Source organism: Thermoanaerobacter sp. RKWS2 (assembly GCF_026240795.1).
Lineage (GTDB): Bacteria > Bacillota > Thermoanaerobacteria > Thermoanaerobacterales > Thermoanaerobacteraceae > Thermoanaerobacter > Thermoanaerobacter ethanolicus.
The window spans coordinates 2,015,344-2,073,014 of record NZ_CP110888.1; the positions used below are offsets into that span (position 1 = coordinate 2,015,344).

Consider the following 57,671-nt stretch of genomic DNA (forward strand, 5'->3'; position numbering starts at 1 on the left):
ACATTTTAGGTATCAACTGCTTTGCAATTGGTTTTGCCACTTCTAAAACGCTAATTTTGGGATCTAACTTTTCTACTATTCCCTCTAACGTTATAAGGCTTTTAGCCAGCATATTAAATTCATTGGGAATTACAATATTATACGAAAATACAAGGTCAAATATCCCATTGAGGACTTCCCCAACTTTGAGCTTTTCTAACTGTATTTCAACATATCTATCTCGCAAATTATTTATGTCTTTTTCTAGCTTTTTCATATTGACATTTAGAGTCACAGCATTTAAATCTATAATGCTTTCAATAATCATCCTGCTATTTTTGTAAACAATCCCCAACAACATTTTAGAAAACTGTCTTTTCCTTTCTGGGCTTAAGCTACCTACCATTCCAAAATCTAAAAATGCTATTGTCCCATCCTCTAGCACCATAATATTTCCCGGATGAGGGTCTCCATGAAAAAAACCATCCCTTAAAATCTGATTCAATACAGATTTTGCAAGGTTTCTTGCAATTGCACCGCGGTCTAATCCAGCCTCATCAATTGCATTAAAATCATTTAACGGAATGCCACCAATGTATTCCATCGTCAATACACGTCTTGTCGTATGGGTCCAGATTATAGAAGGAATTTTGACTTTTTTGTCTTTTAAAAAATTCTTTTTGAACTTTTCTGCGTTTTCCCCCTCTATTCTAAAATCTAATTCCTCTTCCAATCTCTTTTTGAAGTCTTCTACCATTTTTGTAAAATTGTATATTTTTCCATATTTTGTATGATTATCAACAAATTTGGCAATATCTTCTAATATCCTCATATCTTGGGCTATGATTTTTTCTATCCCTGGCCTTTGAACCTTGACAACAACAGTTTTGCCTGACCACAACAAAGCCTTGTGAACTTGTGCTATAGAAGCCGCCGCTAGAGGAGTAGGTTCAAATTCAGCATAGGCTTCCTCCAAACTTTCGCCAAATTCATTTTGTATAACTGATTTCACCTCATCAAAAGAAAAAGCAGGAGCTTTGTCCTGTAATTTTTCCAATTCTTTTATTATATCTTTTGGCAAAATGTCAGACCTTGTGCTTAAAATCTGCCCCATTTTTATAAAAGTAGGTCCTAATTCTTCAAGAGCAAGTCTTAATCTTTCTCCACGGGAAAGTTTCGCAATATTTTCATCATTTGTTTGCTTCAAGATTTTTCTTCTTACATTTATATGTTTTAAAATTCCAATATTGTCAATTATAGCACCAAACCCGTATTTGATGAATACAAAAATTATTTCTCTATATCTTCTTAAATGTTGCATTATTTCACACCTGTCATCAAAATTTTATAGTTACTTATTTTTCTGTGTTTTGTATTTCCTCCAGCACTTTTCTGACTTCCTCACGAACAATACTCTTTATCTCTTCCCTAGTAACAATATCTTCCTTTTTGGCAATATTCATGTAGCCTAACGTTTCAGCAACTGCGTCTTTAATCATTTTTCTCAATTCTTCCTTCTGTTCTTCACCTTTTTTTACCAAGTCTTTTACCATTTTTTGTGCATCTTCTCTTGCAACTTCTCCTCTATCTACAAGTTCTTCTACTATTTTTTCTATTTTCTCTCGCGATAATGCAAATAATCCCAAACCAAAATTGATAGATTTTTCAAGCAAACTTGTCATATATATAACCCCTTTCAAAATTAATTCGGACATCCGTCCTAATATCTCTATTAATATTATATACTAAAATTTCCTAAAGTCAATATGGAATTTTATTACTCCTCCAACAGCTCTTTTACAACTTCTATACCGTTTAATTTCATGTGACACAAAAACATGGTATGTATCAAATTGCCATCATGAGGCAGTATCTTGAGGGATTGAGCAGTTTTTACAGATGTATCATACGTTTCAACGCAATTTTCCGGTACAATTACATTTGCTTTAAGATTATTGGCATTTGCAATCATTTTTATAGACATAGCCGTCTGGTAAACGCATAAGTCAGTGCAATCTCCTACAACAATAAAAGTAGATTTTCCTTCCTTTATCATTTCAACAACTTTCTTCAAAAACTCATTCCCGCCTTCTAATTCCCCACCAAAAAACACATTTAATGAATTTTTCTCTACAATCACAGGTTCTCCTTCAACTACTTCTTTTAATTCGTCCACAATTTCACTTTCAAAAGCACCTTTTACACAATGAGGTGGAAATTCTCCAAATTCAACTGCATCTGAAGGATGGGCGTCATTTAAAAAGAACACATTTTTTATCCCCATTCTGTAGCAGGCTTTCAATAAATTTTTTATGGGTTCTATTATGCCTGCAACTCTTGGACTTGCTAAAGGACCGCTTTTACAAAAACCGTTTAGCATATCTACAACCAAAACTGAAACCTTATCCTCTCCACCAGCATTGTATATCACACTGCTTAAACTTTTTCTTCTAGGTTGCTATAAAAATCAAAAAGGTAATTTAAAAATGGCCTTGTGTTATACAAAAAACTGTCAAAATTCATAAAAAACACCCCTTTATATGTTTATTCTTACCAAAATTATACCATAAAAACAATTCTTAAACATAATGTATTACATATTGAAAAAAGTTTCTCTAGCTACAGCCAAAAGTCTCCCCTCTTCTGTGTAAGCCTCACAAACTGCAACAGTAGTTTTATTGCCAGCATGTACTATTTTTCCAATCGTCTTTACTTTGTCGACCAAATTTGCAGGTGAAACATAATTTATATTCATTTCAAGAGTCACCACTTGCTTTCCAACTGTGCGAGCTGCCATACCCATTGTAATATCCATCAAAGAAAAAAGCACGCCTCCGTGAGCAATGCCAAAAGGATTTAAGTGTTTTTCTTCAATTTCCATTTTTGTAACAGCATAACCCTTCCCTAATTCTGCTACATGCACCCCTATTAATTGATGAAAATTAGTACTCCTATTTATTTTTAAAAGCTCTTCAAAAAGTTTTTTATCTATTCCACCATTTATTGCTTTCACCTTCCCGCCCTCCTCATAAGTTGTTGTTATTATTATAGCATAAAAAACACAGGACTTCTCCTGTGTTTATGCAAATATTTTATGCCATATTTTTATAATATACCCTTCAACAGGACTAAGTATTCCTTCAAGACCTCTTAAAATTTTACTGCTTATAAATCCTATTATAAAGCCGGCTATGACATCCAGTGGATAATGTACTCCCACATATATTCTTGCAAATAAAAGTAATAGAGTTAAAACCATCATTATACTGCCAATAATTTTGTCATACATAAGCTCTGTAAAAGATAAAGCCGAGCCTCCTGACGCATGGTCACTTGGGAAAGAAGCATCTGCCGGATATTTTACCAAAAGATTGTCCTTATGATGTACAAAAGGCCTTGGCTCAAAATAAAAAGTGGAGATCAACAAATTTAATCCCAATGCAATAATAGCAGCAAAATAGGCGTTCATAGAAGTCTTTTTACCCTTATCACCGCCTATAAACCACTGAACCAACATAAGCATCCCATACAAAATTGGAGAATACACGGCAATAAAAGTCATAATCTTGTCCAAAAAAATATTATGGCCTGCTAAGCCATTTATCATGTGAAAAAGTGTCAAATTCATGTTTCTTCACCTCACGAAATATTATAGAGGTGAAGTCTTAAATGAAAATTAGATTTTCATTAAAAACAAATTAGAAAATCTTAAAAATCAATGCCCAAATTTTCTATAACAGATATAAATCCATCAACAACTTTGGGGTCAAACTGTTTTCCCGCATTTTTTTCAATTCTTCAATAGCTTGAGCCATTGTAAATGAATCTCTGTAAGGCCTTTTAGAAGTCATGGCATCAAAACTGTCAGCCACAGCTATTATTCGTGAACCTAAAGGTATCTCTTCTCCTTTTAATCCATCGGAATAACCTTTGCCATCATATCTTTCGTGATGATGACGAATTATCTTTGCGATATTTTCCATAACCTTCATCTTATTTATAATCTCATAACTCATAACCGGATGATCCATTAAACTATTATGATTCCAATTTTAATTGCAATTGCAATTTTAGGAGGAATAATCATCTCAAACAAAGCATTAAACCCAATCAGTCATATGACTGAAGTAGCAACAGAAATAAGCGAAAGAATGAGTTTGGACAATTCCAAACTCATTCCCTAAATCTTCTCAATCTTAAAGCATTTGTTACAACTGACACTGAGCTAAATGCCATTGCCCCTCCTGCTATAGCTGGAGTTAAAAGGCCCATCGCAGCAAATGGTATGCCGATTGTATTGTATACAAAAGCCCAGAATAAATTTTGATATATATTTCTCATGGTAGCTTTGCTTAATTTTATAGCGGTCACAATACCCATAAGATTTCCACTTATCAACGTTATATCTGAGGTTTCTATCGCCACATCTGTACCTGTACCTATCGCTATGCCAACATCCGCAGTAGCTAAAGCAGGAGCATCATTAATACCATCTCCCACCATTGCAACTACTTTTCCCATTTTTTGAAGCTTCATAATCTCCAAAGCCTTATGTTCTGGCAATACTTCTGCCAACACATTTTTTATACCAACTTGTTTTGCTATTGCCTCAGCAGTCCTTTTATTATCTCCCGTAATCATGTATACTTCAATACCCATAGCTTGTAACTCTTTAATAGCTTTTGCCGAGTCACTCTTTACAGTATCTGCAACAGCTATAATGCCATAAACTCTGTCGTGAGATGCCAATATCATTGCTGTTTTACCTTGTAATTCTAGTTCTTCAACCTTATCTTCAATTGACGTTATATCAATATTTTGTCTGTCCATGAGCCTTCTATTGCCAATATAAAACTCTTTTTCATTTATCGTAATGCATATACCATAGCCTGGTACAGCCTCAAATTTCTCATGGTCTTCCAATATTTTGAATTTTTCTTTTGCTTTATTGACAATTGCTTGTCCCAATGGATGCTCAGAATTTTTTTCCGCAATTCCCGCAATTTTCAAAATCTCATCTTCGGTGAAATCTCCAAGAGCTACTATGTCTGTAACTTCCGGTTCTCCTTTTGTTATCGTCCCAGTCTTATCAAATACTATTGCCGTTATTTTCCCTGCCCTCTGCAGATGTTCTCCTCCCTTTATGAGTATACCATTTTCTGCTCCTTTTCCTGTCCCTACCATCACAGAAGTGGGAACTGCAAGTCCAAGGGCACACGGGCAGGCAATTACAAGTACTGATACTGCATTTATTATGCCCGCATTAAAATCTCCATACCCAAAATACCAAATTAAAAAGGTGGTAGCAGCTATGGCTATAACTGTGGGTACAAAAATACCAGAGATTTTATCAGCAATTTGTTGAATTGGCGCTTTTGATCCTTGGGCATCTTCTACCATTTTAATAATTTGCGATAGTACCGTATCTTTACCCACTTTTGTCGCTTCAAATTTAAACGTTCCTGTTTTATTTATCGTAGCGCCAATTACTTCATCACCAACGCCTTTTTCTACAGGAATAGATTCACCAGTTATCATAGATTCATCTATTGTGGAACTACCCTCAACTATTTTACCGTCAACTGGTATTTTTTCGCCCGGCCTTACAACAACGATATCCCCGACTTTGACTTCTTCAATAGGTATATCTAATTCTTGCCCATCCCTTATCACTCTTGCGGTCTTTGCTTGTAGTCCCATAAGGTTTTTTATTGCTTCAGATGTTTTTCCCTTGGCTATAGCTTCAAGCAGCTTACCTAATGTTACAAGCGTTATAATAACTGCTGATGCCTCAAAATACAAGTAATTGTGTATCTCATGAGAGGGTTTAGTAAATACATTGTACAAACTATAAAAATATGCTGCAGATGTTCCCATAGCTACCAAAGTATCCATATTTGCCGTCATATTTTTTAAATTGTTCCAAGCACCTTTATAATATCTAAAACCTACAATAAACTGAACAGGTGAAGATAAAAATACCTGTAACCATGGATTATCAAGTATTCCACCTGAAATTTTAAACATTCTCAAAACCATTGATATTACTAACGGCACAGTTAAAATCGCTGAATATATTACAAGTTTCCTTAATGTATTTATTTCTCTCTCCTTTATCTCTTTTTCTGTGTCAATACCTACTCCAGTCTTTTCTTTTGCATCATATCCTATATCTTTTATCGCTTTAATCATTTTTTCTGTATCAACTTCATTTGAATCATATTCGACAATTGCTGTCTCAGTCGCAAAATTAACTGATGCATTGCTTACACCAGGCAGGTTTTTTAAGGTTTTTTCGATTTTGGCAGCGCATGATGCGCAGGACATACCCACAAGTGCAAGCTCTGCTTTATCTTTTATTACACCATATCCTATATCTTCTATTTTTTTCTCAATATCGCATATGTTAATTTTATCTGGATCATATATAACCGTTGCTTTTTCAATCGCAAGATTTACATTTGCATCTAAAACTCCATCTAAGCTTTTAAGCCCTTTTTCTATTTTTGTTGCACAAGCTGCACAAGACATCCCTGTTATTTTTAAATTAGCTTTTTCGGCCATATTTTCATCTCCTCTTCATCTCTCAGTATTTTTATAGGAAATTCTTCCACATAAAAGGAGATTCCGAAATTTTATCTAACTTTTCTTTCTATTATTCCGCCTCCCACAACAATATCTCCATCATAAAAAACTACTGACTGCCCCGGTGTAATAGCCCTTTGTGGATTGTCAAATTTCACAAAAACCCTCCCATCTTCAAGTGGTCGTATTACTGCATCCTGCTCTTTTGCAGTGTACCGTATCTTTGCTTTTACTCTCATCTCTCCTTCAAGTTTGTCAATTGAAATAAAGTTGTTATTATAGGAAATGAGTTCATCCCCAAATACTTCGTCACCGTATCCTAATACTACCACATTATTTTCTGCATCAATATCGACAACATAGAGGGGTTTGCCAACAGAAATTCCTAAACCTTTCCGTTGTCCTATTGTATAATGTATAATCCCTTTATGATAACCTAAAAATCTACCTCTCGTATCGCGGAATTCTCCTGGTTTTATCTCTTCTTTGGCATTTTCTCTAATAAATTTTCCATAATCATTATCAGTTACAAAACAAATTTCTTGACTGTCTGGCTTTGATGCAACAGGCAGGCCTAAATTTTTAGCTAACTCTCTGACCTCATCTTTTTTATATTTACCCAGTGGAAACAAAATATGCTCAAGCTGAGTTTGAGTAAGATTATATAGTACATAAGTCTGGTCTTTGGAAGTATCTACAGATTTCTTTAGTAAATACCTTCTTCTTTCTTCATCGTACTCTTTAATCGCATAATGGCCTGTTGCTACATAATATGCATCTATCATCCAGGCTCTTTTTAAAAGTTCTTCAAATTTTATATATTTATTGCAAGCAATACAAGGATTGGGAGTCCTACCTCTTAAATATTCATCTACAAAATAATCTATTACTTTTTCTTTAAAAACATCTTTAAAATTCATTACATAATATTTAATGCCAATCTTATTCGCTACTCTTCTAGCGTCATTAACAGCAGCCAATGAACAACAGCCGCCTTCAACTCTTACTGCTTCCTCATCTTTGTCCTGCCATATTTGCATCGTAACACCTATAACCTCATATCCCTGTTCTTTTAAAAGATATGCCGCAACAGAGCTATCGACACCTCCGCTCATTCCCACAACTACTCTGTTATTCTTTTTCATAAAAAAATTTTTTAACCTCCTTGTAGATTCTCTCATACAATCTGTGATATTGACCTTAATCTTTTAACAATTTGTGGAAGTACTTCTAAAACCTTATCTATATCTTCTTCTGTGTTATCTTTACCTATTGTAAGTCTCAAAGAACCTCGAGCTAATTCTTTTGAGAGCCCAATTGCCAGAAGCACATGAGATGGCTCAAGTGAACCAGAAGTGCATGCTGAACCACTTGAAGCACATATTCCTGCCATATCTAAGTTTAAAATAAGGGATTCACCATCTATAAATTCAAATGATACATTAACATTGCCTGGAAGCCTTTTTGTTGGATGCCCATTTAACCTCGTATAAGGTATTTTTTCTAATATTCCATTTATAAGTTTATCTCTTAAAAATGTAAGTTTATTTATATGAGAATCCAAATTTTTCGTGATAAGCTCTATCGCTTCCCCCAGTCCTACTATTCCTGGGACATTTTCAGTACCTGCTCTTCTATTTTTTTCCTGTGTTCCACCTTGTATAAGCGAATGAATCTTTACACCATTCTTTATATATAATGCTCCCACGCCTTTAGGTCCATATATTTTATGGGCAGATAGAGATAACAAATCTACATCTAATTTTTTTACATCTATCGGTATATTTCCAACTGCTTGCACAGCATCAGTATGAAAATATACATTTTTCTCATGAGCTATTTTGACAAGCTCATCAACTGGCTCTATTGTACCTATCTCATTATTGGCAAACATTATAGAAACAAGGATTGTTTTATCTGTAATTGCCTTTTTTAAATCTTCAGGTTTTACAAGCCCATATTCGTCAACTGGAAGATATGTTACTTTGAATCCTTCTTTTTCAAGATATCGGCAAGTATGGAGCACTGCATGATGTTCAATTTCTGTTGTAATAATATGATTTCCCTTATTTTTTAACGCATATGCTACACCTTTTAATGCCCAATTATCTGATTCAGAGCCTCCACTGGTAAAATATATTTCGTCTGCATCTGCACCCAGCGCTTTTGCCACTTTTTCCCTCGCTTCTTCAATAGCTTTTTTCGCTTCTTGACCATATGAATACGGGGAAGATGGATTACCAAAAACATCACTATAATATGGTAACATCGCCTCTAATACCCTTTTATCAACTGGAGTAGTCGCTGCATTGTCTAAATAAATTCTATCCACAAAAATCGCCTCTCTCTATTATTTTCTATTTCTTAGTATCTGTTCATATTCTGCTTTTTTTATTCAAAAACTTTGTGCATACTTAAATATCTTTCCCCAGTATCAGGCAACACAGTTACAACCCGTTTTCCTTTCCCGAGGCGATTTGCAACTTCAATTGCCGCAAAAACATTTGCGCCTGAAGAAATACCACAAAGAATCCCTTCTTGTTTTGCAAGTATCATTGACATCTCAAAAGCATCTCTCTCTTTTACCTTTATAATTCCATCGATAATGTCAAGATTTAATGTGTCAGGAATAAATCCAGCTCCTATTCCTTGTATCTTATGAGGTCCAGGTTTGCCGCCTGACAATACAGGAGATTCTTCCGGTTCAACTGCAAAAATCTTTATATTTTTGTTATATTGCTTTAAAACTTTTCCTACCCCGGATATTGTTCCACCTGTACCTACACCTGCTACAAATGCATCTATTTCTCCATTTGTATCTTTTAATATTTCTTTTGCCGTTGTAAGTTCATGTATTTCTGGATTCGCAGGATTTTTAAACTGATCTAACATTATATAATCAGGATTTAATTCCAAAATTTCTTGTGCCTTTTTTATGGCTCCTTTCATGCCCTCTGCACCGGGTGTTAAAACAAGCTCTGCTCCATATGACAAAAGTAAATTTCGTCGTTCTATACTCATCGTATCAGGCATTACAAGAATCAACTTATACCCTTTTACAGCACTAACCATCGCAAGACCAATGCCTGTATTTCCACTGGTAGGTTCAACAATTGTCCCACCAGGTTTTAATCTTCCTTCTTCCTCAGCTCTTTTTATCATATTTAATGCAATTCTGTCCTTAACACTTCCACCTGGGTTAAAAGACTCTAATTTTACTATGACCTCCGCTGCATCTTTTGGAACAATTTTATTTAATCTAACAATAGGTGTATTCCCTATAAGCTGGGTTATATCCTCATAAATTTTGTCTTCTCTTTCAGGCATAGCTTTTTGCCTCCTTTTAATTCCGAGTATTTCGATATGAATTTATAATTTTTCTCTTTTCTACAGTATCACAATCTTAAATTAATGTCAATGGATATATTCACGTTATGCTGTTATTCTGTAGCATTTTGCTGCGAGTCGATCTTCCCTTCTAAAAATTTAATGTATTCACTACCCCATTCATGCATTTTATCCATGACTTCTAGAAATTTAATACCTATTTCAGTCAGTGAATATTCCACTTTGGGTGGTACCACATTATACACTTCTCTGTGTACAAGGCCATCCCTCTCTAATTCCCTTAGCTGCTGCGTCAAGTATCCCTGCCTTATATCAGGCAAAAGCCTTTTCAGCTCATTAAAACGCTTAGGCCCTTCTCGTAGCTGCCATATTATGACCAGCTTCCATTTGCCAGCTACCACGTATTGAGTAACAGCTATAGGACATTTTACATTTAACAATCCTTTTCTTAATTCCATCTTTACACCCCTTTAGTACGTTTTTTTATACTACGTATGAAAAATTGTTGTACTTGCGAAAAGTAATTTTATTTGATATTATTTTACCCGAACGTCAAAAAAACATCAATGCCTGGAGGTGGAATATAAGAAACATATTTAATTTCTTAATAGAAAGCACTGGATAAAGCCACAGTAGCTTCCATCTGAACAAGGAGACATATTTTGTTTGTGAACATTCAATACTAAAAATGTATAAAACTCCATGCAGAATTTCAAAGACGCCCAGCGACATAATTATAAATCAGTAGACAATTCATTTTCTGAGGTATTTTATATAGAGCATAGCAAAAGATTTTTATTCAGCATACATATTCAAGTGCTCAAAAGTCAATTTTTTAACCAAAAATTTTTCGCACGAAAGGAGACTAAATATGAGCAAATTATTGTATATTAAAGCAAATCCCAAAAATGATGATGCATCAAGGACTTTCAGGATATCTGAACAATTTATAAAGACCTATAAAGAATATAATCCTCAAGATGAGATAATCACTTTGGATCTATACAAAGAAAAAATACATTTTTTGACACTGGATGACATCAACAGCATTTTTGGACCCAAAACTGATAGCTCAAAGGATCATCCAATATTAAAATATGCTTATCAATTTGCAGAAGCTGACAAGTACGTCATAGCTGCTCCTATGTGGAACTTAGGTATTCCCTCCATTTTAAAAGCCTACATCGACTATATAACAGTATCAGGTATAACATTCAAATATACAGAGCAAGGGGCCGTGGGGCTGATGAAGGGCAAAAAAGCTGTCCACATCATGGCCACTGGCGGGGAATACACTCATGGACCTTTTTCAGGATTTGAAATGGCAAACAGATATATAAAGGCAATACTTACCTTTATGGGAATTGAAGTAGTAGAAACTATAGTAGCAGAAAGACTGGATATAATAGGAGAAGATGTAGAAAAAATAGTGTCAGAGGCAACCAAACGAGCTCAGGAAGTTGCTAAAACATTTTAATACAAAAGTCTTCCATGAGTAATTTAGAAAGGCCAGATAGATATTTTATCGTAACCCAATGCGAAGATGAACCTCATGTTGTTAATGCATGGAATAGCTATGTCAATGTTACACTTGGGCGTTAATTCCTGTCGGTAAATGAACAAGGCGGAAAAAAAGATAGAAATGAGCAATCGGGTTAAATCGACAATTTGGAATCGAATAGTTCAGCGAAAAATATACAAAGGAATAGGTTTTTTGAACACTAGAACTACAAAATTCATAAAAGAACGTTCCCATTTGACATGAGGAAAGAGAAATTTCCATGGTTTAGAACTATTCTAGAAATAACCATTGATACTGCTAAACAAACCTTTTAAAATTAGTTTAGCATTATCATTATTTCTAATATTTATAAAGACCCCATTTGATGCGGGGTCTTTTTATGCACTTTCATGTATTTTTTAAAAGCTTATAAACTTTTTGCTATTTTTGTTTTAATACTCTTATAAATATTACCATTAATTTTTAATGTTTTTCTTTCTTAAGAATTGCCATTAAGCTGCGCAAAGCACCCTGTTATTTTGTTTTCAGAAAGGTATAATAAAATAATATATGCAAATACTATTTTTGATAATAAAAAGCGAGGTGTGTCACATGTCAGCAGAAAATGTAGTTAAATGTTCAGTAAATACTTGTAGTTACTGGAAAGATATGAAATGTCATGCTCCATCGATTGAAATAAATTCAAAAGTAATGTCTGCAAAAACTAGTGCAGAAACAGAATGCACAACATTTAAACCAAGATAACGCAAAGAAAAGCATTGATATTTCATTCAATGCTTTTCTTTCACTTTAAATTTTTTAATAGGTATTACACTTCATATCCTGTATCAATAATTGCTTTTTTCATATCATCTACAGAAACTTTAGCAGGATCATATGTTACCGTAACATTACCTTTGTCAAGGTCAACAATAGCTTTCGATACCCCATTTAATTTCTTTAGTGCAGTTTCGACAGACATTTTGCAATGATTGCATGACATTCCTTTAACATTTATAACGATAGTCTCACCTTTAGTTCCAAACAGGCCCATAATCCATATTCCCCTTTCATAAAATTTAAAATATATTAAATAATATATTATATCGAAACAGCACACATTTTATCAAAAACTTCCTGCATCAACGTTTTTTCCTTTTTAAAACGCTTATAATTGCGGGTATTAACGATATGACAATTATCGCAATTGTCACCAATCCAAAATGGTCTCTCACTATTTGCAAATTCCCAAAATAGTACCCACCTAAAGTAAAAAGTAAAACCCACAGCGTTCCTCCTAATGCATTGTAAAATAAAAACTTAAAATATCTCATTTGTCCAATACCCGCTACAAAAGGGACAAAAGTTCTAATAATTGGTATAAATCTTCCTACAACAATAGTAATAGAACCATACTTTTCATAAAAGTCACGAGCTTCCAGCAAATGCTCTCTTTTTATTAGTCGTAGATTTTCTCTTTCATAAATCTTTTCTCCCACAAATTTCCCTATATGATAGTTTATTGTATCTCCTAATATGGCAGCAGATGCCAAAAGTATAACCACATAAAATACATTTAAACTGCCAATTGCTGCAAAAGTCCCTGCTGCAAAGAGAAGAGAATCTCCAGGCAAAAAAGGCGTCACCACAAAGCCAGTCTCAAGGAAAATAATAAAAAACAAAATGCTGTAAGTATATGTGCCATAAGTTTGAATAACACTGCCTAAATACTTATCAAGATGCAATACAATATCAATGAAGTTTTTTATAAGGTCCATTTACTTCATCCTTTCATATATATAGTAACTCTTATTCACAGCATTAATTATACTATATATATGAAAGGTTTTGTAAAAAAATATGAAAATTTAATAGAATTTTAATCTTCTCCACCCCAGTGGCCATGTCTATGTCGCATACCTCTATGACCTCTTTGTTCTTCTTCATAAACTCTGTAATTTCCACCTTCCACTCTTATCGCTTTACCATTAACCAAAGCATCTGCCACTTTTTGTCTAGCAGAATTGATTATTCTAAAAAAGGTAGGTCTCGACACCTTCATCATATCAGCACATTCTTCTTGCTCTAAACCTTCTAAATCCTTAAGCCTTATAGCTTCTAATTCCTCTACTGTTAGTATAACTTCATCTAACATAGACATAGGCACACCTACTGGTTTAAAATGAGTTACATTTGGTTCACTTCTAACCCATCTGCATTTTGGAGGTCTTGGCATTTTATCACACCCTATTGTTTAATAAATGACGATTACTTTAATATTTTATACTTTTTAAAGAAAAATATCAATCCTTCATAAAGGCTAAAAATTTTTCAACAAGAATAGGGTCAAATTGTATCCCCGCCATCTTTCTAATCTCTTTTAGCGCTTGCTCTTTAGAAAGCCCCTTCCCTTCTTCATCTATCATCTGCACATAAGCATCTACTATAGCCAAAATTCTACATTCGTAAGGAATATCCTCTCCTTTTACAGCAAGTGGATAACCTTGTCCATTCCACCATTCATGATGCATTAAAATCATATCCGCAAGGTGAGCTAAATCAGGCGATGACATAGCAATTCTATAACCTATTTCACAATGTTTTTGAAATTCCAATTTTTCTTCTTCATTTAAGTTATCTACCTTATCTAGTATTTTATCTGAAATTCCTACCATTCCAATATCATGAAACTCAGCCAGAAGCTCTAAATTTTTTATCCGCACTTGAGAAAGTTTTAAATATTCGGCAAAGTTTGCTAAAATTTCTTTGACTGCATTTAGATGCTTTTGTAGCTTAGGCTGTCGTATTTCAAACATCTTTAAGATAGAATCTAATACTTTTCTATAACTGCTTCTTTTATGAAATAGCTTCTCTCTATACATGTTATTATCTGCTTCTTTAAAAACTTCCTCAATTTTTTTAAAACTATTATTCTTCACTGCATAGCCTATTGACATACTTAAAGGTATGTTTTCTTTTTCAAAAGTAAATTTACTATTTTCAACCATTTTTCTTATTCTATCAACCGCTTCTTCTACAATCTCAATGCTAGCGTTAGGCAGTATTACAGCAAATTCATCTCCTCCTATTCGGGCGATAATGTCCTGTCCTCTAAAACATTTTCTCAGCACATCCGCCGCTGTTTTTAAAAGCATGTCTCCTGCCTTATGCCCTATTGTATCATTGATAAGTTTTAATCCGTCTGCATCACAAATTATCAAACCAGTCGGCACTATATTCTGTTTACCAACAAAAGCTAATTTTTCTTCAAAGAAGTTTCTATTGTAAAGGCCAGTAAGTATATCATGGGTGCCCAAGTGCTCAAGCTTCTCTTGCGCTAACTTCCTTTCTGTTATATCTCTTATTATCGTCATAATAAGCTTTTCATTTTCAAAATCAACACTTACTACATTGGCCTCCACATAAAACTCGCTACCGTCTTTTCTCTTATGTTGTAAGTTCAGCAAAACACCCCTTTCAGCTTCAACATCTAACAATTGAGTCAACTCCTCTTTCTCACAATTACAAAGCTCAAAAATATCCATCTTTAAAAGTTCTTCCATTTCATAGCCATAAGCCTTTATTGCAGCTTTATTCACCTCTATAATCTTGCCATCTTCATATCTTGCAAATAAAATTATGTCATTTATATTGTCAAAAAGCAGTTTATATCTTTTTAAAATTTGTTCGGTTTTTTTGTTTTTTGTAATATCACGGGAAATAAAAGATATACCAATATATCTACCTAACTCATCTTTTAAACCAGCAAGTGAAACAAGCACATGTATAGTTTTTCCCTCTTTTGTAATCCGTATTCCTTCATAACTTTTTATTTCTTCTCCTTTTAACAATCTTTGTAAAATATTTTTGACTTTTTCTTTTTCAAAATCTGGCATCAAAGTGTATATGCTCTTGCCTATCATTTCATCAGCTTTATAGCCGTATATTTTTTCACATCCTTTATTCCAAGTTTGAATAATGCCTTCAAGGTCAAAACTCCCAATTCCTTCATTAGAAGATTCTACAATAAATTCATACTGTTTCAATAGCTTTTCATACTCTCTTTTATCGCTTATGTCTCTAAAAACCATAACTGTCCCAATTACATTTCCCTCTGAGTCTTTTATGGGAGCAGCAGAATCGGCAATGGATATCACATGCCCATCTTTTGATATCAAAGCAGTATGATTTGCAAGCCCTGTAATTTCACCAGTTTTTAAAACTTTTTCTATTGGAATTTCTACCTTCTCTTTCGTATCTTCATTGATTATATTAAAAACCTCATCAATTCTCTTTCCTAATACCTCTCCTTCTTTATACCCTGTAAGCTTTTCTGCAGTAGGATTCATAAACTCTATATTGCCGTTTGCATCCGTAGCAATAACTCCGTCTCCAATGCTCTTTAATGTAACACGAAGCCATTCTTTTTCTTTATTCAAAGATTTCATAAGTTCTTCTTGTTTGTGAAAAATAATAGCTAATATATTGCTTGCAATTTCATAGAAATGCATCAGTAAAGCAATCGCTAATATAACTTTTAAGGAATACAAAAGGTCAAAATCAACTAAATAATTTATCAAATTAAAGTGTTTTATAATGGGAAATGTAATCTCACGAATGCCCATTAAAATAAGTAATATTCCTATGACTAAACTAGAAATCACTTTTGAGGATTTGAAATTTTTAAATATCAATGTACCAGAAAATATACTCATAACCCCTAAAAAAATATACATTGGAATTACAGCTATATAATTACTACTTCCTAAAATTTTATTTACTGCATACCACCTAAACTTAGTGAAATAATCCATAAACCCTTTTGCAAAAAATTTACTTCAAAAAAAGATTGAAAACCATAAGTAAACAATATAGAACTTATTACAAGCAAACCATATACTATCACCTGTATCAAAAATGTATTAGGCATATCCCCATATTCTATTGCATATTCCATGGCGTATCTTATTAAATCAAGTCCCCATGCACTTCCCCAAAATAGAATATATTTTTCCTTTCCTGCATTATGCACTAATAAATAAAATATTGCTAAAATCAACAAAATTAATATCTGGTAATTTATTGAAATATGTATATTGCTAGCCATCCTATTCCCTCTCTCCCTAGAAAAACAAATGTTTCTAAATACATTATAAATCCATTTTTAATTTATGTCCATTATCAAGTTCATTTTTCCGAAAAATAAAAAGAGAGAGGTGCCTCTCTCATTCTCTTATTAATATTTCGCCAAAATTTCCATTCAGTTTTTCTTTTATTTTTTTCAAAAAGCTAATATTACAATCTTGAATTCCACTTTTCTCCTTATCCAATACACCTTCAGCATACTTGTACCTTTGTAAAACATACCTTTTTGCAGGAGAAATCCAATCAGCTAAAGCTTCAAAATCTTCTAAAGTAAGTAGTTTGTCATTTACAGTAGTTCTAAATTCGTAATCTATATTAGAATTTTTAACTATCTCTACACTTTTTTGAATATTATCTATATCTTTTTTGTTTTTTAAAAATATGCCATATTTTTCTATTGGCGCTTTTATATCCATAGCTATATAATCGAGCAATCCTTCCTCTAATAAATTTTCTAACACTTGTGGCCTTGATCCATTAGTGTCAAGCTTAACACTAAAATTTAAATCCTTTATATTTTTTATAAAATCTTTTAATCCTTTCCAAAGAGTAGGTTCTCCGCCTGTAATACACACTCCTTCTATTAAATTTGCTCTCTTTTTAAGGTAATCAAAAAACTCCTTTTCACTCCGTATACCTTCCCTTATTTGAATTAAATAAGAGTTATGGCAGTAAGGACACTTAAAATTGCAGCCACTTACAAAAACAGTGGCTGCAATTTTTCCTGGGAAATCAGCAAAAGAAACAGGCATAAAATCGTACATCATACAACAAATTCCTTTCTGTCCTTAAACTCTTTTTTCTTCCCTTCATTCCAATTCTTTACTGGCCTATAATATCCCACTACGCGGCTGTAAACCTCACATTCTTTCCCACAGTAAGGACATTCAAAATGTTCCCCAGAAATATACCCATGGTCTTCACAGATTGAAAAAGTTGGAGTTATAGTGTAATAAGGAATTCTATAATTATAAGCTATTTTTTTGACTAGAGCTTTGCAGGTGTTCACATCGTTTATACTCTCTCCAATAAATCCGTGAAATACTGTACCTCCTGTGTATTTTGTTTGTAACTCTTCTTGTAAGTCTAAAGCAGTAAATATATCTTCCGTAAAGTCTACAGGAAGCTGTGTTGAATTAGTATAGTAAGGCACATCGCTACCTGCAGTTATTATGTCGGGGAATAATTCTTTATCTTTTTTAGCCAATCTATAGGAAGCTCCTTCTGCAGGGGAGGCTTCTAAATTGTACATGAAATTAGATTCTAATTGATATTGTTCTAATTTATGCCTCATAAAATCTAATACTTCAAGTGCAAATTTCCTTCCCTCTTCACTGGCTATGCTTACTCCCATGAAATTTAATAGTGCTTCATTCATTCCAATGAGTCCTATCGTGTTAAAATGATTTTTCCAGTAAAATCCAAATCTCTTTTTTATATCTCTTAAGTAAAATTTTGAATAAGGATACAATCCCATTTCAGTCATTTTCTCTAAAACTTCTCTCTTTATTTCAAGGCTTGTTTTTGCAATATCCATAAGCCTTTCTAACCTTTGGAAAAACTCTTCTTTTGATTTAGATAAATATCCAATTTTTGGAATATTTATTGTTACAACTCCTATTGAACCTGTAAGAGGATTCGCTCCAAAAAGCCCTCCTCCACGCTTTCTTAATTCTCTGTTGTCCAACCTTAGCCGACAGCACATACTACGCACATCATTGGGATCTAAATCACTATTTACAAAATTGCTAAAATAGGGTAAACCATACTTCGCAGTCATTTCCATTATTTTATTTATGACAGGACTATTCCAGTCAAAATTTTTAGTTATATTATAAGTAGGTATTGGAAAAGTAAATATCCTCCCGCTGGCATCTCCTTCCATCATAACTTCTGCAAATGCTATATTTAACATGTCCATTTCTTTTTGAAATTCTTTATATGTTTTATCCATCAATTGACCACCAATTATAACAGGTTCATCTGCCATAATCTCCGGTACCACAAGATCCATAGTTATGTTTGTAAAAGGAGTTTGAAATCCCACTCTAGTTGGAACATTTATGTTAAATATAAACTCCTGTAAAGCTTGCTTAACCTCTTTGTAAGAAAGATTATCGTAATATATAAAAGGTGCCAAATAGGTATCAAAATTAGAAAAAGCTTGTGCACCGGCTGCTTCCCCTTGAAGTGTATAGAAAAAATTGACAATCTGTCCAAGAGCGGACCTAAAGTGCTTTGGAGGTTTGCTTTGAACTTTCCCCTCTACCCCTGTAAATCCAGAAAGCAGTAAATCCCTTAAATCCCATCCACAGCAATACACAGATAAAAGGCCTAAGTCATGAATGTGCAAATCTCCATTTACATGGGCATCTCTAACTTCTGGAGGATATATTTTGTTTAACCAGTAATGAGCTGTTATCGTACTGGAGATATGATTATTTAAACCTTGAAGTGAATAACTCATATTGCTATTTTCATTTACTCTCCAATCTTGTTTCCCTATGTATTCATCCACCATTTTTTCAATGTCCATAAACATTTTTTTAAATTCTCTTATCTCTTGATGCTGTTTTCTGTACAAAATATAGGCCTTTGCCGCTTTAGCATGACCATGCTTTATTAAGTATTGCTCTACAATATCTTGAATCTGCTCTACACTGGCTATTCCTTCTAAATTATTTTCTACGTACTCTGTCACTTCATCTGCTATTTCAAGGGCATCTTTGTATTCCCCTTCTTCCACTGCCTTAAAAGCTTTGTATATAGCATTTGCAATCTTTATCTTATCAAACTCAACTTCCCTTCCATCTCTTTTTATAACCTTCATAGCAATTCTCATGATTTTAAACCTCCATTCTTTTGTAAAAATAATTAAACCCCTTAACTTCTACGGCAAGTTAAGAGGTGTGCAAAGTACCTCACCTCCTCTATCGACCGTAGAGCAAGTGTAATCCAAATACAGGCAGGTCTCCTGACTTAGGTTCATCGCTCTTTACGCCTTCCCACCTTTCAAACATCGGGGACGGTTCCTTTTGTTTGAACAGACAGTGGCATATTGTAAAGAGCTCACCATCACAGTGGCGGGACCGTGCAGGATTCTCACCTGCTTCCCTTTTAACCCAATTTCCCTTTGAAATTGGGCACCTGTATCTGTGTATATTCTATTTTGCACAAAATCTAGTATATTATTTATTAATATCATCAACATGTAGTATACCACTGCTTTCTTGCATTGTCAATATAAAAAATAAAATAGGCCATTATTTTTGCCTATTTTAAATCATTTTTTATAGCCCTTTTACAATTACTGCATATTCCATAAAAATTCAATTCTCCATAATACACATCAAAGTCATATTTTTTATCTATCATTTTTATATACTTTACCAAATTTGGGCTATAATATTCGTCTATACTACCACAATATTTGCAAATTAAATGAGCGTGAATCTTTTTTTTGTTAAACATTTTAAGTTCATAGTATTTTTTGTTTCCTATTATATTTTCTGATAATATTCCCTTATCTACAAAAATTCTTAAATTCCTATAAAGAGTTGCTACACCATAATGGGGCCATTCTTTCCTAACTTCCTCAAGGAGTGTATCAAAATCAAAGTGAATATTAGGGCTCTTCAAAAATACCTCTATTAAAATTTGGCGTTTCTCAGTTATCTTTAAGCCATTTGCTTTCAATGTTTTTATTATTAATGACATCAAATCGTTTTTGTTTTTATCCATCATAGACCACCATATTTTTAACATATGTTCAATTTAAATATACACATTTTATTGACATATGTCAATAATTATTAGTACATTTTTTCCCATTTATTCCACAAGGCATTGTTTATCTCATCCACCAATACCGAGTTAAATTGCATTCCTTTATTGAAAATTACCTATTTTTTATTTTTTCTAATTCATATGTCAATAAAAAAAGAGGCTTCATACAAAAAGTATAATGCCTCTTTATACCAAATTACACATTAACAAGTTCTAATCCTTTTACAGGACAGTGAGCGTATTTTCTGTCCTTTGCCACCAGTGTTGTGACTAACCCTTTAGAATATTTATTAAAAAGTATGTCATGGCCTACGCAAAGACCTATTACTACATTGAGTTCTGTATTTTCTTGGTTCATTATCTCTGCCTGTGTTATAGGATTGCAAGTAGCAACAAATCCCTCTTTATCTTTTTGAATGTCTATATCTTCTATATCAATAGAACCGACTTTACAGCAAACAGGAACAATTTTTAAATCATATTGTTCTAATAATTTTACAAATTGTTTCGCTTCTTTACTCGTAGAATAACAAAATGCAACGCCAATAGTTTTAAATCCCATCTGCTTAATAAACTCTATTATTTCTTCTGCCCTACTTCTCAATTCTCCATTTTCCTTCTTAGGAAGAGTATTGGCGAAGTTCATTATCTTATGAACCATTTCATCTTGTTTGTATATCGCAACTGACTGTTCTACAATATCTCTTTTTTCAATAGTAGGACAATTTTTAGGAAAATTCCCCTCCCCTTTAGCACAAGGCTTTTTTGGACATACTCCACAGGTATAAATTGACTTCATTTTATTCACCTCTTGTATACTGTATACAATATTCGCTAAAAAAATTATAGCATATCCCTCTCCCCTGTGCAAGGGGATTATTCTTCAAAGCAATCTATACAGACCTTTTTCCCGTCTTTAAATCTTATCTCATTCTCCGCAGCGTATTGCCACATATTTTAACTGTATTGAAGGGTATATTACAATGTATCCTCTGGACCTTTTATGCTGTCAAGTTCATAAACATAAGGCTTTATATCCAGTATAGGACTTCCATCTAAGGCATCCACACCTTTTACATAAAGTTTATTTCCTTCAATTTTTACAAGGTCAGCCACACAAAAAGCTATAGGGTTTGGCCTTGAAGGAGAACGAGTGGCAAATACTCCTTTTATCTCTGGCCCCCATGGAGTGGCAGTTTTTATGACATCTCTTTTCCCTAAATGGCACCAGTAAAGAACTATTATGTGCTTTTTACTCTCTATATCCTGAAGCCCTTCTTGAAACTCAGGATATATTTCCAACACTGCTTCCTTATCGCTCACCCTTCCTTGATGAGGCGCTTCCCCTCTCTTTTTATAGGGACTGTGTATCACACCTATAGGTATCAATTCCACGGCAATTATCCCTTCCTTTCCGTTAAAGTGGAATGAAAGTTCAGACGGAAGGGACGGTTCCCCATGTCCGAAAACTCAGACGGAAGGAACCGTCCCCCTTGTCTGTATAAGGACTGTGAATAATTCCTATTGGTATTAAATTCAAGCTAAACTACCCCTTTCTACAATTTAGAGTGGTATAACTATTGGTATATTACGGCATTTTTCTACTGCAACAGGTATACCATAAACAGCTTCTATATTTTCCTCAGTCATGACTTCCATTCCACCATAAGCAAAAATGGTATTATCTTTTAAAAGTAAAAATTTATCAGAAAATCTAAGTGCCAAATTTAAATCGTGGCTTATAACAATTGCTGCTATATTTTGCTCTTTCACTGTCTCTTTCACAATTCTTAAAACCTCGATTTGGTTTTTCAAATCCAAATTATTCGTCGGCTCATCCAAAAGCATTACAATAGGTTGCTGTGCTAAAGCCCTCGCTATGACTACCTTTTGCAATTCTCCTCCACTTAACTCATTTAAATAGCACAGTGATAATTTTTCTAAATCAAATTTTTTTAACACCTCATTTACAATCTTTATATCCCTTTCAGTCACATCCCACTTTATATGAGGTTTTCTTCCTAAAAGTACCGCATCAAATACAGTAAATCGACCATTCTCATTCCTTTGCGCCACATATCCTATTCTTTTAGCTACCTCTATTCTACTTAATTTTGAAATTTCATCTTTTTCGATATATATTGCTCCTTTGTGAGGTTTTAGAATTTTATTTATACACTTCAAAAGAGTAGATTTCCCCGCCCCATTGTTTCCTAAAATAGAAAGTAACTCTCCTCTTTGAAGAGTAAATTTAACATCTTTTAAAACGGGTACACTGGTATAACTGAATTCAATACCATCTATATCTAAAATCATCTCTTATACCCCCTTGAAAGCACATAGAGGAAAACCGGTGCTCCCAAAAAGGAGGTTATAGCGCCCACAGGTAATACTACCGGTGAAATAATAGTTCTGCCTAAAGTGTCTGATGCTAAAAGTATTAAACCTCCCATTACAGAAGAAGCAGGAATCAAAAATCTATGGTCTCCTCCAATTAATCTCCTCATTATGTGAGGTCCAACAAGTCCAATAAAGCCTATAATTCCTACAAAAGAGGTAATAACGGCAGCAATTAAAGAAGAGACAAACATGCCTAATAATCTTACTCTTTCCACGTCAACTCCAAGACCTTTTGCCGTTTCTTCTCCACTGTCTAAAGCATTATAGTTCCATCTGTTAAACATAAAATGTATCAGAGAAATACCTACAACTACAGACATTATGCCCAAATCCTTCCATGATGCCCTTCCTATATCTCCAAATGTCCAAAAAACTACAGAAGCCACTTTTACATCATCAGCAAAATACTGCAAAATCATAGTAACAGCTGAAAACAAAGACCCTAAAGCTACTCCTGCCAAAACCATCGCTTCAGGAGTTACTCTAAAGCTTTTTGCCAACATCAATACGACTATTGTCGAACCCATTGAACCCAAAAAAGCAAAAAAAAACTACTAAATAAGGATTGTTTATAATCACAGAATCAGAATTTGCAGTACTACCTGCACCAAACACAATTATAGCTACTGCTGCTCCAAAAGCTGCTCCTTGAGAAATACCTAAAGTGAAAGGAGAGGCTAAGGGATTTCTTAAAATGCTTTGGGTTACACATCCTGCAACTGAAAGACCAATTCCTGCTACAATTGCTGTTAAAACCCTTGGCATCCTAATGTTCCAAACTATGATACGAAATCTCTCTTCTCCCTTACCTAACAACGTTTTTATGACATCATAGGTACTAATGCCAGCCGAACCTGCATTTATAGCATATACTGCAAGTACAAATGTAGCCAAAGCTGTTAAAAATATAATCAATATTTTTCTTTTGATATATTTATTATAGCTATCCGGTACAGTATATATAAATGACTGTCTCAAAGCTTCATCCCCTTATCTTTGTAATTCCCCCACTCGAAAAGCGGAGGAATTATGTTATACTCTAAAACTTAATTTTTTCAAAACCCCCATACACTTCTTCCATTTTGTCATACACATTTTTTCCGTAATCTCCAAAAAACAAACTATAAATTTCTTTTGCCTTTTCTACAGGATCGATATCTTTAAATGCTTCTGGATAAAGAACTTTTCCAACCCAATAGGAATCTACCAAAGCTGTGTCAATATTTGTAGTGTAATTGTTGTAAGGTAAAATTCCATATACATTGTCATTTTTAACAGCCTTCAAACTTTTATAAAAATCAGTATTTTTTTGATAATCTTGTTTAACTAAATCAAAGTTCCCTTCATCAATGAATATTATATCAGGATTCCAATCTAATAATTTTTCTCTTTCTATCATGATACTTCCTTTTTGTCCTAAAGTATCAGCTACATTTTTTGCATTTACAGCCATAAAAGGCGGATAATTCCCTTGTGTACTCTCTATACCGTGTGCACCTTTAAATCCTAGTGCACCTATATAAACAGTTGGCTTTTTATCCTCTGATATATCCTTTGTCCTGTCCTGTAAATCTTTTTGAATTCCTTTGATGTAGTCAACTACTTCTTTAGCTCTATCCTCTTTTCCCATAATCTTTCCTATAATCTCTAATGAGGTATATACATCCTCTTCAAAAGTACCGAGTTTGCCATAGCTTAAAACTACCACAGGAATTCCTGTTTTGGCCTGCAAGTCATCAGCTTTGGCTTTGTCGAGCAAAGATATCACAAAAATAACGTCAGGATTTACTTCAACTAATTTCTCTGCATCTGCTGTAGAATCAGGACCACCTTGTCCAATAGTAGGAAGTTGAGCTAATTTCTCTTGAAAAATCATATTGTAGGTTCTACCATCTACAAGTTTTTTGTCTATATTTTCTACTCCTGCGACTCTATCAATCCCATCTATATAGGTTATAAGTCTTAAAGCTCCTGGACCTATCCCTACAACTTTATGTACTGGGGTCTTTATCTCTACCTGTCTTCCAACTAAATCTGTAACTGTTTGAACTGTTTCCTTGGAAGTTTGAGAAGTTTGAGATTGATTTTGTGAAGCTTTACTACAAGCTGTCAAAGAAATGACAATCACTAACAAAATAACAACTATTCCATTAAATTTTTTTAATTGTTTTGACACTAATTACCCCTCCCTCTATTATCTTTTATTTTCTCTTAATATCTTAGTTTTTCTTTAATTTTCTCATCACAACAAGAGCATCTCATGGCTTATATTATCATTTCTTACTTATCTAACCATTAAATAGGTAAGTTTAATAAACCTCATATCCTATTTCCATATTATGGCGGGATAACTCCACTTATCTCATGGGGTTTACCCTCCCATGTCTCACTGGATCTCCGTCCTTAATTCCTTCGTTCTACCTGCCATGAGGTGGATGTCATTTCTGCTCCATTGCAGGGTCTTTGCCCGTATGGTGATTATTTTTTATGACAATTCCCGCTCTTGTTGTCAATATACCATCTTGACTAGTTGTTTTTGTTTTATTCCTTACTTTACCTTTTATGTCACGTCGTTCACACTTTCGTTTTCCCTAAAAATTAATTCTTCTTAAGGGTCAGCTTTTTAGATGTGAGCAAGTTAAAGCTGAAGAGAAGATGATTAACCCTTAATTGATTTGATAGTATGTTGGCACTTTTTATGCAGCTTCCTGTAATAGTGGCCTCTTTATGTCCTTTATCATCTTGATTGGGTCATATTTTACTCCTTTCTTTAATATGACATAAAATATCCTTATCAGTTTGTTGCACAATACTATTAGTGATTGCTTCTTTTTTAACGGGTTTTGCGCTCTGGTAGTGTAATATTTGTGAAGTTCACGAAACTCTTCGTTTTTTGCAACCAAGGCCATTACTGCAGTAAATAGTACTCTCCTCAATCGTTTCCTCCCCCTTTTACTTATTGTCGTTTCTCCTTTATACTTACCAGAGCTATTTCCTACTAGGTTTAATCCTCCTAGTTTTTGTATCTGTTTTGGATGTTCATATTTTTCAATATCTCCTACTTCTGCAATAAAACCTGCTACTGTATTTACTCCTATCCCTTTGATTTCTAGTAGTTCTTTAACCCCTGGTATCTCAACCATTAATTCTTCTATCTTCTTCTCTATTTCTTCAATTTGTTTTTTGAGAAATTCGTATTGTTCAATGAGAGTCTTTATCTCGTATTCCGCCATCTTTATGCCCTGCTTCTTCCCTATGCTCTCCTTAGCAGTTTCTATCAGCTTTATAGCCCTTTTTTCTCCTACCCCTCTTTGTACTTCTTTCTTCCATATCGATATTATTTCTTCAGCACTCTTTTTTGCTATCTTCTCAGGCGTTGGAAATTCTCTTAATGTGATAAGTGCTGCTTTCCCTTCCCAGTCTGAAAATACGGTGTTAAACTCCGGAAAGTATATGTCCATCCATCTTGTTATTTGATTTTTTGTCATCCCTATTTGTTTGTTCAACCTGTCTTTTATGTCCATCGCTACCCTTAATTCTGCATATACTCCTTCAGGTATTGTCGGCTCTACATATCTCCCGTCTTTTACTAGCATTGCTATTGTTTTTGGGTCTTTTTTATCGCTTTTTGTGGGAGAATTGTCATCTAATTCTTTGCTCCTCTTTACATGAAATGGATTAACCAATACTACCTTTATGTTATTGTCTTTAAGGTATTGGGCAAAACATAGCCAATATTGCCCTGTCGGTTCTATCCCTACTATTAGTTTGTTTTTCTTATGTCTCTCCATCAAGTCTTTTGCCCATCTAAAAAATTTTGTCATACCTTCTCTATTGTTTTCAAATCTTAGGTATTTCCCATATTCTACTCCTCTGTAGTCAAATGCTCTGGCATAATGGCTTTCTTTTGCTATGTCTACTCCCGCAATTAATGTGTCTTCTGTTACTTGCAAAATCTTTTCATTTTGTGTATACTTCATTTTAGGTACCTCCTGTTTATTTTGATAATTCGAGGTAAGTTCTAGAACTTACACTCTGTATTTTATCAGGAGGTACTTATTTTTTCAAAGTTCATTCTTCCTTATTTTTTATTCATTACAGGAATGCTCCATTAATAAATTTTTACTATTATCGGTCCATGTATAATGTATACGAGTAGTATAATACGGTGTTACTTTTTTAAAAATTATAACACGAAAAAATAGCGAAAACAATAGGCATTAAAAAAACAGACCAAATTTGGCCTGTTTTTTTAATTCTTAAAATTCTCATATCTTTGACATAGCATCTAAAGCAGCTGAATTTATTGGGTATGACACAGGAGAAGATGTGAGTAGTGGATGTGTCGCCACTTGGAAGGTATTTAATTCTGACGCTGTTGTTCCTTTTTGTATTGCAAGACTTAAAATATTAATCATTTCACCAACATTTTCTCCTCCTGCTATTTGAGCTCCTAATATGACTCCAGAATATCTTGAAAAAATCAATTTTATATTCACATTTTTTGCATTAGGCAAAGTTCCAGGGTGTTTGTCCATTGTGTTAAACTTTCCAACCACTATATCAAAGCCTTCAGCTTTTGCTTGCGTTTCTGTAAGACCCGCAGCAGCAAAAGCAGTATTATATATCTTTGTAGAGAACGCACTTATTGTACCTTTATTTTCCCTAACCAATCTTAATTGAAATACATTTACACCTGCAATTTTTGCCTCATTAGCCGCAGTAGAGGCAAGAAGTATAGGAACATTCTTTCTTGTAAAGAAACACTTCTTTTCTGCACAGTCACCAACAGCAAATATATCTGGATCGTTAGTTCTCATGTATTCATCAACTGTTATTGCTCCTCTTTCATTGAGTTTTATACCTGCAGCTTCAGCTAACTTAGTATTTGGTTTCACTCCCATAGCTAATATGACAACGTCAGCTTTTATTCTTTCACCTGTATGCAGTTCTACTTCTTTTACTTTTGTATCCCCTATAAGTTTTGTAACTTTTGTATTTGTTTTTATTGTTATACCATGTTCTTTTAATGTAGCTTCTGCCATATCACTATATTCAGGGTCAAAGGCTTGCCACAAAAGCTTGTCAGCAACCTCAATTATTGTTACATTTTTGCCAAGAAGTTGCACCTGCTCTGCCATTTCAACACCAATAAATCCACCGCCAATTACTACAACATCCTGAGCCTCGTTAATCTTTTGCTGAACAAATTTTAAGTATTCTTCGTCTTTTTTTATTGTAAATACATTTTCTAAGTCATGCCCTGGTATAAAAGTAGGAACTATTGGCAAAGAACCTGTCGCTAAAATTAGTTTTTTGTAGGAAATTTCTCCACTCTTTTTAGCATTAACTTTTTTGTTTTCCCTATCAATTGAAAGAACTTCATCTATTATTAAATCAATACCAGCATTGGTAAGCATTGCATCGGGTATAACATTTTTAGATGTGTCTTTTAATGTTCCAAAAATGTACGGAATACCGCAAGGAACCATTACCCGTTCTCCCATTCTTACAACAGTAACTTTCTTATCTTTGTAAGTTTTTTTAGCAGATAAAGCTGCTAAAATTCCACCTGCGCTTCCTCCAATGACCAAAACATCAGTTTCCATCACTTCTATTACCTCCTATATTTTGCATTTTGCTAGAAACTACCCCCTACCCTGTAGGGTACCTCTACGTAAATTATAGGATTATAATAAACTTATGTCAATAAAATATCAAAAATTTGTTAAGAAAATAGTTTAACAATTTTATTGATTTTTTATTAACAATTGTTTTATACTTTAGAAATGCTGGCACAGGACCTCATATTCTTTAAAAAAATAGATGCAGATATGCTAGGAATAGGTCCTTTTATACCTTGCGAAAACACACCTTTAGAAAGGGAAAAAGGCGGCAATGTGGAAATTGTATTAAAAATGTTGGCTTTATCAAGACTACTATTGCCTGACATTAACATACCTGCTACTACTGCTTTGGCTGTTAAAGACAAAGCAGGTTATATTAAAGGACTAAAATGTGGAGCTAATGTAATAATGCCAAATATAGGTATAGATGAGTATAAAAAATTATATAAACTTTATCCTGGAAAAGTGCCCGACAATCCCTCTGAAGCTGTAAATAGCCTTGAAAATATCAAAAAGCTTATTTTATCCCAAAATAGGACAATTGGAAAAGATAAAGGCTATCGTAAAAAAATATTAAATAACAATCGTTCCTTTCTTTACAAAAACTTTTTAGAATAAAGTTCTATAGCTTCCTCAACAGTGTCTACATCTTTCGCTACTATAGGAGTTTTATTCCATTCTTCTTTTATTCTCCTTTGGCTCTCTTTACCCATTGCCTTGCCAATAAAAACTTGACAGTCCTTTAAAACTTCCATTATCTCATCTGCCTCAGCATGTTTATGTTTATCTCCCCCATAGGGATTTTCCCTTTCTTCAACTTTTTTGTAGCTATTATTTTCATCTACTTCAAAGATTATAAAATACTTGCTCATTCCAAAATGGTTATCTGATAAATGTATCTTGTCGTTAGAGCCTATTGCCACTTTTATCACAAAAAGTCCTCCTCTTCTGTTAAACAATAATTGATGAACTGGTAGTCAAATAAGATAGTTTGTCTTTTAAAACAGATTTTAGGATTCCATATTCGTCTATTCCCGTGCAATGACCTGTATATATTTTCTTTATTCCATAGCTATCTATTTTTTTGGCTATTTCTATGATTTCTTCTTCTGGCATACCTCTTAAATGAAAACCTCCAATTAATGACTTGAGAGAACTTCCTTCAAAACGCCTTTTTGCCGTTCCCAAAATATTTAATATACCTGCATGGGAACATCCCGTAATTACATTAATTCCATCTTCCTCTTTTACTACCACAAAAACCTCATCTAAAAAATTATCCTTTATTTTTTCTCCTTTTTCTTCAATTAAAAAATTCTTAGTAGTGAATTCATTGTCATAAACTATGTCAGTGCTTGTGATCACAAAAAAATCTTTTTCTACTTCTGTATCTTCCTCTATTAGCACAAAATTATTTTTGTATTTATTGTAAATTGCTAAGTTAAAACCTATCTCATCTATATTTCCATTTTTCCTCAATGCATATTTTTTATCTAAAATCCGCTTATGAGCATATATTTTTACATTGGGATTCTTTTCAAGTAACCCTTTTAGCCCTCCGATGTGGTCATAATGGCCATGAGTAAGCACTACTTTTTGTAACCTTTCTACCTCTATACCCATTAAACCACAATTTTTTATAAAGTTTTCACTCTGGCCGGTATCCACCAAAACTTCTTTATCATCTTTTTTTACTAAAATTGATAATCCATGTTCTGCTACAAAATTTTTATTAAAAACCACATTTTCTATAAGCACTTGTATTTCCAATTATTCTCTCCTCCCTTCTTTAATGATGATGTTCGTGTTTTTCACAAGGACTGTTAGAAGATATCAAAGTACCATTGATGTACTTCTCTGCCACTTCTGTAGCATTTCCTTCAGCGCCAGTTATTACATCTATTCCATAACTATTAAAAAGCTCAATAGCACTAGTCCCCATTCCTCCAGAAATTATACAATCAACTCCTTTGTCTTTTAAAAACTCTGGGAGAAATCCTGGCCTATGACCGGGATTAGGTAAAAAAGTAGAGTCTTTTATTTTACCATTCTCCACATCAAAAATCCAAAAACCTTCACAATGTCCAAAATGCATTGAAACTTCTTCGCCTTCTGAAGCAACAGCAATTTTCATTTACTTTCCACCCCTTCATCTAAAATTTCTTTAATCCTAAGCCACATTTTATAAATTTGCTGGTAAGCAGTGCTGTCAGGATAACTACTTAAGCTTTGTAAATTTTTTAAAGCTTTTACAACTGTTTCATCAAAATCTATTTTCCCAACAACCACAATGTTGTTTTCCTCACAATATTTTTCTATTTGTTGTGATACTTCTTTATTTAAATCCCATTTATTGACACACACCACGGAAGGAACTTTAAAGCTTTCTATCGCTGACAATACTCTCTTCATGTCAGCAAAACCAGAAAGTGTAGGTTCTGTAACAATTAATACCAAATCAACACCCGTAGCAGAAGCAAGGACAGGACATCCTATTCCTGGAGTGCCATCAATTATCAAATACTCATCGTTATCGTCACTTACTTCCTTCGCCTTCTTTCTCACCTCTGTCACCAATTTCCCTGAACCATCTGCTCCAGGAAAAAGCTCTGCATATACTACTTTTTCTCCCGACTTTGTCTTGGCATATACTACATGGCCTGTTTTTTCCTCTACCAATTTAATCGCTTCAACAGGGCATTTATACATGCAAAGGCCACAACCTTCACAATAATAAGGATTTACCTCAAAATTTGAAATAGCATCAAACCTGCAAAGTCTTTCACAAAGTCCGCATTCAATACACTTGTCTTTGTCAATTACTGCTGTCTCTTTGCCGTAAAAGTCTTGCTTTTCTATTATTTCTCCTTGCAAAACTATATTTAGGTTAGGAGCTTCTACGTCACAATCCGCCATAATCTTATTTTTGACAATGGTGCTCAAAGTAGTGGCAACTGTGGTCTTCCCTGTACCACCTTTCCCGCTTAAAATTGCTAACTGCTTCATTTTTTTATCAACCCCAATGCATCAGTCGTCAACTTCTCAAATATTCCTTTTACCTCTTCATTAACCTCAATCAACAATTTACCTTTTGAATAGGCCTCTGCAAACTCTTTTTTAAAAGGAATCTTCGCTAAAACTTTTATGCCTTCTTTTTCGCAGTATTCCTCGATAATATTGTCCCCTTCCCCAGCTTTATTAATGACAGCGGCCATAGGAATGCCCATCTGTTTTACAAGCTGTACCGCTAAATCAAAGTCGTGCATACCATAAGGGGTAGGTTCTGTAACCAGAATGCACAAATCACTTCCTTCAATAGAATGTATAACTGGGCAGGAAGTCCCTGGCGGGCTATCCACTATTACAGGTTTATCTACATTCTCAATCAATTTATTAATCTCTTTTAAAATAGGCACTCCAGTCGCTTCTCCATAATTTAATTTTCCGTCTATAAAATCTACGCTTTGGGCTTTGCCCTTCCTTATCGTTCCAATAGGTTTGTATTTTTCTACTATGGCATCATAATGACACATCTCAAAACAAGCTCCGCAGGAATGACATAAGTGGTCAAACACGAGAATTTTTTTGATTAATTTTGTCAAAGCTCCAAATCTACACGCTTTTACACACTCACCACATAATGTGCATTTGTCGTAGTTTATTTCAGGTATTACGACTTTAACCGTTTTTTCATCTTCTATTTGAGGATTTAAAAATAAATAGCCGTTAGGCTCTTCTACATCACAATCAACGTACAGGCTATTATTAAAAGTTTTGGCAAGGTTAACAGAAACAGTTGTTTTTCCTGTCCCACCTTTACCACTCAATACAGAAATCTTGACTCTTCTCATCTTCAATGCTCCTTTTAATGATGGTGATGTCCTTGATTTGTCGCTTCTGTTATCTTTTCAAGGCTTCCATTTTTAAAAAGCTCTATGTTTGTTTTTACATCTCCTTCTATTGCTTTATAAACTGGAATTTCTGCTGCTTTAAATACTTCCATAGCGTTTGGTCCTACATTGCTTGAGATGAGAACTTGTACGCCTTCATCTATAAGAGTCTGTGCCGCTTTAGTGCCCGCACCACTGCTTTGGGCTACTGCAGCGTTGTCAATAACTTTATAATCCATCGTCTCACTATCAACTATAATAAAATATTGAGCTCGTCCAAATCTTGAATCCACCTTAGCTTCAAGAGTTTTTCCTTCTGAGGAAATAGCTATTTTCATATTGCATCCTCCATTTCATTATTGACATATGTTACTTACATTTATTAATATATTATTATTTTTGTCATATGTCAATAAATTTATTAAACAAAAAGCGCACTTAATCTGTTTTACTATAACACTTTAGCCAAATTATATCAAATTAAAGCATAAAAATAAGCAGCCACTTGCGTGACTGCGACTTTTAAAACTAATTATTCCTCTTTTTTATCGTCTTTTTTCTCTAATTGGTCCAATCTTTCTTTTATATATTTTAATTGGTCTTCCAAATATTTTGCTTCAGCACTTAAAACATCTTTTTCATTTATATTGTAGCCAGGATATTGAGGATACCCATAACCATACCATCCTCTTGCCCAACCAGGAAATCCTGTTAAATAGTACATATGTCTAAATCCTCTTCCTCTGCCGAACCAACCGAAGCCTCTGCCAAATCCCCAGTATGCTCCTACAGGATTTAAATAACCAGGTACATTATATCCTGAACAATATCCTAAGCCTCTTCCTGTTCTTGGGCCTAAACCCATTGGACCTGTTCCATCTCCTCTTGGCATATCAATCCCTCCTCTTTTATTTTGGTCATATGACCATTACCTAGTTATATAATATCACTGTTATGGACTTATGTCAATAATATTTTACCCAAAAAATATTTTTTATTGTTGAATTTTTAAATTCTTTCACTTATATACTTCACTATATTATTTCAACATATTTAAAACATGCTCTAATTCTTCACGTATTTTTTCAATATCTTTTAGCAATGTCTGATAACAAGCTTTTTCTCTTTCGAAGCTATCTCTATCAAATTTATAATCCTTTATTGACTTAGCAAGTAGTTCTTTTACAGTATCATACATCGTTTGTAATTTAAAATTCATATCTTTTTCAAATTCACTAAAACTTTCTTCAATCCTTGTTAATAAATCATAACGAATGCGACCTATGTTTCTGTCAACATCAATGTCTACTCTATCTAAAATCCTTTTTAAAATAATTTTTCCAGCAAATTTTTTAGGCAAAAAATAGGTAAAATACACAGGGTCTATTTCTAATGCACCAACATCATATCCTATCTTGTATGTAAATTTACTCTCTGCCGTAATACCACCTACGCTTTTAAAATATTCCAGATTTATGCCGAACAATTCGTTTGCTACTGTTTTTACTTCATCAATGACTGCATTGAGCCTTAAAAGATAATTAGACAAAGCTTTACTATATTGTTCTTCAATATCCCTTTCAATATGACCTTTTAATTTTTCAAATTCTTCTATAATAGCTCTTTCGAGGTACTTTTCAAGCTCTTTTTCTGATTAATTCGACTAAAGTCACGAATACCGTGGTAATATCCTTTTATCTTTTCTGATACTCTTATACTGATAAACTGTTTATATTCTTCCATCTTTTTATCAAAATTCTGTAAAATATTTTTCATATCACCTTGAAACAATAAGGATATTTCTTTTTTGCTTTTTTCAACTTCTTTAATAAAGTTCTCAAAAGATTTTATATTAGATTCAAGACGCTCTAATGGAATTTGTTTCAATTTTATACTGCTTTCAAAAAAGTTTGGCACATCGAAATAATTCTTTCAATATTTTTGGCATAGCTTTCAAGCAACACTTTTTCTTTTTCTTTTATTAAAAAATTCTGCAAATCATTTTCCAGCTTTTGAGTTCCACTCTTTTCAATTGCTTTATTATCTTTTGATATTTTGCCTTCTAATGCCAATTTAGCAGAAATTGGATAAATAGAAATGTTATTATTCTTTGTAATTTCTCTTACAATATTTTCATTAAAATTGATTATTTCCTTTAACTCCATTTCATTTACATAGTCAATTTTATTTAAAACAAAAAATATTTTATTAACATTTTCAGATATTTTAGACAAAAACTCCTTTTCCAGTTCACTTATAGGAGGGTCTACTGAAAGCAAAAAAATCACAGCATCAGCTTTATTTATATAACTATATGCAACATCTGTATTATGTTTATAGACTGAACCAATTCCCGGTGTATCTATGATTACTACGTCATTACTTATAAACTCAAAAGGATATCCTATATGTATTTCCTTGACTCCTTTTATGTTTTTAGGGTTGTTTTTTTCTGTGCAATACAAATCCAATTCTTTAATGTCAATATTTTCACTTCTGCCATCATCATATAGAACTTTTGCCCATATATCAGTGCTATATTGGATTTTTGTTATAACAGATGTTAAAGGAACAACACCTGTTGGAAGTATATCAGCTCCTAACATATAATTAGTAAATGTTGATTTTCCTCTTTTAAATTGTCCTAATATCACAAGATAAAAAATATTATTGCAAAATTTATTTTTAACTTCTGAAACAGCTTCTCCTACTGCTTTAATATTGATATCTTTTGATATTCTTTCTATTTTTTCAAATATCACATCTAAGCTTCTTTTCATCTGGTTATATTGCTCCTTCATTAGCTCACCTCATATCAACAGTATAATCGAAATTCAGATATGGAGTGACATTTTTTACCTTACCATCACCCCCTAAAAAGCAAAATAGTTCCTACTGGCTTTTACACCAAGTAGGAACTATCAGCCCTTCGGCGGTTGAAGTGAGTTCCATCACTTTTTATACAATTGTCAATATCATTATACCCAAAATGTAAAAACTTTGCAAGATAGTAAAAGCTAAAGATATGCGTGCAGTATATTTCTGTTATATGATATAATGAAATCAAGGGAAGATTTATTAAAGAGTGTGTTTGACTTTTAAAGTGTGACTTTCAAAGAATGAGTCTATAAGTTTTGAAAGACAAGAAGAAAAAGTAGAAAAAAGTTTCAGAAGGGATGAGAAATTATGCCTAAAATATCTGCTTTTGAAAAACATTTTGACAGATATGAAGAATGGTTTGAAAAAAATGAATACGCCTATCAATCGGAATTAGATGCTGTAAAATTGCTTATGCCGAAATTTGAAAAAGGGTTGGAAGTAGGAATCGGAACTGGAAAGTTTGCAGTACCTCTAGGTATAAAAAGCGGAGTAGAACCTTCTTATCAAATGAGAAAAATTGCTTTAGAACGGGGTCTTAATGTGGTAGATGGAGTAGCAGAAAATCTTCCGTTTGAAGACAACTCTTTTGACCTTGTTTTAATGGTGACGACTGTATGTTTTGTAGACGATGTGCTAAAATCCTTCAAAGAATGTTTTAGAGTACTTAAAAATAGCGGTACAATTTTAATAGGCTTTGTAGATAGAGAGAGCACAATTGGCAAAATATATCAAGCAAATAAAGAAAAAAGTCTATTTTACAAAGAAGCAACGTTTTATTCTACAAGTGAAATAGTTGAATTGCTTTATGAAGCAGGATTTAAAAATTTCAATTTCTCACAGACCATTTTTAAAAAACTTGATGAAATGAAAGAAAAAGAACCTGTAAGATATGGCTTTGGCAAAGGCTCCTTCATAGTAATAAGCGCTAAAAAATGATATTTGAACTACACTTTTTAAAACAAAGCTTTTATTACGTTGTCTAAAAAATCCCCTTCTTTGGGTTGCGTATCCTCTTTTGATTCTATTTTTTCTATCAATGTACCTGATAAAACAATTTGCACATTTTGATTTCTATCCACAATTATTGAAATAGGTTCCAAAGCTCCACTAAGTATACCTAAAATAACCATTATCTGTGAAGGGGTTAAGACTCCCTTCTTTTTTTCATCTCCTCCTTTTCCACCTGTATTATCTTTTTCACCATTTTCCCCATTCCCTTTATCACCTTTCCCTCCATCTACATCAGGATGTTCTCCACCTTCTTCATCTTTATCCTCCTCCTTATTTTCTTTTTGACCATTCTCTTCGCTATTTTCCCTTAATCCTAGCTTTAATAGCAAATCTTTCAATTGGGATTCTAAATTATCCGATGAAAACATGTATTTTCTCCCCCTATAACTTTTATGTCATCTTATTGGCAGTGGAAAAATTATTATCGCTGGCTCTTCAGGTTTTGCATAACCCAAACCGAAATAGAGAATCAACGAAAGTACAATTACAAGCAAATAAGCATTTAATCCTTCTTTTTCTTCTTTCATAGCGATCACTCTTTTCATAAAATTTTATATACTCATTTTTATATATGATTTTATAGTTTGTCTTGTGCTTGTACTGAATAATAAATATAGGCCTCCACATTAGTATGGAAGCCTATGCTTTGTCTCCTCTGTATATTAAAGCTTCTTCGTCTACGTATAATTCACAAGGTTTATATTCATTTTCAATTCCTTTTGAATCTTTTAAGGTCTCTATACGATACATAGAAGACCGGTACCAATTAAGTTTTGGCTCTACTTGCACAAATTCATATTGTTTACCTACTGTATTTAAAAGATAGTCCCAATTTACATAATGATTAAAGTTATGGATAATATCTGTCACTACCACTTTAAATTTACTTGCTAAAATTTGCTGGAAAACATTCCACTTTTCCAATGAGGCCTCTATCGACGTCAGTCCAAAATACCCCGCACACCCTTCTTTGGAAAGAGCAGAAATCCCTCTTCCTATGCAAATTTCCAAAGCTTCTATAGTCTCTGGCGGGTCAGTAATAAAAGTATCAAAATACCCTACATATTCCTCTGGTAGTTTGTCTCTAAAATCGTATTTCATGGCTTTTATAGGCAGATTATATTTATTTGCCACCTCATTGATGTATTCCACTAGTCTATCGTCTATTTCCATCACAACAATTTCCGTTGTCATACCTGAAAGTCCTGCTGCTATACTTACAAGGTCATCATCACCTAAAACTAAAAGCTTTTTCCCCTCTAAATCTCCTCTTTCAGCCAGGAGAGCTATTCTGCCCACCACTGTTTGTGTCGTAACAAAACCTTGGTCATAATCGCTAATAGCTTTTGGGCGATTTACTGTCACTTGGTCAAATTTTTTGATCAAGTCTTCTAATTTAGAAAAGTTTATCCCTCGTCCTTCACACGCGTGACAAGTATATGTTCTTTTTGGAGCTATTTTAAGACTCCCAAGATATTCTAAACCTTTAGAATTAAATTTTATATCTCCATTTTTCTCAACTTTCAACAAATTTTTTTGACGTAGTAACTCAATTATTTCTGCTACAACTGAAAAAGGTTTTTGTGAAAGAGTTATAATCTCCCAAAAATGCGGAGTTGCTGCAGCAGCTGACAATATTTTTTCCACATCCTTAGAGGAAGTCATAACCCCTGTTTTTTGGTAGATTTGGTGCGCTATATCTTGTAGACTTTCCATCTTCTCACCCCCATAATAGTATTTCTACAAGCTTTTTACACCTTCAAAATACCATACAGGGGTATATTCCATTTAAGCCAATATTTAGGCCAGCACATAAAATTATACATTTAATTGAATAAAAAAGTCAAGAGAGGTCAAAATTACGTAGTCTCCCTCTCTATCAGAGTTATAGGCAAAATATTTTCTTTTTCCACCTTTTCACCATCTATTTGGCGTAATATCAGTTCAATAGCTTTTCTTGCTATTTCTTTAATTGGTTGTCTTACGGTTGTTAAAGAGGGAACTACCAAATTAGCAACATTTATATCATCATAACCTACAATTTTCAAATCCTGAGGTATTTTTTTATTTAACTCTTTAGCCACACTTATTACAGAAGCAGCGATTAAATCGCCACTGGCAAATATCCCGTCGATGTCTGGATGTTCTTTAAAAAGGTCTCTTACTATTTTTTTAAATTCTTCTATTTCAAAGCTATTTAATTTTGTTTCTACAACGTAATGTTCCACACCCTCTTGTGTTGCTACATCTTTGAACGCTTTATAACGGTTATTTGCCGGTGTATTCAAAATCAATGGTCCGCTTATGTGAGCGATTTTTTTACATCCCTTTTGTATTAAAAGTTTTGTAGCCAAAATTCCACCTTTATAATTGTCTGAAGCTACATAAGGTATATTGGAATAATATCTATCAATTGCCACTATAGGAAGTTTCACATTTAAATATTGCTCTGCTTCTAAGGTATGACTGCCAATAATTATACCATCAACTTGATGTCTTTTCAGCATATCTATATACTCTTTTTCCTTGCTACTATCTTGCCCAGAATTGCACAACAAAATTTTATAACCTTCTTGATAAGCGTAATATTCTATGAAACTTGTCAACTCTGCAAAAAAAGGGTGTGATACATTGGGAATTAATAAACCTATTAAATAGGATTTTTTTCTGTATAAGGACCTTGCTAATTCGTTAGGCTGGTAATTTAATTCTTTCATCGCCTCATAGACTTTTTTCTCGTTACCTCGCTTATATAGCCTCTGTTATTTAAAACCCTTGATACAGTCGTAACAGTAACTCCTGCTTTTTTCGCTACGTCTTTTATAGTTGGCATGTCTATCACCTTCTATTACTACTTTTTATCTCCTCTTCTATTATACCTTTATCGTAATTACAATTAAAGTTTTCATATTGAGATAATGCGCGTATTAAAATCGCTTTCTTTCGCTTAATTTAGCCTACAAAAATACGGACTAATGGCATATTTTACAACGATTTTACACCATGTACTAGTAAATATTTTACTTCTTCTAATGTTGGCATTGCAGGAATTGCTCCTCTTTTAGTTGTGCATAGTCCACCGGTAGCATTAGCAAAGTCAATAATTTTTTCGAGTTCTTGAGTTTTTAATTTATCTAGGGGATAATCTATTTTTGATATATTATAAAGAACTCCTCCTAAAAAAGCATCTCCAGCTCCTGTTGTATCTACCACATTTACACGATATGCAGGTATATGTCCTGTGCCCGATGTATGTCTATAATAGCAACCTTTTGCTCCTAAAGTTACTAAAACTAGTTTTATCCCCATATCAAATAATGTTCTACTGCCATATTCCAAGTTTGATTCTCCAGTTAGAAATTGTAGTTCGTCTTTAGATAATTTCACTATATCTGCATATTGTAATCCCAAAACCATTTCTTTTTTCGCAACAGTTTCATTTTCCCATAAAGGTGGTCTCCAATTTGGGTCATATGAAATAATTTTTTTATTTTGTTTTGCATATTCAATAGCTTTTAATGTGGCACTTCTCGAAGGTTCATCTGTCATAGATAAAGACCCAAAATGAAATATTTTTCCTTTTTCTATTAAATCCAGTTCAATATCCTCTTCTTCCAACATTGTGTCAGCTCCCGGATTTCGATAAAAAGTAAAGCTTCTGTCTCCTTTGTCATCAAGATGTACAAAAGCAAGAGTTGTATTTGCTTTTGTAGTAAATTTTAAACCGTCAGTATTAATTTGATTATTTTCAAGCACTTTTTTTAAAAAATATCCAAATTGGTCATCACCTACTTTACCTATAAAAGCACCTTTTCCTCCTAATTTTGTAACAGCAGTTAACACATTTGCAGGTGCTCCCCCAGGATTCATTTCAAATAGTGTATTTCCATTATCAGAAAACCCTGCAGGAGTAAAATCAATCAGCAACTCACCTAAAGCTATAACATCATACATTATAATCACCCCACACAGATTTTATTTTACACTGTGGTAACGCTCAATTTAAATTTATCAATAAATTTAATCTACAACAATATCCCATTTATTTAAATAATTAATTTTGCATTCCCCTTTAGAATATACAGATATATTTACCGAATCTTTGCTAGGATATATCCTTCCACTCATTACTTTTTCCCCATCATTAATAAATATCTCAACCGAACTTACATCTACAAATACTCTGAGTTTAAGTTTATTATTTTTTAAAGCTACATTTATTTTCCTTTCTCCTTTAGGTCCTATACCTGATTTATTGCGGTCAAATATAAATAATGATTCATATCTTTTATATGATAAAATAGTTTCTTCATTGTCTCCTTTTCTTATTTTTAAACCAAATTCCTCTGCTTTACCCCCCTCAAACTCAACTTCAAGTTCATAACAGTCACCATATGTGTCTAAGTTTTTTTCTCCATCTAGCTTTAAGTTTATAAGCTTATAATGATTTTTTCTGTAGTTTTCTATTTCTTTAATCGGCCTAAAATATAATTTACCATTAACCATTAAAATTTCCCTTGGTAATATCATGGCTCCAGCCCAATTATGGCCTCTTTCTTGTGTTGGCATAACTTCCCCCCACATATCCATCCATGCAACCATAAGCCTTCTTCCCAATTTATCACTAGTAGTTTGTGGAGCATAAAAGTCAAATCCATAGTCAATCTGTTGATAACCATCAATATCAAACTTAAATATCCCTTTGTTTATGTCTAAATCTCCAATAAAATAGATAGATGAGTGAGTACTATTAAAATCATTCCCTCTAGTCTTTATATGTTCTGCAGATACCATCAGTACATGCCTACCCTGTAATTCAAATAAATCAGGACATTCCCAATTGTAACCTGTGTTTTCATTCCCTCTCGCAAGTATATTTACAAAATCCCAATCTTTTAAATTTGTTGATTTATACAATAATACCTGCCCGTGTCCATTTCCATCATTTGAACCTAACATCATGTAATAATATTGTCCGTTTTTAAAAACTTTAGGATCTCTAAAATCCTTTTTACTTGCTTCTTCTGGAATTTGTTTTTCTCCAATTACAGGATTTTTACTATATTTTATGAAATTAATGCCATCTTTCGAGTAAGCCAAATTTTGAACCTGCTTATAATCTTTACTCTTATCAGGTCCTGTATATATGTGTCCAGTATACAGTAAACATAACATATCGTCTTTTTCAATGGCACTACCTGAAAAACACCCATCTTTGTCAAAATCATCTCCCGGCACTAACGCTATTGGAAGATAAGTCCATTTAACCAAATCCTTACTAATCGCATGCCCCCAATGCATTGGCCCCCAAACTGCATCATAAGGGTTGTGCTGATAAAACAAATGGTAATTATCCTTGTAATATATAAATCCATTAGGGTCATTAATCCAACCATATTCACCCATTAAATGGTATTTCAATCTATATTGTAAATTTAATCTACTCTTATTTGCTTGAATATACTTATTTGCGTCATTTATATTACTCATTCCAATTCTACCTCCAGTCCATTATTTTATTGCACCCTTTGAAACACCTTCTATAATCTGCTTTTGCATTAGTAAATATACAATTATTATAGGAATTATAGCTAACATAAGAGCTGCCATAGCACGTCCATAGTCAACCGTGTAAGTTCCATAAAAATAGAAAACAGAAAGCGGTAGAGTCCTCTGCTCTGGTGCCATAAGTACTAAATATGGCAATAGAAAGTCATTCCATATCCATAATATATCCAATATAGCTATTGTTGTTGTTACTGGCTTCAAAAGCGGAAAAACAATTTTAAAGAAAGTCTGAAGTTGGCTACTTCCGTCAATAGTAGCAGCTTCTTCTAATTCCAATGGTATACTCTTTATAAAACCGTGATACATAAATACAGCCAAAGATGCACCAAAACCTACGTACATATAAATCAATGCCCATTTGCTATTCATCATGCCGATAGAACCATATATTTTTACAAGGGGTATCATTATCCCTTGGAAAGGAATAATCATAGATGCCACCATAAAAAAGAACATAAACTGATTGAATTTCCACTTTTTTCTTACAAATATATAAGCAGTCATTGATGACAGCAATGTAATCAAAAATACACTAAAAGCAGTTATAATCAAAGAATTCAAAAAAGCATGTATATAATTCATTTTTGTAAAAGCATCAATGTAATTGCTTAAATTCAGCACCGACGGAAGCTTGAGTGGACTTTCGAGTATTTCCTTTCTCTCTTTAAAGGAATTAATTAAAACTATAAAAAATGGAAATATATAAAGCACCAAAAAAATACTTAAAGCAAAAAATTTTATTCCATTAAGTAGGCGATTATTCTTTTCCATCAATTTTCCACCTCCAGTTTTTTGCTAAAATACACTTGAAGCAACGTGACGGTCGCTACCACAAAAAAGAGGAAAATCGCTTTTGCCTGACCAGTGCTATACTGCTGGTGCAAAAAAGCAGTATTGTATATGTGAAGTGATATCAATTCTGTACTTTTATAGGGGCCTCCATTTGTCAAAGCTAAGTTTATATCGTAAACCATAAACCCTCTTTGTAATGTCAAAAAAACACTTATAGTAAAAGAAGGCACCATTAATGGAAGTATTACATTTTTTAGTCTTTGATAAGAATTTGCACCGTCTATACTTGCCGCCTCTAACAAATCTCTCGGTATATTTACCAGACCTGCAATATATATCACCATCATGTAACCAGTATATTGCCAGACTGTCACAATAACCAAAGCCCAAAAAGCTTTGTCAGGGTCTGATAGCCAAGAATTAGAAAAAATCGGTACATTGTATGATTTCCCAAAATATACTAAAATCTCCGAAAAAATAAATTGCCATATAAAACCTAATAATACTCCTCCTATCAAATTGGGAGTAAAAAATCCTGCTCTAAAGAAATTTTGACCTTTTAAACCACTCGTTAATACATAAGCCAAGAAAAATGCTATAACGTTAATCAATATCACTGCGAAAAATACATATTTTAATGTCAATAAAAAAGATGTCCAAAACACCTTATCTTTAAATGCTTGTAAATAATTTGAAAAACCTACAAAAGCATGTGTAGCAGAAATACCATCCCAATCAGTAAAAGTTAAATATATTCCATATAAAAACGGTAATATTATTACTGTGAGAAAAGCAAAAGTAGTAGGTCCTGCAAATATCAAGTACGTTTTGAGTTTAGCCAACAAAGTTTTTTCTTGATTCACATTCATATCCTCCTTTACTTTTATATTGAATAACGGATAGACAATAACATTCTATCCGCTATTCAATCAAATCTTACGTATTATTGAACATTTTTCCAATAATTTTCTATTTCATCAATCAAGGTTTTTCTATCAATTTTACCTGCCAAATACTTCTGCATTGAAGCTCCTACGTTTGGCCAGTGATCTGGCGGTAATGTAGTCATAAACTCTAAAGTATTGCCACTTTTAACATACTGCAGAATAGATTTAGCAAGTGGGTTTTGTGGCTGTAAAGTTATGTTCTTAAATGCAGGTATAATGTTAAGTTTGTTCACAAGCATATCTTGACCTGTAGAGCTGTATACTAACCAATCTAAAAATTTCTTAGCAGCTTCTTGCTGCTCAACATTATTTTGTGTTTTATCTATACCAATAAATTTTGTAGCACCTACAGGTATACCTGAATTACCATAGTCATCTGGGTTATTGCTAATTGGTACAGGTATAAAGCCGTATTGTTCATTTGCAGTATCAAATTCTTTTATCTGTGGCCATGCCCAATTTCCCATAAACCAAAATCCAACTTCACCTTTACCAATAAGTTGTGGTCCTCTCTCGTAAGTCGCAGATAATGGGTCATCTTTATCTATGTTGTACTTTTTCATCATGTCAAAAGTATCCATTAAACCATTAAACACTTTATTATTTGCTAAATCAACTTTTCCAGCTTTTAAGTCTGATAAAAATTGAGCTACTTGAGCAGGATCTTTAGATTGGGCTGTATATGCTATTGGAAGGAAATGTCCGCCTAAAGACCAATCCATTGGAGGAATTGCTATTGCTTTAACACCTGTTGCTTCTACTTTTTTAAATGCTTCTTCCAAAGCATCTCGCGTCCTTATTGAACTCGGATCAAAGTTTCCACCAAAAGCCTTGTCCAGTACAGCCTTGTTGTAAATAAGTCCATATCCTTCAACAGCAAATGGGAACGCTATAACCTTTCCATCCACTGTAGCTGCATTTAAAGCACCATCTATCGCATCTGAAACCCATTTTTCACCGCTTAAATCTAGGAACTTATCTTTGAATTTCGATACCTCACCCGGATCTATCATTGCCATTGTCGGTGCATTCCCAGCTGCATACATTGATATAACCTTTTCAAAAGGCGTCTGATCAGCTGCTGTAGGAATGACTTCTACTATAATATTCGGATTTTCTTTTGTAAAAATTTTAGCTACCTCTTCTAATTGAGCCTGACTTTCCGCCTTAGAATTTAGCAAAGTAATTTTTACAGTCTTTGTTGCCGTGGCAGTACTATTACTTTCTCCATTATTGCTGCTTTTTGTACCACAGCCTGCCATGAGCGAAAAAATCAATGCAAACGTCAACATAATGGATAAAATTTTTCTCTTCATGACAATCCCCTTTCTTTAAATTTTTTTGATTTACTCTTATTATACTTGATTAATTTTTATATGTCAACCGTTTGACATAAATTTTTTGATAAAATGTCAACCGTTTATAATACGGTTGACATTTTTGAAACTTATTAATAATTATAATAGGTTATATCTTGCTATTTTATTAATTTGTTCAACTAATCGTTCTACCTTTTCCTTTTGTGAAAATTCAAATCGTGACTTAAAAACATTAGAGCCAGATACATTAATAGATAAATTTAAAAACCCAGTTTCTTCCTCATCAATGTACGCATTTAAAATCTTATGTACAGGAATGTAAATCCATATACCACCATACTTTGCATCTTTTGTAGACTTTACATTTTCTTCTTCTAATATTATTAATTCTTTATTTGTAAATATAATCATATGAGAAGTGGATTTTATTCTTGTAAAAAATTTTAGGTATGGTACTTTTATTTCCCGTTGATATAAAAAATCTATTACTTTTTCTCCATTCAATACAGCTTTTTTTGCATGATTCATAAACTTGTAATTTATATCCCTCAAACAATCAAAGTCATCTATTTCTTTTTCCTTATCATACGTTTCTATGTCACATAATAATATACGTAATTTTTCAATTATAGGCTTAAATATATTTTCGACAACAGTGTTGTACTCAAGCACAAATGACCTCGTTTCACCTTCTATGTTCCCATTTATTTTTAGCCATGAATATAACAATATAGACCCATTTTCAATGTAATTAATATTTTCAATAGGATACGAAACAGCATTAATACTATTTTTCATTTTTTCGAGAAAAACCACATTATTTTCATACAAGAACATGAGTTTATCGTTTGTCTTTCTTCTACCCCAGCTATCAGCAGGAGCATATACAGCATTTAAAAAACGCGTCGAATCTTTAAAGTTTTTATCGTAATAAGATTTAAACATTTCAGGAATTTCACTGTAGTCTTTTATAGTTCTTGCCCAGGAATTTATATCCGACGGCATTTCTCTCACCCCCTTTTAACTTTTTTCAATTTTAAACAGTGTTATTAAAATAACTGTCATTATGGAACATAATGCTCCAAAGTAAAAGGGTGCAGCAGGAGATACTTTATCCCACAAATATCCAGCAATAAAACTTGCGGGAAGTGCGAGTAGTCCCATCGATGCATTATACAGCCCAAATGCAGTTCCTCTATTACTATCATCGACTATATGTGCAACAAGAGACTTTGCAACACCTTCCGTTGTTGAATAGTAAACTCCATATATCGCGTACAAAACCCAAATATGCCACGGCAATTTTGCTAATGCAAAACCGAGATATGTAACTGCATAAATAATCCAGCCTAACCTGATTACATTAACTCTTCCTATTTTGTCAGACAATACTCCACTCGGTACTGACAACAACGCATAAAACAGATTAAACATAGCTATAATTATCGGTATCGTCGATTCGCTTACACCTACACTGCGAGCTCTTAGAATCAAAAATGCATCACTACTGTTGCCAAGCGTAAAAACTAGCATTACAATGAAAAACAGCAGAAATTTTCCCTTAAAAACAGACAAATCTAATTTGAAAGATGAACTTATTCTTTCGCCCTTTTGCTCCACTACAAATAAACCTATGAGGATTATTGTGATAAAAGCTACAAGACCAGCAATCAAAAATATTAATCTGAACTTTATAGAATCTATATATTTGGCAAACAAGAGCATTAAACCGGCAGTAATCAATGGCCCAAGGAAAGAACCTAATGTGTCAAGCATTCTTTGAAATCCAAACGAAAAGCCCATATTTTTCATTTTAGAAGATTTTGCAACAAGTGCATCTCTCGGCGCATCTTTTGTACCTTTTCCAATACCATCAACAAGTCTCAACCCAAAAACCATTGCAGCACCATTCGTCAATGGCAGTAATACTCTTCCAATGGCAGAGAATAGATATCCAATAAACACAATAGATTTCCTTTTTCCAATTTTATCTGAAATTATTCCGGATATTATTCTCATAAGGCTTACAACTGTAGTGACACTTCCCTCTATTAAACCTACCATTTCTTTACTCAGTCCTAGAATCTGCGTATAAAAAGTAGGCAAAATAGGTACAATCATATCCTGACTTAATCCACCAAAAAATGCAACCCAACCCAAGACTTTAATGTTATTATTCACGTTGTTTTTTATTTCTTTATTTTCCAATTGACTCACCTTCCTTATTTGCCACTCTTGTTTTAATCTTCTCCAAAGAATTTTCAATGATATTTTTTGTTAAAACTGAGAATTTATCTTTGTTTTCTAAAAGAAACCTGTGAGACTCTTCTCCGCCAATCTCTCCAAGAGCCCAAACAATAATCTGTTCAATATATGGGTCTTTTTTACCCCCATTATTGCGTAAATGTTCTATCAATACTTTTTCTGCTTTCTTTATTTTAAGTTCTCCAATTATTTTTGCTGCCATATAAGCGACATTATAATCCGGATGATTTATGGCTTTTATGAGTTTGTCACTGTAATCATCATTTGATATATTTTTAAAATCATAGCCACAGTTGGAACACTTTTCTTCTCCAATTTCAGCTATTTTAAAACACACAGGACATATATATCTCATCATTCATCAACCCTTATACCTAAAGTTTTTTTAAGATATCTATTTTCAGACTCATAACCTTTTAATCTTATTTCAAGTGTTTGGTTGTCACGCATCAACTGGAAATTTTTAAATTTCATTGCAGAGTATTTAGACGCCATAGAAATAAGCTGTCTTCTTAAGTCATCTTCATTAGGATTATCCCGTTCTATTTGATATGCTTTAATCCCCATTTCAAAAATAGCTCTATATGCGTCTTCTTCTGTAAAACCATCTTTTTTAAAATTCTCAATTAATTCCCTAATTTCTTCAAAACTTTCTTCAGTAATGTCAAAAGAAATTTTAATCATAATAACCACCCTTTAATAATTTCAATGCTCTTTCAATTGAATCCTTAGAGTCATACCACGGTTCATCATGAAATCTATAATCAAATTTTGTTATAAACCATTCAAGGTCACTTATATTCTTTTCAATTGCAGCTTCATTTATTTTAAATATTTTCTCAATTTGCGGTGTAATATCCTTTGCAACTTCCATAAGCATATTCAGGTGGTGGAAACATAATCTAGACAAGCCTTCACTGTGCCTTTCAACAAAATCTTTATCAGCATGTAAAATATCTATCAATATATGCATCTGGTATTTATCTCTTTCACTTAAATAATCACAAATAAGGCATTTGTTTTTTGCTTCTTTTTTCCTTTTTTTCTTTGAAGATTTTTGTTTTTCCCTGATTTGCTGCAATTTATAACTGATATTTGCTTTTAATGCAATTGCCAAACCCAATTTATCATATGAATTATTCAATAATTCCAAATGATAATGGCAAAAATTTGTCTCTCTTATTTTGACATACATTTCAGGGTCTTTTAAAACCTCATCTTCAAACAAATGCTCACAATAGGCTTTTTCTTCGTCTTTTATAACCTTGCATATTGGACAACCTCCCTTATATTTTTCAAAAACCTCATACAATGGAATAAATTCTAACTTCATGCAGATTCTCATCCTCTCTTTTTTGTCAAATAAACAAAAATGGCTTCTACGAAAGCGCGTAGAAGCCATTAGCCTTCACGGCAATAAGGTGAGCTTCATCACCGTCATTTAATTTTTCTCTATAATAATATTATACATTTTTTAAACAAAAATACAAGTGAAAAGGCTACATATTAAAGACTGTTTTTCGGTTTGGATTTATGATTTTTGCTTAGCATTTAATAAAGCTTAATTATTTTTATCTTTTTATCTAATTATACCACAAAATATCTATGGTATAATTATATTGGATAAACAAAATCTTTATAAAAAGGGGTTAGAATAAAATTGACATCATATGTAAAAAAACGAACATTTACTATATTCGTCTTTCTTACTATCATGTTTTTCGCCCTTATTGTAAGGCTTATATGGATACAGGGTATAAACTCCGAAAAACTTGCAATGGCAGTCGAAAGGCAAAGTACTGCTGATATCATATTAAAGCCTCAACGGGGCAATATTTATGATGTAAACGGGAATATACTTGCCTGTAATGTTCCAGCAGGAGATGTATTTGCAGCTCCTAAATTTATAAAAAACCCAGAAAAAGTTTCTGAAGAACTCTATAAATATTTAAATATGGACAAAGATTCACTTTATAAAATTCTTTCAAATAAAAAATCAGAATGGGCTGTACTTGGCAGGTCCATTCCTCTTGAAAATATAAATAAAATAAAAAGTCTTAACATACCAGGCATATATGTAGAAGATACTTTTATGAGAAACTATCCCAACGGCAAAATGCTATCACAAGTATTAGGTTTTGCAGGAATTGATGGCAACGGTTTGTATGGCCTTGAATATTCTTTAGATAAATACTTAAGTGGTGTACCTGGTCGTGAAATCTCTCTTGTTGATGCAGAAGGTAGAAAAGTAGGAGTCCCAAGCAAGCTTTACAAACCTACAAATGGTGATAATATTGTCCTCACAATTGATTCTGTAATACAAAGTTATACAGAAAAAGCTATAAAAAATGGCTATGAAAAGTATAAACCGCACGATGGTATAACAGCAATAGTTATGAATCCAAAAACGGGTGAAATACTTGCAATGGCTAACTTGCCTGATTTTGACCCAAATAATCCGCAAGATGTACCTTCACAAGAATATTGGTCAAATCCTGCAATATCAAGTATTTACGAACCCGGTTCGGTATTTAAAGTGATAACCGCTTCTGCAGCATTAGAATCAGCTGTAGTTACGCCAGACGAAAAATTCTATGACCCTGGGTATTATATAGTCTCCGGTAGAAAAATTAGAAGTTGGACAGTTTTGGGAGATATAACTTTTTCGCAAGCTATTGAAAAATCAAGTGATACAGTTTTTATGCAGGTGGTAGAACGTTTAGGCCTTGACACTTTTTATAAATACATATATGCTTTTGGTTTTGGCTCGCCTACGGGGATTGAACTGCCCGGCGAAGCCAGTGGAATGATTTTGCTAAAGTCAAAAGTATACCCCGTAGACCTCGCCACTATGTCATTTGGTCAGGGAATTGCCGTGACTCCTATTCAAATGATTACGGCTTTTTCCGCTGTAATAAACGGTGGAAACCTCATGGTTCCACATATTGTAAAATATATTGAAGAGGGAGATAAAATAATTAAAGAATATAAACCTCAAATAGTCAGACAGGTAATTTCTAAAAAACTTCCGATACAATGAAGTATATACTTGAAAAAACAGTAACAGAAGGCACTGCTCAAACAGCACAAGTACCTGGCTATACAGTAGGTGGAAAAACAGGTACAACGGAAAATTATGCTCCAGGAAAATACGTAGCATCATTTGCTGGATTTGCACCAGTTGAAAACCCAAAAATTGCCGTATTAGTTCTTGTTAAAAATCCTACGCAAAATGGGTATATGGGAGGAGAAGTAGCCGCGCCAATAGCCCAGGAAATATTAAGAGACACTCTTAGATATTACGATACAGTAAAAAAATAATAATACCAGTTTATTTAGCACACCAATAAAAAAATAGGATGGTAAAAAAGTTATATTAAATAACGGCCCTATTATTCAAAAGCATTTTTTCTCTTTGAAAGAAACTCTTCATTAAATGTGTCACATTAAAGGGGATAAAGAAAGTATATGCCAATAAAAAGAAAGTGTCCAAGCCTATCATCATAATAAGAAAAAAACTATAAATACCCTTTACTGACTCACACTGTTTTTTATTTCCTCTGTTATATCAAAGGCATTTTTGTTATTCTTTATCCCTTCTTTTATTTTTTCTATCACTGTGTTGTTTATTTTACTCCATCCACCAAATTGTGGGATAATATTTGTATAATTAGTAGCTAATTCAATTCTTTTCATTTTATCGTCTTCAATAATTTTGTCTTTTTTAACTGGTACATAACCTAATTCAATTACCTTTTGTTGGTCTTCTGTAATAAACTTTATAAACTTATATTCCATTTCAAGCTTTTTTTCATCCTTTTCTTTCTTTATACCATAGGCATATATTTTAGGTGATAATGTCAGTGGGATGCCGCTTTCCCCTTCAGGATACATCGCTACATCAAACTCAAACAGCTTTCCTTTTGACTGTAAATTTTTAAGCTGTGCTATTTTATAGCTTTCTTCTATTAATACAGCAGTGTTTTTAGTAGTAATAAAGTCTTGCCATAATTTTTCTCTGTCTCCCTCAAGTGAAACAGGATTGACCACCTTATATTTATTGAATAAATCCAAAACTTTTTGCACCCCTGAAACTGCTTGAGGGCCAAAAAAAGAATACTTTTCTTTGTCAAAAGCCCTCGCACCATCTAAAAGTAAAAACCCCCATAAATTATAGCTATAAGGCGCGAGAGAAAGACCTAATCCATAAAAATATTTTTTATCCTTTTTCCCTTCAGTGTAGGTGAGTTTTGCCATACTATCAACAAATTCTTCGTAATTCCATTCCCCATTTTCAGGCAATTGAATTTCTTTTTCGGCAAACATATCAACATTTAAAAAAAGAACATTAGTATACATTCCTAAAGGCATTCCATAAATATTGCCTTTATAACTTATAGCATCAATAACGCCTTCCTTGTATTGCTTCTTAAACGCTTCATCTACATATTTATTGATAGGACTTAAATAATCCTTTGAAATAAAATAAAAATCTGCCCCAACAGGTAAAATATCTGGCAAAGAGCCATCTTTAGAAGAGTTAATCAGTTTTTCATATCCGTCTTTGTATGAAAGAGGCTCAAAATCTATTACCACACCCGGGTATTTGTACTGAAATAATTCTATTTTCTTTTTTATAAATTCAAATCCTCCCGGGTCTCCTATTGAAGGATGAGGGAAATCCCAAAAAGTAATTATTCCTCTAAACTCCTCTTCTACCTGATTTTTTTCTTGTATTTGTTCTTTTTCATAAAGATTCATATAGTAAGGCCAATATATAAGAAAAAATATCACTAACAAATATAAGAAAATAGTAAAAGGCTTTCTCACATTAACCACCTCTTACTATCTATATTCTCAAAATTACTCTTAAATAACTTAAAAAGCAGGATAGCTTTCCTAATTCTACCCTGCTTTTTTATCAATTTATATTTTAAGCCCTGCTTTTCTCCAATCCTCTTTGAATCTTTCTATTCCCGCATCTGTCAACGGATGTTTTACCATCTGCATGAGCACTTTATATGGTACTGTCGCTATATGTGCCCCTAGTTTTGCCGCCTGTAAAACATGTATAGGATGTCTTACACTTGCAGTTATTATCTCTGTATCTATGTCGTAATTATTGAATATCGTAACAATATCCTCAATAATCTGCAAGCCATCTGTATTTATATCATCAAGCCTTCCTACAAAAGGACTTACATATGTCGCACCTGCACGAGCTGCTAATAAAGCTTGATTTGCTGTAAATATTAGCGTCACATTTGTTTTAATTCCTTCTTTTGAAAGAACATTTACTGCTTTCAACCCTTCAGCCGTCATAGGAATTTTTATTACTATATTTTTATGTATCTTTGCCAATTCTCTTGCTTCCTTAATCATACCCTCATGGTCATCGCTTATAACTTCTGCACTTATAGGACCATCTACAATTTGAGTAATTTCTTTTACTACCTCAATAAAATCTCTTCCTTCTTTGGCAATAAGAGATGGGTTTGTAGTAACACCTGATATTACACCTAATGCATTAGCTTCTCTTATTTCGTCAACATTTGCAGTGTCAAGAAAAATTTCATCACTTCATCCCTCCGTTATCAAATTTATTTACCTTTATTATATATCTAATTTTCAAAAATTAAAAGCCATGCTTTATAGTTATGCAATTTTATTTTATCTGTAAAGCAAGCCTTCAAAAACTCAAACAGTATTCTTAGATAACTCATACCTTAAATGGTCTATAAATTGTTTTGCACTTCTTGGAGACCTTCCATTATGCCATATAGCCCATTGTAATGCTTTTTCTTTTAAGAAATTCCATTCTATTTCTATGTTGTGCTTTTGAGCTAATCCTTTAACAATTTTTAAATACTCTTCTTGGCTGGGCGAAACAAACGTAACAGTTATTCCAAATCTATCACTTAAAGAAAGTTTCTCTTCTCTTGCATCTGTATTATGAAGTTCATTGTCCTCTATATTCTCTGTGACAATATGCCTTCTATTTGACGTCGCATAAATTACTACATTTGAAGGTAAAATCTCTACTCCACCTTCTAATACTGACTTAAGTTCTTTATATTCCACTTCACTTTCATCAAAAGATAAATCGTCAAAAAACAATATAAATTTCATTCCTCTGTCTTTAATTATATCAATTATGTATGACAAATCTTTTACATCATTTTTATTAATTTCTATAAGCCTCAAGCCTTCTTTGTAAAACTCATTGAGCAAAGCCTTAATAGTAGAAGACTTTCCAGTACCTTTATCGCCGTATAAAAGCACATTATTTGCAGGAAAACCTTTTAAGAGAGCTTTCGTATTTTCTATAACTATTTTGTGTTCTTCTTCATATCCTATCAAATCCTCAAAGGTTATAGGGTCAACATTTTCTATTCCTTTTAATTGTCCTGACCCATTTTCTGTAACCCATCGAAAAGCTTTATACTTACCAAAAATGCCACAGCCGTTTGAATGGTAATAATCAGATAGATATTCAGCAAATTTATCTTCTTTCAGTTCCCATAAACCCTTTAATGTGTGACTAGTGTTGACAATTTCCGTGAAACTAATTTTTGACTTGAAAAAGCTCCCATCAACATACCTTTCAAAGTCAGGCAATTCCGTATTTAATAAATTATTTATGCTTTCCGCTATGTTTATAGAGCAAAATTCCTTTAAAATCCCTATTTCTTTTTCGACAGCCTCAATCATTAAATCGCTTACGGCATCAAAACCATATTTTTCTGAAATACGGCTAAAGGGGTTTTCATCGTAAGCAATTTCTTCTGCTAAAAAAGTAGGCCAAATGTTTTTATAAATTCTCTTTTTAAAAGCACATTCAGTAATATCTTTGTAAAAACTGCTATATTCAGCATAAATAAGCTCAATAGAGGGTTTTTCTTTTAATAGCTCTTGAAAAATTTTAATTGCTTTTCTTATCAAACTGTTATTAATAACATTCCTGTAAATTACTATTTCATTCAGCTTATTTAGAATATTCTTCACTTTTTCTTTATTATCCAACAGCATCATCTCCTACATGATAGCTTTAAAAAATACTTTATCTTTTTATTTTACTAAAATTATATCACAAAAAAATAAATCTATCTTAGTATTTAAATGTAAATTTTTTGTAATTATACTAAAAGCTTTTAATAAATAAAAAGTTATAACTTGAGCATGAGTTTTCACAGATAGTATAATGTTCTTACGATTTATTTAAAAAAAGGGGATTGAGAATATGATACACAAATTATCTAAAGAAAACCACATATTTAGTTTTTCAAAAGACTATAAAACTGCACTTTTTGTAAAAGATGGAGACGAAATAGAAATTGAGACTTTGGATTGCTTTTCAAATCAAATCCAAACAAATGAGGATAAATTAGAACAAATGGATTGGAACAAAGTAAACCCTGCAACAGGCCCTATTTATGTTGAAGGAGCTAAAGAAGGAGATGTTTTGGAAGTCACAATTAAAAATATTGAAATAGCTGATAAAGGTGTAGTGGCAACAGGTAAAGACCTAGGAGTATTGGGTGATTTAATGGATGGACTGTATTCCCGAGTGGTTAATATAAAAGATGGGAAAATTATTTTTGATGAAAAAATTTCTATTCCAATTAAACCTATGATAGGAGTAATTGGCGTTTCACCAAGAGAAGGCAATATAAACTGTGGAACACCTGGTTCTCATGGTGGAAATATGGACACTTCACTTATTGGTGAAGGTTCAAAACTTTATTTACCCGTATTTGTAGAAGGTGCGTTGTTAGCTTTGGGAGACTTACACGCTGTAATGGGAGATGGAGAAGTAGGTGTATCAGGCGTAGAAGTAGCTGGCTCAGTTACAGTAGAAGTTAGAGTTGTAAAAAATTTAAAACTTGTAAATCCACTCGTAAAAACACCAGAGGTAACAGCAACAATAGCATCAGATGAATCTTTGGATAAAGCAGTAAAAATAGCAGTTCACGATATGGCAAATCTATTTCAAAGTTTTACCAAATTATCAATAGAGGAGATAGCTACACTTTTTAGCATAGCAGGAAATGTACAGATTTCACAAGTAGTAGATCCACTTAAAACTGCACGCTTTAGTTTGCCAAACTGGGTATTGGATAGCTATAACATAGTGTTCTAAGGGAGGAAAATCTATGGAAAACAAGAATGATACATCATTATAGAATGGAGCTTTAACTTCGTTTTTAGTTCTTCACATCACTGTTATAACATATTTTATGATAAAGAATCATTCTAGCAATATATGGAAACACTTAATATCTCCAATTTTAGGTTTTTTAGTTATCTTCTATGTATGGATAAGCCTTAATGTACATGCCAAAATCCTTGGCGCTGCATGGATTTTAATGGGAATAATTTACTACATCATATTAAAATTTATATTAAAACGTAAGCCAGAAGAACTTAATGTGTAAAATATTTCTTTAACGTTTAAGTTGTAACCCCACTTTATAATTAATACAAAAGTGGGGTATTTTGCATTCGCTTTTCTTATACCCATTCAAAAATCTTTTTTGATACTTCTGGATATGGATAGACGAGAGAACGAGAGGAGGCAAGTATTATGAATAAATGTTTTAAGTGTGGTTGTGAAGAACTAATAAAAACAAAAGTTACACTCGAAAAATGGATTAATGGAAAACTTATTGTTGTAGAAAATGTTCCAGCATGGGTGTGTAAAGAATGTGGAGAAAAATATTTTGATGCAGAAACTATGCTAAAGCTTGATGAATATTTTTATGAAGCAGTACCAGAAAAAATTATTGAAGTTCCTGTATTTGAATATAAGGAAGGATAAATATAAATGAGCACAACCCCCACTTTTTATATACAACAAAAAGTGGGGGGCTATAGTCTTAAATTTTTTAACTAAATTTAAATATGATTATATTATTAAACTATATTTCAGCATCTACTCCGTAGGTAAATATTTTTTCATCATAGAAGACATATCTTGAAAGCCATATCCACAAACACCATTACGAGGAGAATTTGCAATGCCATTCGCAATTTTCTCTATCATTTCCTCATGATATAAATGTTCTTCTACACAATTTTCACACAAAAATTCTCCACATTCATAGCAAAAATATTCAGCTTTTTCTTGACAATTATCACAATAGTAAATTGGGGCAATATTTTGTGCCAAAACAACTATTTTCTTTTTCTGTGGAAGTAATTGTCTTTTTAAAACTTTCAATTCCAAGTGAGTGGTTGAACCAAAATCATACTCATAGTCAAACTTCATGTTTTCCGTTATAACATTTTCTAATTTATAGTTCATACTTTTCGGTTTTGGTCCAAAAAAGAAAGGTTCATCTAACCACCCTCTTGGATTTACATCATATATTTCACCATCAATTTTAAATTGGCTCAAATGTCCACAACACTCAAGCCAAAAATCACGCAAAAACTTGTCAATATCTCTTAAGGTAGCTTTTGTATCCACAGAAACATATAGCCAATAAAGTGATGAATCATATTTAGGATATACGCTTAAAATAAAAACTTCCTTTTCCTTTATCCCTTCTTCATCTGACAGCTTTGAAAAATACTCCTTCATACTCTTACATGAAAGAATATGTCTCAACATTGAAGATTTTTCAAATTCCTTCTTACAAAAATAGCAAGTCCCTTTCATAAAAATTCTTCCTTTCCAAAAAAATTTTAAATACTTTTTGTTCTACGTTAATTTTACCATAAAAACTTTCTCCGTAATAAATACTCTTTCAGGTTTAGTCCAGTCTCTTTTTAAATCTCAATATAGCCACTGTCAAAAGAAAAACTGACATAAGAGTAATTATCACTATTTGATGTACAAGAAGAGAAGCATCAATACCCTTTATTATTATCCCTCTCAAAATAACTAGAAAATATGTAAGTGGAAAAATATCTCCAATTGCTCTTATAACAGTAGGCATTTGTTCCCTCGGAAATATAAATCCTGACAATATTATGGTTGGAAGCAATACGAAAAATGCCCCCTGCATTGCTTGGGTTTGAGTCTGCGCTACTGTTGAGATAAGTATTCCTATTGCAAGAGCACAGGTTATAAAATCAAGTCCTAATAAAAGCAATAGATATATATTACCTCTAACAGGAACGCCAAACCAATACATGCTAAGCCCTAAAACCATTAAAAAATCTGTGTAACCAATTAGAATGTAAGGTAAAAGTTTTCCAATCATTAATTCTGAAGATTTTATAGGGGTTACAATCAATTGTTCTATTGTACCCCTTTCTTTTTCTCTCACAAGCGCAAAAGCCGTCAATATTATGGTGATGTTTTGCATTATAAGGCCTAAAAGCCCCGGAATTGTAAACACTTGCGTGTTGAGTTCTGGATTGTATTCTACTTTTGTAGAAAGGTCTATTCCAATGGAAGGCATTTTCATGCCTTTGACTTTCAATTCTTTTTGTACAATATTGTTTGAAAACATTTGAGATACCATAATACCACTTGATAAAGCAGTCCTTGCTGTTGTAGGATCAGAACCATCAATTTTAAGTAAAGGCTTCACCATTTTCACTTTATACTGTGAAAAATCCGGCGGTATAATAAGACCTGCTTTTGCCTTTCCTTCATCCAGCAAACGATTTAACTCCTC

Annotated in this window: 55 protein-coding genes, 6 pseudogenes and 3 riboswitches (2 of these 64 only partly in view); of the genes and pseudogenes, 8 read left to right on the plus strand and 53 right to left on the minus strand. The window is 33.1% G+C overall.

From position 1 onward, the window contains the following. From ubiB to OEI98_RS10735, 6 genes and pseudogenes are all read right to left on the minus strand, one after another. On the minus strand, window positions 1-1,300 hold the 5' portion of the coding sequence (ubiB, locus tag OEI98_RS10710) for a 2-polyprenylphenol 6-hydroxylase (RefSeq protein WP_266037823.1). Its footprint begins 377 nt before the window's first position; only the first 1,300 of its 1,677 coding nucleotides appear in the window; the start codon lies at window positions 1,298-1,300; the stop codon falls past the left edge of the window. Window positions 1,301-1,334: 34 nt separating this feature from the next. After that, window positions 1,335-1,694: a phasin family protein gene (locus OEI98_RS10715; RefSeq protein WP_004401601.1), complete on the minus strand. Its 360-nt coding sequence runs from the start codon at window positions 1,692-1,694 to the stop codon at window positions 1,335-1,337. Between the two features lie 62 nt (window positions 1,695-1,756). Further along, a pseudogene (locus tag OEI98_RS10720) lies at window positions 1,757-2,502 on the minus strand (cysteine hydrolase family protein). Window positions 2,503-2,572: 70 nt separating this feature from the next. Further along, a complete protein-coding gene (locus OEI98_RS10725) occupies window positions 2,573-2,992 on the minus strand; it encodes a PaaI family thioesterase (RefSeq protein ID WP_074665983.1) in 420 nt (139 codons plus the stop codon). 66 nt (window positions 2,993-3,058) lie between these two features. Next, a complete protein-coding gene (locus tag OEI98_RS10730) occupies window positions 3,059-3,607 on the minus strand; it encodes an undecaprenyl-diphosphatase (protein ID WP_074592544.1) in 549 nt (182 codons plus the stop codon). Between the two features lie 103 nt (window positions 3,608-3,710). Beyond that, window positions 3,711-3,995: an HD-GYP domain-containing protein gene (locus OEI98_RS10735; RefSeq protein WP_244499103.1), complete on the minus strand. Its 285-nt coding sequence runs from the start codon at window positions 3,993-3,995 to the stop codon at window positions 3,711-3,713. Between the two features lie 24 nt (window positions 3,996-4,019). Between OEI98_RS10735 and OEI98_RS10740 the strand changes: the two genes are divergently transcribed. Beyond that, on the plus strand, window positions 4,020-4,163 hold the full coding sequence (locus OEI98_RS10740) for a hypothetical protein (RefSeq protein ID WP_266037832.1): 144 nt from the start codon (window positions 4,020-4,022) through the stop codon (window positions 4,161-4,163). Here OEI98_RS10740 and OEI98_RS10745 read toward each other — a convergent pair. The 5 genes from OEI98_RS10745 to OEI98_RS10765 form a co-directional block, all read right to left on the minus strand. Further along, window positions 4,153-6,543: a heavy metal translocating P-type ATPase gene (locus tag OEI98_RS10745; protein WP_074665981.1), complete on the minus strand. Its 2,391-nt coding sequence runs from the start codon at window positions 6,541-6,543 to the stop codon at window positions 4,153-4,155. The genes OEI98_RS10740 and OEI98_RS10745 overlap by 11 nt on opposite strands. 71 nt (window positions 6,544-6,614) lie before the next feature. Continuing rightward, window positions 6,615-7,709, minus strand: a complete 1,095-nt coding sequence (gene mnmA, locus OEI98_RS10750; protein ID WP_074592545.1) for a tRNA 2-thiouridine(34) synthase MnmA — start codon at window positions 7,707-7,709, stop codon at window positions 6,615-6,617. A 32-nt stretch (window positions 7,710-7,741) separates the two neighbouring features. Continuing rightward, window positions 7,742-8,896, minus strand: a complete 1,155-nt coding sequence (gene nifS, locus OEI98_RS10755) for a cysteine desulfurase NifS (RefSeq protein ID WP_074592546.1) — start codon at window positions 8,894-8,896, stop codon at window positions 7,742-7,744. A 59-nt stretch (window positions 8,897-8,955) separates the two neighbouring features. Next, on the minus strand, window positions 8,956-9,891 hold the full coding sequence (gene cysK, locus OEI98_RS10760) for a cysteine synthase A (protein ID WP_074592547.1): 936 nt from the start codon (window positions 9,889-9,891) through the stop codon (window positions 8,956-8,958). Window positions 9,892-10,004: 113 nt separating this feature from the next. Beyond that, entirely contained in the window at window positions 10,005-10,370 is a 366-nt protein-coding gene (locus tag OEI98_RS10765; RefSeq protein ID WP_003868069.1) for a winged helix-turn-helix transcriptional regulator, read from the minus strand. A gap of 413 nt (window positions 10,371-10,783) precedes the next feature. On the opposite strand from OEI98_RS10765, the gene OEI98_RS10770 reads away from it, so the two are divergent. Further along, window positions 10,784-11,389, plus strand: coding sequence for an FMN-dependent NADH-azoreductase (locus OEI98_RS10770; RefSeq protein WP_003868068.1), 606 nt, complete (start codon window positions 10,784-10,786; stop codon window positions 11,387-11,389). Window positions 11,390-12,025: 636 nt separating this feature from the next. After that, window positions 12,026-12,178, plus strand: a complete 153-nt coding sequence (locus OEI98_RS10775; RefSeq protein ID WP_003870552.1) for a DUF1540 domain-containing protein — start codon at window positions 12,026-12,028, stop codon at window positions 12,176-12,178. Between the two features lie 64 nt (window positions 12,179-12,242). Here the strand turns inward: OEI98_RS10775 and copZ are convergent, their stop codons facing one another. The 15 genes and pseudogenes from copZ to OEI98_RS10850 all read right to left on the minus strand — a co-directional run bounded on the left by copZ (window position 12,243) and on the right by OEI98_RS10850 (window position 28,353). Beyond that, the gene (gene copZ, locus OEI98_RS10780; protein WP_003868066.1) at window positions 12,243-12,467 is read right to left on the minus strand and encodes a copper chaperone CopZ; all 225 of its coding nucleotides are present in this window, start codon (window positions 12,465-12,467) and stop codon (window positions 12,243-12,245) included. Between the two features lie 88 nt (window positions 12,468-12,555). Then, on the minus strand, window positions 12,556-13,191 hold the full coding sequence (locus OEI98_RS10785; protein ID WP_009052711.1) for a DedA family protein: 636 nt from the start codon (window positions 13,189-13,191) through the stop codon (window positions 12,556-12,558). 101 nt (window positions 13,192-13,292) lie between these two features. Further along, complete coding sequence (locus OEI98_RS10790) at window positions 13,293-13,649, minus strand: DUF134 domain-containing protein (protein ID WP_003868064.1); 357 nt, start codon at window positions 13,647-13,649, stop codon at window positions 13,293-13,295. A 67-nt stretch (window positions 13,650-13,716) separates the two neighbouring features. Next, the gene (locus tag OEI98_RS10795; protein ID WP_266037848.1) at window positions 13,717-16,227 is read right to left on the minus strand and encodes a PAS domain S-box protein; all 2,511 of its coding nucleotides are present in this window, start codon (window positions 16,225-16,227) and stop codon (window positions 13,717-13,719) included. Then, a complete protein-coding gene (locus OEI98_RS10800) occupies window positions 16,191-16,520 on the minus strand; it encodes a hypothetical protein (RefSeq protein ID WP_266037849.1) in 330 nt (109 codons plus the stop codon). The genes OEI98_RS10795 and OEI98_RS10800 overlap by 37 nt, the downstream gene beginning before the upstream one ends. 118 nt (window positions 16,521-16,638) lie before the next feature. Continuing rightward, on the minus strand, window positions 16,639-17,325 hold the full coding sequence (locus OEI98_RS10805; RefSeq protein WP_074592549.1) for an anaerobic ribonucleoside-triphosphate reductase activating protein: 687 nt from the start codon (window positions 17,323-17,325) through the stop codon (window positions 16,639-16,641). Beyond that, complete coding sequence (locus tag OEI98_RS10810) at window positions 17,322-19,400, minus strand: ribonucleoside triphosphate reductase (RefSeq protein ID WP_074665976.1); 2,079 nt, start codon at window positions 19,398-19,400, stop codon at window positions 17,322-17,324. The genes OEI98_RS10805 and OEI98_RS10810 overlap by 4 nt, the downstream gene beginning before the upstream one ends. A gap of 104 nt (window positions 19,401-19,504) precedes the next feature. Further along, window positions 19,505-19,724, minus strand: a riboswitch (cobalamin riboswitch). 107 nt (window positions 19,725-19,831) lie between these two features. Beyond that, a complete protein-coding gene (locus tag OEI98_RS10815) occupies window positions 19,832-20,299 on the minus strand; it encodes a Fur family transcriptional regulator (protein ID WP_006569411.1) in 468 nt (155 codons plus the stop codon). Between the two features lie 241 nt (window positions 20,300-20,540). Next, window positions 20,541-21,143, minus strand: a complete 603-nt coding sequence (locus tag OEI98_RS10820) for a DUF1847 domain-containing protein (protein WP_004401626.1) — start codon at window positions 21,141-21,143, stop codon at window positions 20,541-20,543. Between the two features lie 179 nt (window positions 21,144-21,322). Continuing rightward, the gene (tsaA, locus tag OEI98_RS10825) at window positions 21,323-21,739 is read right to left on the minus strand and encodes a tRNA (N6-threonylcarbamoyladenosine(37)-N6)-methyltransferase TrmO (protein ID WP_004401627.1); all 417 of its coding nucleotides are present in this window, start codon (window positions 21,737-21,739) and stop codon (window positions 21,323-21,325) included. 168 nt (window positions 21,740-21,907) lie between these two features. Then, entirely contained in the window at window positions 21,908-22,660 is a 753-nt protein-coding gene (locus OEI98_RS10830; protein WP_003871146.1) for an ABC transporter ATP-binding protein, read from the minus strand. Continuing rightward, window positions 22,657-23,722, minus strand: a pseudogene (locus tag OEI98_RS10835) (FecCD family ABC transporter permease). The gene OEI98_RS10830 and the pseudogene OEI98_RS10835 overlap by 4 nt, the downstream one beginning before the upstream one ends. A gap of 61 nt (window positions 23,723-23,783) precedes the next feature. Continuing rightward, complete coding sequence (locus tag OEI98_RS10840) at window positions 23,784-24,920, minus strand: iron ABC transporter substrate-binding protein (RefSeq protein ID WP_004401630.1); 1,137 nt, start codon at window positions 24,918-24,920, stop codon at window positions 23,784-23,786. A gap of 520 nt (window positions 24,921-25,440) precedes the next feature. After that, complete coding sequence (locus tag OEI98_RS10845) at window positions 25,441-26,724, minus strand: IS110 family transposase (RefSeq protein WP_266037143.1); 1,284 nt, start codon at window positions 26,722-26,724, stop codon at window positions 25,441-25,443. Window positions 26,725-27,012: 288 nt separating this feature from the next. Further along, window positions 27,013-28,353, minus strand: coding sequence for an FAD-dependent oxidoreductase (locus OEI98_RS10850; RefSeq protein WP_028986127.1), 1,341 nt, complete (start codon window positions 28,351-28,353; stop codon window positions 27,013-27,015). Between the two features lie 171 nt (window positions 28,354-28,524). On the opposite strand from OEI98_RS10850, the pseudogene OEI98_RS10855 reads away from it, so the two are divergent. Continuing rightward, window positions 28,525-28,989 (plus strand): annotated as a pseudogene (locus OEI98_RS10855) ([FeFe] hydrogenase H-cluster radical SAM maturase HydE); the annotation flags it as partial. Here the strand turns inward: OEI98_RS10855 and OEI98_RS10860 are convergent. The 8 genes and pseudogenes from OEI98_RS10860 to OEI98_RS15365 form a co-directional block, all read right to left on the minus strand. Then, a complete protein-coding gene (locus OEI98_RS10860; protein ID WP_266037859.1) occupies window positions 28,968-29,303 on the minus strand; it encodes a NifB/NifX family molybdenum-iron cluster-binding protein in 336 nt (111 codons plus the stop codon). The pseudogene OEI98_RS10855 and the gene OEI98_RS10860 sit on opposite strands and share 22 nt — an antisense overlap. A gap of 19 nt (window positions 29,304-29,322) precedes the next feature. After that, on the minus strand, window positions 29,323-30,141 hold the full coding sequence (locus OEI98_RS10865; RefSeq protein WP_266037861.1) for an MBL fold metallo-hydrolase: 819 nt from the start codon (window positions 30,139-30,141) through the stop codon (window positions 29,323-29,325). A 19-nt stretch (window positions 30,142-30,160) separates the two neighbouring features. Beyond that, window positions 30,161-30,505 carry a NifB/NifX family molybdenum-iron cluster-binding protein gene (locus tag OEI98_RS10870; RefSeq protein ID WP_029688253.1) on the minus strand — a complete coding sequence of 115 codons (345 nt, stop codon included), beginning with the start codon at window positions 30,503-30,505 and terminating at the stop codon, window positions 30,161-30,163. Continuing rightward, window positions 30,502-31,377: an ATP-binding protein gene (locus tag OEI98_RS10875; protein WP_004403535.1), complete on the minus strand. Its 876-nt coding sequence runs from the start codon at window positions 31,375-31,377 to the stop codon at window positions 30,502-30,504. The genes OEI98_RS10870 and OEI98_RS10875 overlap by 4 nt, the downstream gene beginning before the upstream one ends. Next, entirely contained in the window at window positions 31,374-32,222 is an 849-nt protein-coding gene (locus tag OEI98_RS10880; protein ID WP_266037866.1) for an ATP-binding protein, read from the minus strand. Before OEI98_RS10880 ends, OEI98_RS10875 begins: the two co-directional genes overlap by 4 nt. 14 nt (window positions 32,223-32,236) lie before the next feature. After that, window positions 32,237-32,599: a NifB/NifX family molybdenum-iron cluster-binding protein gene (locus OEI98_RS10885; protein ID WP_003868043.1), complete on the minus strand. Its 363-nt coding sequence runs from the start codon at window positions 32,597-32,599 to the stop codon at window positions 32,237-32,239. Between the two features lie 194 nt (window positions 32,600-32,793). After that, on the minus strand, window positions 32,794-33,153 hold the full coding sequence (locus OEI98_RS10890) for a DUF5320 domain-containing protein (RefSeq protein WP_266037870.1): 360 nt from the start codon (window positions 33,151-33,153) through the stop codon (window positions 32,794-32,796). A 147-nt stretch (window positions 33,154-33,300) separates the two neighbouring features. Further along, window positions 33,301-35,062: pseudogene (locus tag OEI98_RS15365) on the minus strand (dynamin family protein). Window positions 35,063-35,166: 104 nt separating this feature from the next. Next, window positions 35,167-35,226, minus strand: a riboswitch (Fluoride riboswitch). A 221-nt stretch (window positions 35,227-35,447) separates the two neighbouring features. Here OEI98_RS15365 and OEI98_RS10910 point away from each other — a divergent pair. Then, on the plus strand, window positions 35,448-36,077 hold the full coding sequence (locus tag OEI98_RS10910; protein ID WP_266037878.1) for a class I SAM-dependent methyltransferase: 630 nt from the start codon (window positions 35,448-35,450) through the stop codon (window positions 36,075-36,077). A gap of 17 nt (window positions 36,078-36,094) precedes the next feature. Here OEI98_RS10910 and OEI98_RS10915 read toward each other — a convergent pair whose 3' ends face one another. The 14 genes and pseudogenes from OEI98_RS10915 to OEI98_RS10985 all read right to left on the minus strand — a co-directional run bounded on the left by OEI98_RS10915 (window position 36,095) and on the right by OEI98_RS10985 (window position 48,376). Then, window positions 36,095-36,520 (minus strand): hypothetical protein, encoded by a 426-nt coding sequence (locus OEI98_RS10915; protein WP_042833507.1) that lies wholly within the window; start codon window positions 36,518-36,520, stop codon window positions 36,095-36,097. A 27-nt stretch (window positions 36,521-36,547) separates the two neighbouring features. Then, on the minus strand, window positions 36,548-36,697 hold the full coding sequence (locus OEI98_RS10920) for a hypothetical protein (protein WP_156770930.1): 150 nt from the start codon (window positions 36,695-36,697) through the stop codon (window positions 36,548-36,550). A gap of 94 nt (window positions 36,698-36,791) precedes the next feature. Then, window positions 36,792-37,868: a bis-aminopropyl spermidine synthase family protein gene (locus tag OEI98_RS10925; protein ID WP_266037885.1), complete on the minus strand. Its 1,077-nt coding sequence runs from the start codon at window positions 37,866-37,868 to the stop codon at window positions 36,792-36,794. A gap of 143 nt (window positions 37,869-38,011) precedes the next feature. After that, window positions 38,012-38,985: pseudogene (locus tag OEI98_RS10930) on the minus strand (LacI family DNA-binding transcriptional regulator). 152 nt (window positions 38,986-39,137) lie between these two features. Next, the gene (locus tag OEI98_RS10940; RefSeq protein WP_266037891.1) at window positions 39,138-40,106 is read right to left on the minus strand and encodes a carbohydrate kinase family protein; all 969 of its coding nucleotides are present in this window, start codon (window positions 40,104-40,106) and stop codon (window positions 39,138-39,140) included. A 66-nt stretch (window positions 40,107-40,172) separates the two neighbouring features. Beyond that, window positions 40,173-41,648 (minus strand): glycoside hydrolase family 32 protein, encoded by a 1,476-nt coding sequence (locus tag OEI98_RS10945; RefSeq protein WP_266040664.1) that lies wholly within the window; start codon window positions 41,646-41,648, stop codon window positions 40,173-40,175. Window positions 41,649-41,663: 15 nt separating this feature from the next. Then, window positions 41,664-42,491 (minus strand): carbohydrate ABC transporter permease, encoded by an 828-nt coding sequence (locus OEI98_RS10950; RefSeq protein WP_266040666.1) that lies wholly within the window; start codon window positions 42,489-42,491, stop codon window positions 41,664-41,666. Next, window positions 42,491-43,375: a carbohydrate ABC transporter permease gene (locus OEI98_RS10955; protein ID WP_266037893.1), complete on the minus strand. Its 885-nt coding sequence runs from the start codon at window positions 43,373-43,375 to the stop codon at window positions 42,491-42,493. Before OEI98_RS10955 ends, OEI98_RS10950 begins: the two co-directional genes overlap by 1 nt. 80 nt (window positions 43,376-43,455) lie before the next feature. After that, on the minus strand, window positions 43,456-44,775 hold the full coding sequence (locus OEI98_RS10960; protein WP_266037895.1) for an ABC transporter substrate-binding protein: 1,320 nt from the start codon (window positions 44,773-44,775) through the stop codon (window positions 43,456-43,458). Window positions 44,776-44,916: 141 nt separating this feature from the next. Next, entirely contained in the window at window positions 44,917-45,783 is an 867-nt protein-coding gene (locus OEI98_RS10965; protein WP_266037897.1) for a hypothetical protein, read from the minus strand. Between the two features lie 15 nt (window positions 45,784-45,798). Further along, entirely contained in the window at window positions 45,799-46,986 is a 1,188-nt protein-coding gene (locus OEI98_RS10970) for an MFS transporter (protein WP_323053746.1), read from the minus strand. After that, window positions 46,976-47,401, minus strand: coding sequence for a HEAT repeat domain-containing protein (locus tag OEI98_RS10975; protein ID WP_266037901.1), 426 nt, complete (start codon window positions 47,399-47,401; stop codon window positions 46,976-46,978). The genes OEI98_RS10970 and OEI98_RS10975 overlap by 11 nt, the downstream gene beginning before the upstream one ends. Further along, window positions 47,398-47,727 (minus strand): hypothetical protein, encoded by a 330-nt coding sequence (locus OEI98_RS10980; protein ID WP_266037903.1) that lies wholly within the window; start codon window positions 47,725-47,727, stop codon window positions 47,398-47,400. The genes OEI98_RS10975 and OEI98_RS10980 overlap by 4 nt, the downstream gene beginning before the upstream one ends. Continuing rightward, on the minus strand, window positions 47,720-48,376 hold the full coding sequence (locus tag OEI98_RS10985; protein WP_266037905.1) for a DUF6062 family protein: 657 nt from the start codon (window positions 48,374-48,376) through the stop codon (window positions 47,720-47,722). Before OEI98_RS10985 ends, OEI98_RS10980 begins: the two co-directional genes overlap by 8 nt. Before the next feature lie 52 nt (window positions 48,377-48,428). Continuing rightward, window positions 48,429-48,488, minus strand: a riboswitch (Fluoride riboswitch). Window positions 48,489-48,703: 215 nt separating this feature from the next. Between OEI98_RS10985 and OEI98_RS10990 the strand changes: the two are divergent. Then, window positions 48,704-50,364, plus strand: a pseudogene (locus OEI98_RS10990) (peptidoglycan D,D-transpeptidase FtsI family protein). A 210-nt stretch (window positions 50,365-50,574) separates the two neighbouring features. Here OEI98_RS10990 and OEI98_RS10995 read toward each other — a convergent pair. The 3 genes from OEI98_RS10995 to OEI98_RS11005 all read right to left on the minus strand — a co-directional run bounded on the left by OEI98_RS10995 (window position 50,575) and on the right by OEI98_RS11005 (window position 54,066). Next, window positions 50,575-51,873: an ABC transporter substrate-binding protein gene (locus OEI98_RS10995; protein WP_004403509.1), complete on the minus strand. Its 1,299-nt coding sequence runs from the start codon at window positions 51,871-51,873 to the stop codon at window positions 50,575-50,577. Window positions 51,874-51,969: 96 nt separating this feature from the next. Next, window positions 51,970-52,614: a fructose-6-phosphate aldolase gene (gene fsa / locus OEI98_RS11000; protein WP_266040668.1), complete on the minus strand. Its 645-nt coding sequence runs from the start codon at window positions 52,612-52,614 to the stop codon at window positions 51,970-51,972. 126 nt (window positions 52,615-52,740) lie between these two features. After that, window positions 52,741-54,066, minus strand: a complete 1,326-nt coding sequence (locus OEI98_RS11005) for an ATP-binding protein (protein ID WP_019907893.1) — start codon at window positions 54,064-54,066, stop codon at window positions 52,741-52,743. Between the two features lie 217 nt (window positions 54,067-54,283). Here OEI98_RS11005 and OEI98_RS11010 point away from each other — a divergent pair, with 217 nt between their 5' ends. Both OEI98_RS11010 and OEI98_RS11015 read left to right on the plus strand, forming a co-directional pair. After that, window positions 54,284-55,183 (plus strand): acetamidase/formamidase family protein, encoded by a 900-nt coding sequence (locus tag OEI98_RS11010; RefSeq protein ID WP_006569430.1) that lies wholly within the window; start codon window positions 54,284-54,286, stop codon window positions 55,181-55,183. Window positions 55,184-55,627: 444 nt separating this feature from the next. Then, a complete protein-coding gene (locus tag OEI98_RS11015) occupies window positions 55,628-55,861 on the plus strand; it encodes a type II toxin-antitoxin system MqsA family antitoxin (RefSeq protein ID WP_004403501.1) in 234 nt (77 codons plus the stop codon). 114 nt (window positions 55,862-55,975) lie between these two features. Here the strand turns inward: OEI98_RS11015 and OEI98_RS11020 are convergent, their stop codons facing one another. Both OEI98_RS11020 and OEI98_RS11025 read right to left on the minus strand, forming a co-directional pair. Continuing rightward, window positions 55,976-56,704, minus strand: coding sequence for a B-box zinc finger protein (locus tag OEI98_RS11020; protein ID WP_004403496.1), 729 nt, complete (start codon window positions 56,702-56,704; stop codon window positions 55,976-55,978). A 94-nt stretch (window positions 56,705-56,798) separates the two neighbouring features. Next, window positions 56,799-57,671: the 3' portion of an ABC transporter permease gene (locus OEI98_RS11025; RefSeq protein WP_266037912.1), read on the minus strand. 252 nt of this gene lie beyond the right edge of the window; 873 of the gene's 1,125 nt are visible here — the last part of the coding sequence; its start codon lies beyond the right edge, outside the window — the gene reads right to left on this strand; the stop codon is at window positions 56,799-56,801.

Coding starts and splice junctions, on each gene's coding strand:
- OEI98_RS10715 (WP_004401601.1), bottom strand. CDS start 1,694: ATGTCCGAATTAATTTTGAAAGGGGTTATATATATGACAAGTTTGCTT.
- OEI98_RS10730 (WP_074592544.1), bottom strand. CDS start 3,607: ATGAATTTGACACTTTTTCACATGATAAATGGCTTAGCAGGCCATAAT.
- OEI98_RS10735 (WP_244499103.1), bottom strand. CDS start 3,995: ATGAGTTATGAGATTATAAATAAGATGAAGGTTATGGAAAATATCGCA.
- OEI98_RS10740 (WP_266037832.1), top strand. CDS start 4,020: ATGATTCCAATTTTAATTGCAATTGCAATTTTAGGAGGAATAATCATC.
- OEI98_RS10745 (WP_074665981.1), bottom strand. CDS start 6,543: ATGGCCGAAAAAGCTAATTTAAAAATAACAGGGATGTCTTGTGCAGCT.
- mnmA (WP_074592545.1), bottom strand. CDS start 7,709: ATGAAAAAGAATAACAGAGTAGTTGTGGGAATGAGCGGAGGTGTCGAT.
- cysK (WP_074592547.1), bottom strand. CDS start 9,891: ATGCCTGAAAGAGAAGACAAAATTTATGAGGATATAACCCAGCTTATA.
- OEI98_RS10765 (WP_003868069.1), bottom strand. CDS start 10,370: ATGGAATTAAGAAAAGGATTGTTAAATGTAAAATGTCCTATAGCTGTT.
- OEI98_RS10770 (WP_003868068.1), top strand. CDS start 10,784: ATGAGCAAATTATTGTATATTAAAGCAAATCCCAAAAATGATGATGCA.
- OEI98_RS10775 (WP_003870552.1), top strand. CDS start 12,026: ATGTCAGCAGAAAATGTAGTTAAATGTTCAGTAAATACTTGTAGTTAC.
- copZ (WP_003868066.1), bottom strand. CDS start 12,467: ATGGGCCTGTTTGGAACTAAAGGTGAGACTATCGTTATAAATGTTAAA.
- OEI98_RS10785 (WP_009052711.1), bottom strand. CDS start 13,191: ATGGACCTTATAAAAAACTTCATTGATATTGTATTGCATCTTGATAAG.
- OEI98_RS10790 (WP_003868064.1), bottom strand. CDS start 13,649: ATGCCAAGACCTCCAAAATGCAGATGGGTTAGAAGTGAACCAAATGTA.
- OEI98_RS10795 (WP_266037848.1), bottom strand. CDS start 16,227: ATGGATTATTTCACTAAGTTTAGGTGGTATGCAGTAAATAAAATTTTA.
- OEI98_RS10800 (WP_266037849.1), bottom strand. CDS start 16,520: ATGGCTAGCAATATACATATTTCAATAAATTACCAGATATTAATTTTG.
- OEI98_RS10805 (WP_074592549.1), bottom strand. CDS start 17,325: ATGATGTACGATTTTATGCCTGTTTCTTTTGCTGATTTCCCAGGAAAA.
- OEI98_RS10810 (WP_074665976.1), bottom strand. CDS start 19,400: ATGAGAATTGCTATGAAGGTTATAAAAAGAGATGGAAGGGAAGTTGAG.
- OEI98_RS10815 (WP_006569411.1), bottom strand. CDS start 20,299: ATGGATAAAAACAAAAACGATTTGATGTCATTAATAATAAAAACATTG.
- OEI98_RS10820 (WP_004401626.1), bottom strand. CDS start 21,143: ATGAAGTCAATTTATACCTGTGGAGTATGTCCAAAAAAGCCTTGTGCT.
- OEI98_RS10830 (WP_003871146.1), bottom strand. CDS start 22,660: ATGATTTTAGATATAGATGGTATTGAATTCAGTTATACCAGTGTACCC.
- OEI98_RS10845 (WP_266037143.1), bottom strand. CDS start 26,724: ATGAAGTATACACAAAATGAAAAGATTTTGCAAGTAACAGAAGACACA.
- OEI98_RS10850 (WP_028986127.1), bottom strand. CDS start 28,353: ATGGAAACTGATGTTTTGGTCATTGGAGGAAGCGCAGGTGGAATTTTA.
- OEI98_RS10870 (WP_029688253.1), bottom strand. CDS start 30,505: ATGAAAATTGCTGTTGCTTCAGAAGGCGAAGAAGTTTCAATGCATTTT.
- OEI98_RS10875 (WP_004403535.1), bottom strand. CDS start 31,377: ATGAAGCAGTTAGCAATTTTAAGCGGGAAAGGTGGTACAGGGAAGACC.
- OEI98_RS10880 (WP_266037866.1), bottom strand. CDS start 32,222: ATGAGAAGAGTCAAGATTTCTGTATTGAGTGGTAAAGGTGGGACAGGA.
- OEI98_RS10885 (WP_003868043.1), bottom strand. CDS start 32,599: ATGAAAATAGCTATTTCCTCAGAAGGAAAAACTCTTGAAGCTAAGGTG.
- OEI98_RS10890 (WP_266037870.1), bottom strand. CDS start 33,153: ATGCCAAGAGGAGATGGAACAGGTCCAATGGGTTTAGGCCCAAGAACA.
- OEI98_RS10910 (WP_266037878.1), top strand. CDS start 35,448: ATGCCTAAAATATCTGCTTTTGAAAAACATTTTGACAGATATGAAGAA.
- OEI98_RS10915 (WP_042833507.1), bottom strand. CDS start 36,520: ATGTTTTCATCGGATAATTTAGAATCCCAATTGAAAGATTTGCTATTA.
- OEI98_RS10920 (WP_156770930.1), bottom strand. CDS start 36,697: ATGAAAAGAGTGATCGCTATGAAAGAAGAAAAAGAAGGATTAAATGCT.
- OEI98_RS10925 (WP_266037885.1), bottom strand. CDS start 37,868: ATGGAAAGTCTACAAGATATAGCGCACCAAATCTACCAAAAAACAGGG.
- OEI98_RS10940 (WP_266037891.1), bottom strand. CDS start 40,106: ATGTATGATGTTATAGCTTTAGGTGAGTTGCTGATTGATTTTACTCCT.
- OEI98_RS10950 (WP_266040666.1), bottom strand. CDS start 42,491: ATGGAAAAGAATAATCGCCTACTTAATGGAATAAAATTTTTTGCTTTA.
- OEI98_RS10960 (WP_266037895.1), bottom strand. CDS start 44,775: ATGAAGAGAAAAATTTTATCCATTATGTTGACGTTTGCATTGATTTTT.
- OEI98_RS10965 (WP_266037897.1), bottom strand. CDS start 45,783: ATGCCGTCGGATATAAATTCCTGGGCAAGAACTATAAAAGACTACAGT.
- OEI98_RS10975 (WP_266037901.1), bottom strand. CDS start 47,401: ATGATGAGATATATATGTCCTGTGTGTTTTAAAATAGCTGAAATTGGA.
- OEI98_RS10980 (WP_266037903.1), bottom strand. CDS start 47,727: ATGATTAAAATTTCTTTTGACATTACTGAAGAAAGTTTTGAAGAAATT.
- OEI98_RS10985 (WP_266037905.1), bottom strand. CDS start 48,376: ATGAAGTTAGAATTTATTCCATTGTATGAGGTTTTTGAAAAATATAAG.
- OEI98_RS11010 (WP_006569430.1), top strand. CDS start 54,284: ATGATACACAAATTATCTAAAGAAAACCACATATTTAGTTTTTCAAAA.
- OEI98_RS11015 (WP_004403501.1), top strand. CDS start 55,628: ATGAATAAATGTTTTAAGTGTGGTTGTGAAGAACTAATAAAAACAAAA.
- OEI98_RS11020 (WP_004403496.1), bottom strand. CDS start 56,704: ATGAAAGGGACTTGCTATTTTTGTAAGAAGGAATTTGAAAAATCTTCA.